The 54,620-nt window shown below is 61.8% G+C and carries 54 protein-coding genes; 38 read left to right on the plus strand and 16 right to left on the minus strand.

Annotated features, from left to right (window positions below; all coding sequences use genetic code 11):
* Positions 1 to 183: 183 nt before the first annotated feature.
* The 9 genes from KGB29_RS18915 to KGB29_RS18955 all read left to right on the plus strand — a co-directional run bounded on the left by KGB29_RS18915 (position 184) and on the right by KGB29_RS18955 (position 7,567).
* On the plus strand, positions 184 to 507 hold the full coding sequence (locus KGB29_RS18915) for a hypothetical protein (protein WP_150814369.1): 324 nt from the start codon (positions 184 to 186) through the stop codon (positions 505 to 507).
* 210 nt (positions 508 to 717) lie between these two features.
* On the plus strand, positions 718 to 1,308 hold the full coding sequence (locus KGB29_RS18920) for an amino acid synthesis family protein (protein ID WP_007978708.1): 591 nt from the start codon (positions 718 to 720) through the stop codon (positions 1,306 to 1,308).
* Between the two features lie 44 nt (positions 1,309 to 1,352).
* Positions 1,353 to 2,186: an alpha/beta fold hydrolase gene (locus KGB29_RS18925; RefSeq protein ID WP_102671439.1), complete on the plus strand. Its 834-nt coding sequence runs from the start codon at positions 1,353 to 1,355 to the stop codon at positions 2,184 to 2,186.
* Entirely contained in the window at positions 2,183 to 3,664 is a 1,482-nt protein-coding gene (locus tag KGB29_RS18930; protein ID WP_150814368.1) for an aldehyde dehydrogenase, read from the plus strand. The genes KGB29_RS18925 and KGB29_RS18930 overlap by 4 nt, the downstream gene beginning before the upstream one ends.
* Before the next feature lie 12 nt (positions 3,665 to 3,676).
* Positions 3,677 to 4,162 (plus strand): flavin reductase family protein, encoded by a 486-nt coding sequence (locus KGB29_RS18935; RefSeq protein WP_150814367.1) that lies wholly within the window; start codon positions 3,677 to 3,679, stop codon positions 4,160 to 4,162.
* A 137-nt stretch (positions 4,163 to 4,299) separates the two neighbouring features.
* The gene (locus tag KGB29_RS18940) at positions 4,300 to 5,751 is read left to right on the plus strand and encodes an NAD-dependent succinate-semialdehyde dehydrogenase (protein WP_150814366.1); all 1,452 of its coding nucleotides are present in this window, start codon (positions 4,300 to 4,302) and stop codon (positions 5,749 to 5,751) included.
* A 19-nt stretch (positions 5,752 to 5,770) separates the two neighbouring features.
* Positions 5,771 to 6,160 carry a carboxymuconolactone decarboxylase family protein gene (locus tag KGB29_RS18945; protein WP_007991919.1) on the plus strand — a complete coding sequence of 130 codons (390 nt, stop codon included), beginning with the start codon at positions 5,771 to 5,773 and terminating at the stop codon, positions 6,158 to 6,160.
* 89 nt (positions 6,161 to 6,249) lie between these two features.
* A complete protein-coding gene (locus tag KGB29_RS18950; protein WP_015095667.1) occupies positions 6,250 to 7,002 on the plus strand; it encodes a GntR family transcriptional regulator in 753 nt (250 codons plus the stop codon).
* A gap of 1 nt (position 7,003) precedes the next feature.
* The gene (locus KGB29_RS18955; protein ID WP_150814365.1) at positions 7,004 to 7,567 is read left to right on the plus strand and encodes an NUDIX hydrolase; all 564 of its coding nucleotides are present in this window, start codon (positions 7,004 to 7,006) and stop codon (positions 7,565 to 7,567) included.
* Positions 7,568 to 7,700: 133 nt separating this feature from the next.
* Here the strand turns inward: KGB29_RS18955 and KGB29_RS18960 are convergent, their stop codons facing one another.
* A complete protein-coding gene (locus KGB29_RS18960) occupies positions 7,701 to 7,997 on the minus strand; it encodes a DUF1330 domain-containing protein (protein ID WP_150814363.1) in 297 nt (98 codons plus the stop codon).
* Positions 7,998 to 8,067: 70 nt separating this feature from the next.
* On the opposite strand from KGB29_RS18960, the gene ribBA reads away from it, so the two are divergent.
* The 6 genes from ribBA (at position 8,068) to KGB29_RS18990 (ending at position 15,421) form a co-directional block, all read left to right on the plus strand.
* The gene (ribBA, locus tag KGB29_RS18965; RefSeq protein WP_150814362.1) at positions 8,068 to 9,177 is read left to right on the plus strand and encodes a bifunctional 3,4-dihydroxy-2-butanone-4-phosphate synthase/GTP cyclohydrolase II; all 1,110 of its coding nucleotides are present in this window, start codon (positions 8,068 to 8,070) and stop codon (positions 9,175 to 9,177) included.
* 321 nt (positions 9,178 to 9,498) lie between these two features.
* Positions 9,499 to 10,524, plus strand: a complete 1,026-nt coding sequence (locus KGB29_RS18970; protein WP_095967714.1) for an ABC transporter substrate-binding protein — start codon at positions 9,499 to 9,501, stop codon at positions 10,522 to 10,524.
* Positions 10,521 to 11,453 carry an ABC transporter permease gene (locus KGB29_RS18975; protein WP_167362897.1) on the plus strand — a complete coding sequence of 311 codons (933 nt, stop codon included), beginning with the start codon at positions 10,521 to 10,523 and terminating at the stop codon, positions 11,451 to 11,453. Before KGB29_RS18970 ends, KGB29_RS18975 begins: the two co-directional genes overlap by 4 nt.
* A 6-nt stretch (positions 11,454 to 11,459) precedes the next feature.
* Complete coding sequence (locus KGB29_RS18980) at positions 11,460 to 12,269, plus strand: ABC transporter permease (RefSeq protein WP_090456315.1); 810 nt, start codon at positions 11,460 to 11,462, stop codon at positions 12,267 to 12,269.
* A 17-nt stretch (positions 12,270 to 12,286) separates the two neighbouring features.
* Positions 12,287 to 13,441: an ABC transporter ATP-binding protein gene (locus KGB29_RS18985; RefSeq protein ID WP_150814361.1), complete on the plus strand. Its 1,155-nt coding sequence runs from the start codon at positions 12,287 to 12,289 to the stop codon at positions 13,439 to 13,441.
* Positions 13,442 to 13,705: 264 nt separating this feature from the next.
* Positions 13,706 to 15,421 (plus strand): amidase, encoded by a 1,716-nt coding sequence (locus KGB29_RS18990; protein WP_150814360.1) that lies wholly within the window; start codon positions 13,706 to 13,708, stop codon positions 15,419 to 15,421.
* A 44-nt stretch (positions 15,422 to 15,465) separates the two neighbouring features.
* Here KGB29_RS18990 and KGB29_RS18995 read toward each other — a convergent pair whose 3' ends face one another.
* Positions 15,466 to 16,464, minus strand: a complete 999-nt coding sequence (locus KGB29_RS18995) for a bile acid:sodium symporter family protein (protein ID WP_150814359.1) — start codon at positions 16,462 to 16,464, stop codon at positions 15,466 to 15,468.
* Positions 16,465 to 16,549: 85 nt separating this feature from the next.
* On the opposite strand from KGB29_RS18995, the gene KGB29_RS19000 reads away from it, so the two are divergent.
* Positions 16,550 to 17,338 carry an AraC family transcriptional regulator gene (locus KGB29_RS19000; protein WP_150814358.1) on the plus strand — a complete coding sequence of 263 codons (789 nt, stop codon included), beginning with the start codon at positions 16,550 to 16,552 and terminating at the stop codon, positions 17,336 to 17,338.
* A 257-nt stretch (positions 17,339 to 17,595) separates the two neighbouring features.
* Here KGB29_RS19000 and KGB29_RS19005 read toward each other — a convergent pair whose 3' ends face one another.
* Entirely contained in the window at positions 17,596 to 18,696 is a 1,101-nt protein-coding gene (locus KGB29_RS19005; RefSeq protein WP_150814357.1) for a polyamine ABC transporter substrate-binding protein, read from the minus strand.
* A gap of 15 nt (positions 18,697 to 18,711) precedes the next feature.
* On the opposite strand from KGB29_RS19005, the gene KGB29_RS19010 reads away from it, so the two are divergent.
* Both KGB29_RS19010 and KGB29_RS19015 read left to right on the plus strand, forming a co-directional pair.
* Positions 18,712 to 18,954, plus strand: coding sequence for a hypothetical protein (locus KGB29_RS19010; protein ID WP_090456324.1), 243 nt, complete (start codon positions 18,712 to 18,714; stop codon positions 18,952 to 18,954).
* Between the two features lie 76 nt (positions 18,955 to 19,030).
* Positions 19,031 to 20,623, plus strand: a complete 1,593-nt coding sequence (locus tag KGB29_RS19015) for a hypothetical protein (protein WP_150814356.1) — start codon at positions 19,031 to 19,033, stop codon at positions 20,621 to 20,623.
* A 654-nt stretch (positions 20,624 to 21,277) separates the two neighbouring features.
* Here the strand turns inward: KGB29_RS19015 and KGB29_RS19020 are convergent.
* On the minus strand, positions 21,278 to 21,919 hold the full coding sequence (locus tag KGB29_RS19020; protein ID WP_223616471.1) for a DUF2063 domain-containing protein: 642 nt from the start codon (positions 21,917 to 21,919) through the stop codon (positions 21,278 to 21,280).
* Positions 21,912 to 22,754: a DUF692 domain-containing protein gene (locus tag KGB29_RS19025; protein ID WP_150814354.1), complete on the minus strand. Its 843-nt coding sequence runs from the start codon at positions 22,752 to 22,754 to the stop codon at positions 21,912 to 21,914. Before KGB29_RS19025 ends, KGB29_RS19020 begins: the two co-directional genes overlap by 8 nt.
* 465 nt (positions 22,755 to 23,219) lie before the next feature.
* Here KGB29_RS19025 and KGB29_RS19030 point away from each other — a divergent pair, with 465 nt between their 5' ends.
* A complete protein-coding gene (locus KGB29_RS19030) occupies positions 23,220 to 24,266 on the plus strand; it encodes a class I SAM-dependent methyltransferase (protein WP_154862055.1) in 1,047 nt (348 codons plus the stop codon).
* A 139-nt stretch (positions 24,267 to 24,405) separates the two neighbouring features.
* Positions 24,406 to 25,248, plus strand: coding sequence for an NAD-dependent protein deacetylase (locus KGB29_RS19035; RefSeq protein WP_150814352.1), 843 nt, complete (start codon positions 24,406 to 24,408; stop codon positions 25,246 to 25,248).
* A 120-nt stretch (positions 25,249 to 25,368) separates the two neighbouring features.
* Here the strand turns inward: KGB29_RS19035 and KGB29_RS19040 are convergent, their stop codons facing one another.
* Entirely contained in the window at positions 25,369 to 26,265 is an 897-nt protein-coding gene (locus KGB29_RS19040; RefSeq protein ID WP_150814351.1) for a LysR family transcriptional regulator, read from the minus strand.
* A 175-nt stretch (positions 26,266 to 26,440) separates the two neighbouring features.
* Between KGB29_RS19040 and KGB29_RS19045 the strand changes: the two genes are divergently transcribed.
* From KGB29_RS19045 to KGB29_RS19055, 3 genes are read left to right on the plus strand one after another with little or no spacing between them, the layout of a single operon-like run.
* The gene (locus tag KGB29_RS19045) at positions 26,441 to 27,139 is read left to right on the plus strand and encodes a CoA transferase subunit A (protein ID WP_034150336.1); all 699 of its coding nucleotides are present in this window, start codon (positions 26,441 to 26,443) and stop codon (positions 27,137 to 27,139) included.
* A gap of 36 nt (positions 27,140 to 27,175) precedes the next feature.
* Positions 27,176 to 27,841, plus strand: a complete 666-nt coding sequence (locus KGB29_RS19050) for a CoA transferase subunit B (protein WP_008021761.1) — start codon at positions 27,176 to 27,178, stop codon at positions 27,839 to 27,841.
* Positions 27,842 to 27,852: 11 nt separating this feature from the next.
* A complete protein-coding gene (locus KGB29_RS19055; protein WP_102672648.1) occupies positions 27,853 to 29,034 on the plus strand; it encodes an acetyl-CoA C-acetyltransferase in 1,182 nt (393 codons plus the stop codon).
* Positions 29,035 to 29,280: 246 nt separating this feature from the next.
* Here KGB29_RS19055 and KGB29_RS19060 read toward each other — a convergent pair whose 3' ends face one another.
* Positions 29,281 to 29,811, minus strand: coding sequence for a chalcone isomerase family protein (locus tag KGB29_RS19060; RefSeq protein ID WP_150814350.1), 531 nt, complete (start codon positions 29,809 to 29,811; stop codon positions 29,281 to 29,283).
* Between the two features lie 167 nt (positions 29,812 to 29,978).
* On the opposite strand from KGB29_RS19060, the gene KGB29_RS19065 reads away from it, so the two are divergent.
* Positions 29,979 to 30,773 carry a hypothetical protein gene (locus tag KGB29_RS19065; protein ID WP_150814390.1) on the plus strand — a complete coding sequence of 265 codons (795 nt, stop codon included), beginning with the start codon at positions 29,979 to 29,981 and terminating at the stop codon, positions 30,771 to 30,773.
* Positions 30,774 to 30,911: 138 nt separating this feature from the next.
* Positions 30,912 to 31,478, plus strand: a complete 567-nt coding sequence (locus KGB29_RS19070; RefSeq protein ID WP_150814349.1) for a hypothetical protein — start codon at positions 30,912 to 30,914, stop codon at positions 31,476 to 31,478.
* A 3-nt stretch (positions 31,479 to 31,481) separates the two neighbouring features.
* Here the strand turns inward: KGB29_RS19070 and KGB29_RS19075 are convergent, their stop codons facing one another.
* From KGB29_RS19075 to KGB29_RS19085, 3 genes are all read right to left on the minus strand, one after another.
* Positions 31,482 to 32,198 carry an alpha/beta hydrolase gene (locus KGB29_RS19075; protein WP_150814348.1) on the minus strand — a complete coding sequence of 239 codons (717 nt, stop codon included), beginning with the start codon at positions 32,196 to 32,198 and terminating at the stop codon, positions 31,482 to 31,484.
* Positions 32,199 to 32,409: 211 nt separating this feature from the next.
* Complete coding sequence (locus tag KGB29_RS19080) at positions 32,410 to 33,522, minus strand: succinylglutamate desuccinylase/aspartoacylase family protein (RefSeq protein ID WP_150814347.1); 1,113 nt, start codon at positions 33,520 to 33,522, stop codon at positions 32,410 to 32,412.
* Between the two features lie 203 nt (positions 33,523 to 33,725).
* Entirely contained in the window at positions 33,726 to 34,505 is a 780-nt protein-coding gene (locus KGB29_RS19085) for an ABC transporter substrate-binding protein (RefSeq protein ID WP_090456345.1), read from the minus strand.
* 330 nt (positions 34,506 to 34,835) lie between these two features.
* Here KGB29_RS19085 and KGB29_RS19090 point away from each other — a divergent pair, with 330 nt between their 5' ends.
* Complete coding sequence (locus KGB29_RS19090; protein ID WP_090456347.1) at positions 34,836 to 35,477, plus strand: type 1 glutamine amidotransferase; 642 nt, start codon at positions 34,836 to 34,838, stop codon at positions 35,475 to 35,477.
* Positions 35,478 to 35,605: 128 nt separating this feature from the next.
* On the opposite strand, the gene KGB29_RS19095 is transcribed toward KGB29_RS19090, so the two are convergent.
* On the minus strand, positions 35,606 to 36,040 hold the full coding sequence (locus KGB29_RS19095; RefSeq protein WP_150814345.1) for a rhodanese-like domain-containing protein: 435 nt from the start codon (positions 36,038 to 36,040) through the stop codon (positions 35,606 to 35,608).
* A 101-nt stretch (positions 36,041 to 36,141) separates the two neighbouring features.
* Between KGB29_RS19095 and ftrA the strand changes: the two genes are divergently transcribed.
* Complete coding sequence (ftrA, locus tag KGB29_RS19100) at positions 36,142 to 37,104, plus strand: transcriptional regulator FtrA (protein ID WP_150814344.1); 963 nt, start codon at positions 36,142 to 36,144, stop codon at positions 37,102 to 37,104.
* 130 nt (positions 37,105 to 37,234) lie between these two features.
* On the opposite strand, the gene cobF is transcribed toward ftrA, so the two are convergent.
* Both cobF and KGB29_RS19110 read right to left on the minus strand, forming a co-directional pair.
* Positions 37,235 to 37,990, minus strand: a complete 756-nt coding sequence (gene cobF / locus KGB29_RS19105; protein ID WP_150815010.1) for a precorrin-6A synthase (deacetylating) — start codon at positions 37,988 to 37,990, stop codon at positions 37,235 to 37,237.
* Positions 37,990 to 38,562: a histidine phosphatase family protein gene (locus tag KGB29_RS19110; protein ID WP_150815009.1), complete on the minus strand. Its 573-nt coding sequence runs from the start codon at positions 38,560 to 38,562 to the stop codon at positions 37,990 to 37,992. Before KGB29_RS19110 ends, cobF begins: the two co-directional genes overlap by 1 nt.
* Positions 38,563 to 39,126: 564 nt before the next feature.
* On the opposite strand from KGB29_RS19110, the gene KGB29_RS19115 reads away from it, so the two are divergent.
* From KGB29_RS19115 to KGB29_RS19125, 3 genes are all read left to right on the plus strand, one after another.
* Entirely contained in the window at positions 39,127 to 40,143 is a 1,017-nt protein-coding gene (locus KGB29_RS19115; RefSeq protein ID WP_150815008.1) for an arginine N-succinyltransferase, read from the plus strand.
* Positions 40,144 to 40,192: 49 nt separating this feature from the next.
* Positions 40,193 to 41,227: an arginine N-succinyltransferase gene (gene astA, locus KGB29_RS19120; RefSeq protein WP_150815007.1), complete on the plus strand. Its 1,035-nt coding sequence runs from the start codon at positions 40,193 to 40,195 to the stop codon at positions 41,225 to 41,227.
* A 142-nt stretch (positions 41,228 to 41,369) separates the two neighbouring features.
* Positions 41,370 to 42,239 (plus strand): oxaloacetate decarboxylase, encoded by an 870-nt coding sequence (locus KGB29_RS19125; protein ID WP_046043248.1) that lies wholly within the window; start codon positions 41,370 to 41,372, stop codon positions 42,237 to 42,239.
* Between the two features lie 552 nt (positions 42,240 to 42,791).
* Here the strand turns inward: KGB29_RS19125 and metE are convergent.
* Positions 42,792 to 45,080: a 5-methyltetrahydropteroyltriglutamate--homocysteine S-methyltransferase gene (gene metE, locus KGB29_RS19130; protein ID WP_150815006.1), complete on the minus strand. Its 2,289-nt coding sequence runs from the start codon at positions 45,078 to 45,080 to the stop codon at positions 42,792 to 42,794.
* A gap of 109 nt (positions 45,081 to 45,189) precedes the next feature.
* Between metE and KGB29_RS19135 the strand changes: the two genes are divergently transcribed.
* The 6 genes from KGB29_RS19135 to KGB29_RS19160 all read left to right on the plus strand — a co-directional run bounded on the left by KGB29_RS19135 (position 45,190) and on the right by KGB29_RS19160 (position 49,640).
* Positions 45,190 to 45,363, plus strand: coding sequence for a hypothetical protein (locus tag KGB29_RS19135; protein ID WP_223508090.1), 174 nt, complete (start codon positions 45,190 to 45,192; stop codon positions 45,361 to 45,363).
* 143 nt (positions 45,364 to 45,506) lie between these two features.
* Positions 45,507 to 46,490, plus strand: coding sequence for a FecCD family ABC transporter permease (locus tag KGB29_RS19140; protein ID WP_174245550.1), 984 nt, complete (start codon positions 45,507 to 45,509; stop codon positions 46,488 to 46,490).
* Positions 46,490 to 47,257: a heme ABC transporter ATP-binding protein gene (locus KGB29_RS19145; protein ID WP_150815003.1), complete on the plus strand. Its 768-nt coding sequence runs from the start codon at positions 46,490 to 46,492 to the stop codon at positions 47,255 to 47,257. The genes KGB29_RS19140 and KGB29_RS19145 overlap by 1 nt, the downstream gene beginning before the upstream one ends.
* A gap of 52 nt (positions 47,258 to 47,309) precedes the next feature.
* Entirely contained in the window at positions 47,310 to 48,194 is an 885-nt protein-coding gene (locus tag KGB29_RS19150) for a ChaN family lipoprotein (protein ID WP_150815002.1), read from the plus strand.
* A 329-nt stretch (positions 48,195 to 48,523) separates the two neighbouring features.
* Positions 48,524 to 49,129: an SCO family protein gene (locus KGB29_RS19155; RefSeq protein WP_057715426.1), complete on the plus strand. Its 606-nt coding sequence runs from the start codon at positions 48,524 to 48,526 to the stop codon at positions 49,127 to 49,129.
* A gap of 1 nt (position 49,130) precedes the next feature.
* Complete coding sequence (locus KGB29_RS19160) at positions 49,131 to 49,640, plus strand: copper chaperone PCu(A)C (protein WP_150815001.1); 510 nt, start codon at positions 49,131 to 49,133, stop codon at positions 49,638 to 49,640.
* 156 nt (positions 49,641 to 49,796) lie between these two features.
* On the opposite strand, the gene KGB29_RS19165 is transcribed toward KGB29_RS19160, so the two are convergent.
* Together KGB29_RS19165 and KGB29_RS19170 are read right to left on the minus strand one after the other, a co-directional pair.
* Positions 49,797 to 50,213, minus strand: a complete 417-nt coding sequence (locus KGB29_RS19165; protein ID WP_046040328.1) for an organic hydroperoxide resistance protein — start codon at positions 50,211 to 50,213, stop codon at positions 49,797 to 49,799.
* Positions 50,214 to 50,334: 121 nt separating this feature from the next.
* Positions 50,335 to 50,664, minus strand: coding sequence for a hypothetical protein (locus KGB29_RS19170; RefSeq protein ID WP_057715428.1), 330 nt, complete (start codon positions 50,662 to 50,664; stop codon positions 50,335 to 50,337).
* Positions 50,665 to 50,846: 182 nt separating this feature from the next.
* Here KGB29_RS19170 and potE point away from each other — a divergent pair, with 182 nt between their 5' ends.
* Entirely contained in the window at positions 50,847 to 52,232 is a 1,386-nt protein-coding gene (gene potE, locus KGB29_RS19175) for a putrescine-ornithine antiporter (RefSeq protein ID WP_150815000.1), read from the plus strand.
* A 16-nt stretch (positions 52,233 to 52,248) separates the two neighbouring features.
* A complete protein-coding gene (locus KGB29_RS19180) occupies positions 52,249 to 54,534 on the plus strand; it encodes an Orn/Lys/Arg decarboxylase N-terminal domain-containing protein (protein WP_057715430.1) in 2,286 nt (761 codons plus the stop codon).
* Positions 54,535 to 54,620: the final 86 nt, after the last annotated feature.

A 54,620-nucleotide genomic window follows, 5' to 3' on the forward strand; every position in this document is an offset into this window, starting at 1 on the left:
TGTCAGTCGACAACATTGCTGGCAATGCCGACGCCTTCGCGAGCAAGCCCGCTCCCACAAGGGGCATCGAATCCACCATTGACTGCGTCGATAGTCACCATCAATTCAATGAAGTTCTCTTAAAAAATCCACGGCGTAACATCTGCTCCATACCAACCCATAAGCACCCCGGAGCACACGATCATGAAACGCCAGACCCTCCTCAGCATCGCTTTCTCGGTTTTCGCAGTTAACGCTTTCGCCGCTACCTCTGCTCAACCTGTGGTCGCCGAAGGCGGCTCCGATCGCCTGATCGAGAATCGTGTCGCCGAAGGTGGTTCGGATCGCCTGATCGAAAACCGCGTCGCCGCCGATGGCTCCGACAAACTGATGCAAAACCGCGTTGCTGAAGGTGGCTCGGACAAACTGATCCAAAACCGCGTAGCCGAAGGCGGCTCGGACAAACTCCTGCAAAACCGCGTAGCCGAAGGCGGTTCGGATCGTCTGATCGAAAGCCGCGCTGTCTGAATGCAGTGCTTTACCGCAGGAATCGACGAGAACCCGGCCTCATCAGCCGGGTTTTTTTACACCTTTTAAAAGTCCTTCCCGACACGCATAGCGCCTCGCCCGCCCCCCTTTTATCGCCATCCAGCCAGAAACTCCGTTCGGGGACTTGTGCTTCCGGTATTATGGTATACCATCAGACGCACAGACACCCAAACCTCTACGGAGCAGCTCATGAGTTTCGAAATCCGCAAGATCGTCAGCTATGTCGAAGAAACCTTTATTGAAGGCGGCAAAGCCACCGATAAGCCCGTGACCATGGTCGGTCTGGCCGTGGTGATGAAGAACCCCTGGCTGGGCAACGGCTTCGTCGAAGACCTGAAACCACAGATCCGCGCCAACTGCTCCGACCTCGGCGCACTGATGGTCGAGCGTCTGGTGGGCATCATTGGCGGCGCCGAGAAAATCGAGGCGTACGGCAAAGCTGCGGTGGTCGGTGCCGATGGCGAAATCGAGCACGCTTCGGCGGTGATCCACACCCTGCGCTTCGGCAACCATTACCGCGAAGCGGTCAAGGCCAAGAGCTACCTGAGCTTCACCAACAAGCGCGGCGGCCCGGGCACCTCGATTCAGATCCCGATGATGCACAAGGACGACGAAGGCCTGCGCTCGCACTACATCACCTTGGAAATGCAGATCGAAGACGCGCCGCGTGCCGACGAAATCGTCGTGGTCCTGGGTTGCGCCGATGGCGGCCGCCTGCACCCGCGCATCGGCAACCGCTACATCGACCTGGAAGAACTGGCCGCCGAAAAAGCCCAGTAACCGGCCAGCAGAACGACAACAAGAAGGCATTGCAGGAGCGCTCCATGATTCGGCTCACCGCTGAACTCACCCCGGCTGGCACCAGTTACCTGGCGACCGGCCAAGGCCAGCCCGTGGTCTTGATCCACGGCGTGGGCCTGAACAAAGAAATGTGGGGCGGCCAGATCGTTGGCCTGGCCACGAAGTACCGCGTCATCGCCTACGACATGCTCGGCCATGGCGCCAGCCCGCGCCCGGAGAGTGGCACGCCGCTGCTCGGCTATGCCGACCAGTTGCTGGAGCTGCTCGACCACCTGCAATTGCCCAAGGCAACGGTGATCGGTTTTTCCATGGGCGGGTTGGTGGCGCGGGCCTTTGCCCTGCACTACGCACAACGCCTGGAAGGCCTGGTGGTGCTCAACAGCGTGTTCAACCGCAGTGCCGAACAGCGCGCCGGGGTCATCGCCCGCACCAGCCAGGCTGCCGAACACGGACCGGACGCCAATGCCGAAGCCGCACTGTCGCGCTGGTTCAGCCGTGAATACCAGGCCGCGAACCCGGCGCAGATCGCCGCGATTCGCCAGACCCTGGCCGGCAATGACCCTCAGGGTTACCTAACCACTTATGAACTGTTCGCCACCCAGGACATGTACCGCGCCGACGACCTGGCCAGCATCCAGGTGCCGACGCTGATCGCCACCGGCGAACTGGACCCCGGCTCAACCCCGGAAATGGCCCGGCAACTGGCCGAACGCATTCCCGGCGCGACCGTTGCCGTACTCGCCGAGCAACGGCATATGATGCCGGTAGAGTCGCCACGCCTGGTCAACCAGCTGTTGCTGGAGTTTCTGCAGACCGCGCACTCCAAACAAAACCAGATCAAGGGGATCGTTGCATGACACTCGCACGCTTCCAGATGTGCATCGGCGGTGAATGGGTCGATGCCCTGTCCGGCAAGACCTTCGAAAGCCTCAACCCGGCGCTGGCCGAACCCTGGGCTGAACTGCCCGATGCCGACGAAGCCGATGTCGAGCGTGCCGTGCAGGCTGCGCAGACGGCTTTCGACAGCCCGGCATGGCGCGGTTTGACGGCCACCGCTCGCGGCAAATTGCTGCGACGCCTGGGCGACCTGATCGCCGAGAACAAAGAACAACTGGCGCAGCTCGAAAGCCGCGACAACGGCAAGCTGATCCGCGAAACCCGTGGCCAGGTCGGCTATTTGCCGGAGTTCTTCCACTACACCGCAGGCCTGGCGGACAAGCTCGAAGGCGGCACCCTGCCGCTGGACAAGCCGGACCTGTTTGCCTACACCGTGCACGAAGCCATGGGTGTGGTTGCCGCGATCATTCCGTGGAACAGCCCGCTGTACCTGACCGCGATCAAACTCGCCCCGGCGCTTGCCGCGGGCAACACCATCGTGATCAAACCGTCGGAACACGCTTCGGCGACCATCCTCGAACTGGCGCGCCTGGCGCTGCAAGCCGGGATTCCGCCGGGGGTGGTCAACGTCGTCACCGGCTATGGCCCGAGCACCGGCGCCGCCCTCACCCGCCATCCGCTGATCCGCAAGATCGCTTTTACCGGCGGCGCGGCGACGGCGCGGCATGTGGTGCGCAGCAGTGCGGAGAACTTCGCCAAGCTGTCGCTGGAGCTGGGCGGCAAATCGCCGAACATCATCTTCGCCGACGCCGACCTCGACAGCGCGATCAACGGCGCTATCGCCGGGATCTATGCCGCCTCCGGGCAGAGCTGCGTCTCCGGTTCGCGCTTGCTGGTGCAGGACGAAATCTACGACGAATTCGTCGGTCGTCTGGTGGAACGCGCCAAGCGCATCCGCATTGGCAACCCGCAGGACGACAGCAGCGAAATGGGCCCGATGGCCACCGCGCAGCAACTGGCCGTGGTCGAAGGCCTGGTGGCCGATGCCATCGCCGAAGGCGCGCGCCTGCGCCTGGGCGGCAAGCGTCCAGAGAATCTGGGTGACGGCTGGTTCTACGAACCGACGCTGTTCGAGTGCGACCGCAATTCGATGAAGATCATGCAGGAAGAAGTCTTTGGTCCGGTGGCTTCGGTCATCCGTTTCAAGGACGAAGCCCAGGCGCTGGAGATTGCCAACGACTCGCAGTTCGGCCTCGCCGCCGGCATCTGGACCCGCGACCTGGGCCGCGCCCATCGCCTGGCCCGGGACGTGCGTTCGGGGATCATCTGGGTCAACACCTACCGTGCAGTCTCGGCCATGGCGCCGATCGGCGGCTTCAAGAACAGCGGCTATGGACGCGAAAGCGGCATCGATTCGGTGCTGGCCTACACCGAGCTGAAAACGGTGTGGATCAACCTGTCCCAGGCACCGATGCCTGATCCCTTCGTGATGCGCTAGGAGTCCTGGAAAATGATCGAACCCGGCATTTACAAAGACGTGATGAGCTCGTTCCCGTCCGGGGTCACGGTGGTCACCACCCTGGACCCGGACGGCGGCATCGTCGGCATCACCGCCAGCGCCTTCAGTGCGCTGTCGATCGACCCGGCACTGGTGCTGTTCTGCCCCAACTACGGCTCCGATACCTACCCAGTGCTGCGCGACAGCAAGCAGTTCGCAATTCACCTGCTGTCCGCCGACCAGACCGCCGAGGCCTATGCCTTCGCCGGTAAAGGCAAGGACAAGGCCAAAGGAATCGAGTGGCACTTGAGCGAACGGGGTAACCCGATCCTGGCCAAGGCCACGGCGATCATCGAGTGCGAACTGTGGCGCGAATACGACGGCGGCGATCACGCGATCATCGTCGGCGCGGTGAAGAACCTGATCCTGCCCGACCAACCGGTGACGCCGATGATCTACCACAAAGGCAAACTGGGCCCCCTGCCCACCCTGGCCTGATGGTTGAACACAATCCCCCTGTGGGAGCGGGCTTGCTCGCGAAGTGGCCGGCACATCCAACATTGATGGCGCCTGATACACCGCCTTCGCGAGCAAGCCCGCTCCCACAGGGTCCACCACTCTACTAAGGAGCCGGCATGAGCCCAGCAGCCTCGCAACTGTTCCGCCAACAGGCCTACATCAATGGCCAGTGGCTGGACGCGCCGGATGGCGCCTGTCAGGACATCTTCAACCCGGCCACCGGTGAACTGATCGGCCAGGTGCCGAACCTCGGCGCCGAGCATGCGCGCCTGGCTATCGAGGCCGCCAACAAGGCCTGGCCGGCCTGGCGCGCGCTGACCGCCAAGGAGCGCAGCAATACGCTCAAGCGCTGGCATGCCTTGATGCTGGAGAACGCCGACGCCCTGGCACACATCCTCACCCTCGAACAAGGCAAGCCACTGGCCGAAGCCAAAGGCGAAATCCTCTACGCCGCGAGCTTCATCGAGTGGTTCGCCGAAGAGGCCAAGCGCATCTACGGCGACACCATTCCCAGCCACAAGGGCGATGCGCGCATCGTGGTCAGCAAGGAGCCGATTGGCGTCGTCGCGGCCATCACGCCGTGGAACTTCCCGGCGGCGATGATCACCCGCAAGGCCGGCCCGGCACTGGCGGCCGGTTGCCCGTGCATCGTCAAGCCGGCTCCGGAAACTCCGTTCTCGGCACTGGCCATGGCTGCGCTGGCGGAACAGGCCGGGATTCCAGCGGGCATTTTCAACGTGATCACCGGCGATGCCATCGCCATCGGTGGCGAGCTGACCGGCAGCAGCCTTGTGCGCAAACTGTCGTTCACCGGCTCCACCGCCATCGGCAAACTGCTGATGGCCCAGTGCGCGCCGACCCTGAAAAAAGTCTCGCTGGAGCTGGGCGGCAACGCGCCGTTCATTGTCTTCGACGATGCCGATCTGGAACGCGCGGTTGACGGCGCGCTGATCGCCAAATTCCGCAACGCCGGGCAGACCTGCGTCTGCGTCAATCGCTTCCTGGTGCAGGCCGGCATCCACGACGCCTTTGTCGCACGCCTGGCCGAGCGGGTTTCGCAACTCAAGGTCGGCAGCGGTTTCGATGATGGCGTCACCCAAGGGCCACTGATCAACGAGCGCGCCGTGGCCAAGGTCGAAGAACACGTGCAAGACGCTCTGGCCCACGGAGCACAACTGCTGTGCGGCGGCGAACGCCATGCCCTGGGCAATGGATTCTTCCAGCCGACCGTGCTTATCGACGTCACCACCCGGATGAAAGTCGCCCGGGATGAAACCTTTGGCCCGTTGGCCGCCGTGTTCCGTTTCGACACCGAGGCCCAGGCCGTCGAGATGGCCAACGACACCGAATTCGGCCTCGCCGCCTACTGCTACACCCGCGACCTGGGCCGCGCCTGGCGCATGAGCGAGGCGCTGGAGTACGGCATGGTCGGGATCAACGAAGGGCTGATTTCCACTGAGGTCGCGCCATTCGGCGGGATCAAGTCCTCGGGGCTGGGCCGTGAAGGGTCGAAGTACGGCATCGAGGATTACCTGGAACTCAAATACACCTTGATGGGCGGCCTTTGAGCCCGCGGGAGCTACGCAAATGAACAACGAAAAGTATGAAAAAGGCCTGAAGATCCGTACCCAGGTGCTGGGTGAGGCCTACGTCAATCGTTCCATCGAGAACGCCGACGACTTCACCCGACCGTTGCAGGAAATGGTCACCGAGTATTGTTGGGGTCATGTCTGGGGTCGTGAGGGTTTGTCGCTCAAGGAGCGCAGCATGATCAACCTGGCGATGATCTCGGCCCTCAACCGGCCCCATGAACTCAAACTGCATGTACGCGGCGCCTTGCGTAACGGCCTGAGTCGTGAGCAAATACGCGAAATATTGCTTCAGGTCGGCATTTATTGCGGTGTCCCCGCTGCCGTAGACAGTTTCCGGCTCGCCCGTGAAGCCTTCGCCGAAGCCGATGCCGAGGCCTCCAGTTAACCCTTGGCTGTTTGATCTGACCGGGCACCCAGATTCCCGTAATCGAAGTGCTCTTTTTTGCATGGACAGCCACAATCAGAGCGGACCCCATGAAACGCCTGCCACTCGACGACAGCTTCAAGGTCAATCGCAACCCCGTTACCCTGCGCGAAATCGTGCTGGATAAACTGCGAAGCGCCATCATGAACTTCCAGCTCCTGCCGGGAGACCGTCTGGTCGAACGCGATCTGTGCGATCGCCTGGGCGTCAGCCGTACCTCCGTGCGCGAAGCCTTGCGTCACCTGGAATCCGAAGGCCTGGTGGAGTTCGCCGACGCCAAGGGCCCGCGTGTCGCGATCATCACCCTGGCCGATGCCGTGGACATCTACGAGCTGCGCTGCGTACTCGAAGGGCTGATCGTGCAACTGTTCACCCTGCGCGCCAAGGCCAAGGACATCAAGGCCCTGGAAAAAGCCCTCGAAGAAAATCGCAAGGCGCTCAAAGACGGTGAGCTGCAACAGGTCATCGACTCGGTGCAAGGTTTCTACGATGTGCTGCTCGAAGGCTCGGGCAACCATGTCGCGGCCACTCAATTGCGCCAGTTGCAGGCACGCATCAGCTACCTGCGCGCGACCTCGGTATCCCAGGAGAACCGTCGCGGCGCCAGTAACCAGGAAATGGAACGCATGGTCGAGGCGATCAAGGGCGGTGATCCGCTGGCCGCCCACCAGGCTTGCGTCGACCACGTGCGTGCGGCCGCTGCCGTGGCCCTGGACTACCTCAAGCGCAAGCAGGAAGAAACCGGCGACATCCCGGCGATTACCTTGCCCATCGCGCTGAAAGAACCGCGCATAGGTCGCTGAAATGTTCAGCCCGAGCTTTTGCCCCAAGTGCGGCAGCGCAGACCTCAGGTCACAGTTGCCGCCGGGCGATACGCACGAGCGCCTGATGTGCCGCGGCTGCGGCTACATCCATTACGTCAATCCGAAAATCATTGCCGGCTGCATCATCGAGCAGGACGGCAAATATTTGCTGTGCCAACGCGCGATTCCGCCGCGTCCGGGCACCTGGACCCTGCCGGCAGGCTTCATGGAAAGTGGCGAGACCACCGAACAGGCGGCCTTGCGTGAAGTCTGGGAAGAAAGCGGCGTGCGTGCCGAAATCGTCTCGCCCTATTCGATCTTCAGCGTGCCGAAGATCAGCGAGGTGTACATCATCTTCCGCGCCATCGCGCTGGAGATTACCGGGCAGTACGGCCCGGAAACCCTCGACTACAAGTTCTTCGCACCCGAGGACATTCCCTGGGACAGCATCTACTATCCGGCGATCCGGCAGATCCTTGAGCGCTATATCGAGGAGCGCCAGGCCGGGGTTTATGGCATCTACATGGGCAATGACGACAGCGGGAAGATTCACTTCATTCGCTGAAAAAACCCCATTCCCCCTGTAGGAGCGAGCCTGCTCGCGATGGTCGTCAACGATGACGCGTGCTGACTGACCGAACGCGTTGCTCTAACGTTTTTCGCGAGCAGGCTCGCTCCTACAGGGCAAGCGGTGTTGGTCAGAGCGGCGCCATGCCCTCGACGATAATGACCTCTGCCTTCGCCACGCCTTCGCGATGTCCCCTGGCCTCCTGATACAACGCCGAGTGATAGCAAGCCACCGCCTGCTCATAGGAATCAAACTCGATCACCACACTGCGCTGCGGCGTAGGCCGGCCTTCCATCGCCTCGCTGCGCCCGCCCCGCGCCAGAATCCGACCGCCATACAGGGCAAACGCCTTCGGCGCCCGCTGGGTGTATTGGCTGTATTGATCGGGGTCGGTGATGTCCACGTGAGCAATCCAGTACGCCTTCATAGTGACCTCTCGGTTTGTTTTGTATTATGGTATACCAAAATACCCATCCAACAAACACTGAGACTCCAGCATGGCCTTCAACAGCATCGAAGAAATCATCGAAGATTACCGCCTCGGCAAAATGGTCCTGCTGGTGGACGACGAAGACCGGGAAAACGAAGGCGACCTGCTGCTGGCCGCCGACTGCTGCACGCCCGAGGCGATCAGCTTCATGGCCCGCGAAGCCCGTGGCCTGATCTGCCTGACCTTGACCGACGAGCACTGCAAACGCCTGGGCCTGGAGCAGATGGTGCCGAGCAACGGCAGCGTGTTCAGCACCGCCTTCACCGTGTCCATCGAGGCCGCCGTCGGGGTGACCACCGGAATCTCCGCCGCCGATCGTGCCTGCACCGTGGCCGCCGCCGTCGCTGCCAACGCCGGCCCTGCCGACATCGTGCAACCCGGCCATATCTTCCCGTTACGTGCCCGGGAAGGCGGCGTGCTGACCCGCGCCGGTCATACCGAGGCCGGTTGCGACCTGGCCCGCCTGGCCGGCCATACCCCGGCCTCGGTGATCGTCGAAGTGATGAACGACGACGGCACCATGGCCCGGCGCCCTGACCTGGAAGTGTTTGCGCGCAAGCACGGGATCAAGATCGGCACCATCGCCGACCTGATCCACTACCGCCTCAGCACCGAACACACCATCGTGCGCATCGGTGAACGTGATCTGCCCACCGTGCACGGCACCTTTCGTCTGATCACCTTTGAGGATCGCATCGAAGGCGGTGTCCACATGGCCATGGTCATGGGCGATCTGCGTCGCGATGAGCCGACGCTGGTGCGCGTGCATGTGATTGACCCGTTGCGCGATCTGGTCGGTGCCGAGTACAGCGGGCCGACCAACTGGACCTTGTGGGCCGCCTTGCAGCGTGTCGCCGCCGAAGGCCACGGAGTGGTGGTGGTGCTGGCCAATCACGAATCCTCCCAGGCGTTGCTCGAACGCGTGCCGCAATTGACCCAGACGCCCCGGCAGTTCAGCCGTTCGCAGTCACGGATTTATTCGGAGGTGGGCACCGGTGCGCAGATCCTGCAAAACCTGGGCGTGGGCAAGCTGCGCCATCTCGGGCCGCCGCTGAAATATGCCGGTTTGACCGGGTATGACCTGGAGGTGGTGGAGAGTATTCCATTCACCGAGTGACTCTTGGTTTAACGCAATTCCCTGTGGGAGCGGGCTTGCTCGCGAAGAGGGAGTGTCAGTCGACCCAAAGTTGTCTGACACACCGCTTTCGCGAGCAAGCCCGCTCCCACAGGGGATTGCGTCGCCGGACGAAGTTCAGATCCACAGAAAAAACACCTTTTGGCTGATAGCCGGTACGGCAAAATGCTTGCACAAAGTTTGGAATACCATAATATGATATTCCATAGACCGAACAGTCAGCACTGACTCGACGGACCTACTGCTCCCGATAGGCGGGCACTCCAAAGCCCCGCTCATAAACACAACAATGAGGGCGTGAAAATGGTGTTGAACAAACGTGCGACCGCAGTTCTTTTTGCGGGACTGCTGAGCGTGACCAGCCAGGCATTGCTGGCGGCTGAAAGCGTCAACTTCGTGAGTTGGGGCGGCAGCACCCAGGATGCGCAGAAGCAGGCCTGGGCCGACCCGTTCAGCAAGGCCAGCGGCATCACCGTCGTGCAGGATGGCCCGACCGACTACGGCAAACTCAAGGCCATGGTCGAGAGCGGCAACGTGCAGTGGGACGTGGTCGACGTCGAAGCCGACTTCGCCTTGCGCGCCGCCGCCGAAGGCTTGCTCGAACCCCTCGATTTCAAAGTCATTGAACGCGACAAGATCGACCCGCGCTTCGTCAGCGATCACGGCGTCGGCTCGTTCTTCTTCTCCTTCGTCCTCGGCTACAACGAAGGCAAACTTGGCGCCAACAAGCCGCAGGACTGGTCCGCGCTGTTCGACACCAAGACCTACCCCGGCAAACGCGCCCTCTACAAATGGCCAAGCCCAGGTGTGCTTGAGCTGGCGTTGCTGGCCGACGGTGTAGCGGCGGACAAGCTCTACCCGCTGGACCTGGACCGCGCCTTCAAGAAACTCGACACCATCAAGAAAGACATCGTCTGGTGGGGCGGCGGCGCGCAGTCACAGCAGCTGCTGGCCTCCGGTGAGGCAAGCATGGGCCAGTTCTGGAACGGCCGGATCCATGCCCTGCAGGAAGACGGCGCCCCGGTCGGCGTAAGCTGGAAGCAGAACCTGGTCATGGCCGACATCCTGGTCATCCCCAAGGGTTCGAAAAACAAGGACGCGGCGATGAAGTTCCTGGCCAATGCCAGCAGCGCCAAAGGACAGGCGGACTTCTCCAACCTGACCGCCTACGCCCCGGTCAACGTCGACAGTGTGGCGCGCCTGGATTCGGCGCTGGCCCCGAACCTGCCGACCGCCTACGCAAAGGATCAGATCACTCTTGATTTCGCGTACTGGGCCAAGAACGGTCCGGCCATCGCGACACGGTGGAACGAATGGCTGGTCAAATGAAAATGGCGGTAACCGCGTCCCGTCCATCCACGCCAGTCGGGAGCGCCTCCGGCGCTGTCGGCAAGGCGGCTGCGATGACGCAATCCCCTACCCTGGCGCAACGCTGGCGCGGATCGAGCAACCTGATCCCCGCCCTGCTGTTCCTCGGCCTGTTCTTTCTCGCGCCGCTGATTGGCCTGCTGTTGCGCGGCGTGCTGGAACCGGTGCCGGGCCTGGGCAACTATGAGCAACTGTTCGCCAACTCGGCCTATGCGCGGGTGTTGCTCAACACCTTCTCGGTGGCCGGCCTGGTGACGCTGTTCAGCCTGTTGCTGGGCTTCCCGCTGGCCTGGGCGATCACCCTGGTGCCGCGCGGCTGGGGCCGCTGGATCCTGAACATCGTACTGCTGTCGATGTGGACCAGCCTGCTCGCCCGCACCTACTCCTGGCTGGTGTTGCTGCAAGCCTCCGGGGTGATCAACAAGGCGTTGATGGCCATGGGCATCATCGATCAACCGCTGGAGATGGTGCACAACCTCACCGGCGTGGTGATCGGCATGAGCTACATCATGATCCCGTTCATCGTGCTGCCGTTGCAGGCGACCATGCAGGCCATCGACCCGATGATCCTGCAGGCCGGCTCGATCTGCGGCGCCAGTCCGTGGACCAACTTCTTCCGGGTGTTCCTGCCGCTGTGCCGGCCGGGGCTGTTCTCCGGTGGCCTGATGGTCTTCGTGATGTCCCTCGGTTACTACGTGACCCCGGCGCTGCTGGGCGGTGCGCAGAACATGATGCTGCCCGAGTTCATCATTCAGCAGGTGCAGTCGTTCCTCAACTGGGGCCTGGCCAGCGCCGGCGCCGCGCTGCTGATCGTGATCACGCTGGTGTTGTTCTACTTCTACCTGAAGCTCCAGCCGGAATCCCCGGTTGGCGCCAGCAACGCGAGGTAAGCCGTCATGCTCCTGACCCCCAATGCCATGAGCCGGCGCATGCGCTTCGGCCTGTATGCCACCACCGGGCTGATCGGTCTGTTCCTGCTGCTGCCGATTGTGTTCATCGTGCTGCTGTCGTTCGGCTCGTCGCAATGGCTGGTGTTCCCGCCACCGGGCTGGACGCTGAAATGGTACGGCCAGTTCTTCTCCAACGCCGACTGGATGAGCGCGGCCATGGCCAGCCTCAAGGTCGCGGTGCTGACCACGTTCTTCGCCGTCGCGCTGGGTCTGCCCACAGCTTTCGCCCTGGTGCGTGGCCGCTTCCCCGGCCGGGAAATGCTCTACGGTCTGTTCACTCTGCCAATGATCGTGCCGCTGGTGATCATCGCCGTGGCGGTGTACGCGCTGTTCCTGAAACTGGGCTACACCGGGACCATGTTCGCGTTCGTGGTCAGCCACGTCATCGTCGCGCTGCCGTTCACCATCATCTCGATCATCAATTCGCTGAAGCTGTTCGATCAGTCGATCGAGGATGCAGCGGTGATCTGCGGCGCCTCGCGCCTGCAAGCGGTGTTCAAGGTGACCTTCCCGGCGATTCGTCCGGGCATGGTGGCCGGCGCCCTCTTCGCCTTCCTCGTCTCCTGGGATGAAGTGGTGCTGAGCGTGATGATGGCCAGCCCGACCCTGCAAACCCTTCCCGTGAAAATGTGGACCACCCTGCGCCAGGACCTGACGCCCGTGATCGCCGTCGCCTCGACGCTGCTGATCGGCCTCTCGGTATTGGTCATGGTGATCGCCGCCGCACTGCGCCGGCGCAATGAAATCAGCGCCTGAGCGCGCAGGAGTACGACATGAGTGCAGTGATCAAAGATTCCGCGCAGCAAAATGACAAGCCCCTGGTGAGCCTGCGCAACCTGAACAAATACTACGGCGACTTTGCCGCCGTGGACGACATCTCGCTGGACATCAAGGACGGTGAATTCCTCACCTTCCTCGGCTCCAGCGGCTCGGGCAAAAGCACCACGCTGTCGATGCTGGCCGGTTTCGAAACCCCGAGCAGCGGCGAGATCCTGGTCAACGGCCAGTCGCTGGTGAATGTGCCGCCGCACAAACGCGATATCGGCATGGTGTTCCAGCGCTATTCGCTGTTCCCGCACCTGTCGGTACGCGACAACATCGCCTTCCCGTTGGCCATCCGCAAACTGGCCGCCGCCGAACGCGAACGCCGGGTCGATGCAATGCTCAAGCTGGTGCAGCTTGAGCAGTTTGCCCATCGCCGCCCTTCGCAACTGTCCGGTGGCCAGCAGCAACGCGTGGCCATTGCACGGGCGCTGGTCTATGAGCCACGCATCCTGCTGATGGACGAACCCCTCGGTGCACTGGACAAGAAACTGCGCGAAGACTTGCAGGACGAACTGCGTCAGTTGCATCGGCGCCTGGGCATCACCATCGTCTACGTGACCCACGATCAGGAAGAAGCCATGCGCCTGTCCCAGCGCATCGCGATTTTCAGCCACGGCAAGATCGTCGGCCTGGGCAGCGGCTATGACCTGTACCAGAATCCGCCGAATGCGTTTGTCGCCTCGTTCCTTGGCAACTCCAACTTCCTCAAACTCAAGGCCCAGGGTAATGCGGTGGCGACCTTCGAGGGGCAACCGCTGTCGATCCGACTTACGGCCGGCCTGCAAACCGATCAGAACGTGCTGCTGATGGTGCGTCCGGAAAAAGCCCTGGCCCTGAGCAATGAACAAGCCATTGCCGAACCGCTGGCCGCCGGCTGGAACGAAGTCTCGGCCAAGGTCGTGGAAGTGCTGTTTCTGGGTGAAAGCCAGACGTGCAGCGTGGTCACCGCTGGCGGCACCTCGATGACGGTCAAGGCGCTGTCCGCCGCCGGCATGCCGCTCAAGTCCGGTGACCCGGTGCGGGTGCGCTGGGCTACCGCGGATGCCTGCGTCTACACCGAATGGGCCGAAAGCGACCTGAACAAGGCCGCCGGCGCTCACTGATCCATTGGCCTGCGCACGCGGGCCACTATAATGAGTCACCCTCGGGCCACCACAACGTCGGGTTGTGGTGGCCTTTTTTCTGTCACCTGTAAGATAAATTGGACAACGGATTCCTAAAATCCCGGTTTAATGCTAAATAGTGCTCAGTATTTTTAACACCCGACCCTGTCGTGCCACACAGTGCAACGAGAATAACGATATGAAAGTCCATTTCGAGAAAAGTGAAGTGTTTGGGACCCTCCACCTGCAAGCGGCGGTGGCAGCATGATCGAAGTTACCGAAGTTTCCATTGCCGAGCTGCGCGCCGCGCTCGAATCCGGCCAGACCACCTCGGTTGAACTGGTCCAGGCTTATCTTGCGCGGATCGACGCCTTTGACGGCCCCCAAACGCCTACCGCGCTGAACGCGGTCGTGGTTCGCAACCCCGAGGCGCTCGCCGAAGCCCAGGCGTCCGACGCCCGTCGCGCCAAGGGCCAGACGCTGGGGCCGTTGGACGGGATCCCCTACACCGCCAAGGACAGCTATCTGGTCAAGGGCCTCACCGCCGCTTCCGGCAGCCCGGCCTTCAAGGACCTGGTCGCCTATCGCGATGCGTTCACCATCGAACGCCTGCGCGCCGCCGGGGCCATCTGCCTGGGCAAGACCAACATGCCGCCAATGGCCAACGGCGGGATGCAGCGTGGTGTCTACGGCCGCGCCGAGAGCCCGTACAACGCTGACTACCTCACCGCCCCTTTCGCCTCCGGCTCGTCGAACGGTGCCGGCACGGCGACCGCGGCCAGTTTCTCGGCCTTCGGCCTGGCGGAAGAAACCTGGTCGAGCGGCCGTGGACCGGCTTCGAACAATGGCTTGTGCGCCTACACCCCTTCGCGCGGCGTGATCTCGGTGCGCGGCAACTGGCCGTTGACCCCGACCATGGACGTGGTCGTGCCGTTTGCCCGGACCATGGCCGACCTGCTCGAAGTGCTCGACGTGGTCGTGGCCGATGACCCGGACACCCGTGGCGACCTGTGGCGCCTGCAGCCCTGGGTACCGATCCCGAAATCTTCTTCGGTACGCCCTGAGTCCTATGCCGCGCTGGCCGCGAATAGCGATGCGCTCAAAGGCAAGAAATTCGGCATCCCGCGCATGTACATCAACGCCGACCCTGAAGCCGGCACCTCCGAAGCACCGGGCATCGGTGGCCCGACTGGCCAACGCATCAACACCCGTCCTTCGGTGATCGGGCTCTGGGAACAGGCGCGCAAGGCCCTCGAAGCCGCGGGCGCCGAAGTGCTCGAAGTGGACTTCCCTCTGGTCTCCAATTGCGAGGGCGATCGTCCTGGTGCGCCGACCGTGTTCAATCGCGGCATCGTCTCCAAGGAATTTTTACACCATGAACTGTGGGACCTGTCCGCCTGGGCCTTCGATGATTTCCTGCAAGCGAACGGCGATCCCAAACTGAATCGCCTCGTCGATGTCGACGGCCCGCAGATCTTCCCTCATGACCCGGGCACCCTGCCCAACCGCGAGGGTGACCTGGCCGCCGGCATGGACGAATACGTGCGCATGGCCGAACGCGGCATCACGCCGTGGGATCAGATCAGCACGGTGCCGGACGGCCTGCGCGGCCTGGAAAAGACCCGCAAGATCGATCTGGAAGACTGGATGGATCGCCTGGGCCTCGACGCGGTGCTGTTCCCGACGGTGGCCGATGTGGGTCCGGCGAATGCCGATGTCGATCCGCAATCGGCGGATATCGCCTGGAGCAACGGCGTATGGGTCGCCAATGGCAACCTCGCCATCCGTCATCTCGGTGTGCCGACGGTCACCGTACCGATGGGCGTGATGCCGGACATCGGCATGCCGGTCGGCCTGACGTTTGCCGGGCGCGCCTATGACGACTCGTCGCTGCTGCACCTGGCGTCGGCGTTCGAATCGACCGGCAGCAAACGCATGATCCCGCCGCGTACCCCGCCATTGGTCGCTGACAAGCGCTGACCCGTAACCCGTGGCGGCTCACTCGAGCCGCCATGGCTGGCAAATCAGGGATCAACCTGGGCCATCAGCTCGGGAATCGATTCCGGCCGCTTGGCATAACGCTGCGCCAGCACCGCACAGACCATCAGTTGAATCTGGTGGAACAACATCAGCGGCAAGATCAGCAAGCCAATGGTGCTACCGGCAAACAGCACCTGCGCCATCGGCACGCCGGTCGCCAGGCTTTTCTTCGAGCCGCAGAAGAGAATGGTGATGCGGTCTTCCTGGTTGAAGCCGAATGCCTTGCCCAGTACGGTCGAGGCCACCAACACCAGCGCCAGAACGATGCAGCAGACCAGCACCAGCCCAAGCAGATCCAACAACGGAATCTGCTGCCAGAGGCCTTCGATCACCGCTTCGCTGAACGCGCCGTAGACCACCAGCAGAATCGAACCCTGGTCGACGAACTTCAACCAGCTCTTGTTGCGCGCCACCCAGTTGCCGATCCAGCGCCGCGCGATCTGCCCGGCAATGAACGGCAGCAGCAACTGCACGCTGATCTTGAGGATGGCGTCGAGGGTCGAGGCGCCTTCGCCATGGACATTCAGCAGCAGGGTCACCAGCAACGGCGTGAGGAAAATCCCGAACAGGCTGGACGCCGCCGCGCTGCAAATCGCCGCCGGGATGTTGCCCCGGGCCAGCGAAGTAAAGGCAATCGCCGACTGCACCGTGGCGGGCAGCGCGCACAGGTAGAGCATGCCCATGTACAGGTCATTGCCGATCAGCGGCGACAGCAGCGGCTTGAGCGCCAGACCGAGCAACGGAAACAGCACGAAGGTCAGGCTGAACACCAGCAAATGCAGGCGCCAGTGCCCGGCACCGGCAATGATCGACTCGCGGGACAGCTTGGCGCCATGCAGGAAAAACAGCAGCGCAATGGCGATGTTGGTCAGCCAGCCAAAACCGAGCGCGACCTGGCCGCTGGCGGGCAGCAGGCTGGCGAGCGTCACTACGCCGATCAGGGTCAGGGTGAAGTTGTCGGGTAACAAACGGGGGCGAGTCATGGGGTTGATCATCCGGGGGTTGCCAGTACATGAAAGTGACTCTAACGTGCCTGATAATTACCGACTAACGCCGATGAGCCAGCCGATGCCGCCTAAAGGACATGACAAGAGTGTTCGACGCAGTATTCCCGGGCTGTCCAGCCTGCCACGACCGCTCTACGGCCGTACCGAATCGCTGCCCAATCGCGCACTGACCCGGCGCCACAGCCACCCGTGGGTGCAGCTTTCCTATGCGATTGCGGGCGTGCTCGAAATACAGACCGGCGTCGGGCGTTTCGTGGCCCCGCCGGAGCGTGCGGTGTGGATTCCGGCAGGCATGCCGCACCGGGTGTTCAGTTCGCCGCGCACGGAAATGCGCAGCCTGTACATCGATTGCAGCGTTTCGACGTGGGCACCGCCGGGCTGTCATGTACTGGGGGTCAGCGATTTGTTGCGCGAGTTGATCCGCGCCTTCAGTCAGGTTCCGGTGGAGTACGATCAGAGCGGTCCGCACGGTCGGTTGGCCCAGGTGATTCTGGATCAGTTGGCTGAGGCGCCGCAGATCGATTTGATGCTGCCGCTGCCCCAGGACAGCCGATTGCGGCAAATCGCGCAAAGCCTGGAGTCACACCCGGAGCAACAGACCACGCTCAGCCACTGGAGCGACCAATTCGGCGTCACCGAGAAAACCCTCAGTCGCCTGTTCCTGCGCGACACCGGCCTGACCTTTCGCGCCTGGCGCCAGCGCTTGCGCCTGCTCGGCGCCCTGACGCCACTGGAACAGGGCGAACGAGTGACCGACGTCGCGTTGGCCTGTGGCTACGATTCGACGTCAGCGTTTATCGCTGCCTTCCGCCAGCAATTCGGCGAAACACCGGGGGAGTTTTTTCGCTGAGCCCTGCACCGTACATCTCTGTTGCCTGTCCGTCCGCCATCGCGAGCAAGCTCGCTCCCACAAGGAGCATTACTTCGTACGCAGGATTTGTGCACAACACATTCAACTGTGGGAGCGGGCTTGCTCGCGAAAGCGGTGGGTCAGTCGACACCTGCATTGGCTGAGACTGCGCATTCGCGAGCAAGCCCGCTCCCACAGGGATCATGGGTGTACACAAAATCTGTGCCCCCACAGATATCTCACACCATTTCCCGGTGTTACTGATCGGACTTGATGCTGGTCCAGACCCGGGTACGGACCCGCTCAAGCTTTTGCGGCAATGGCTGCACGACGTACAGCGTCTTCAATGCCTCGCTGGTCGGTGTCAGGTTCGGGTTGCCGGTGATGTCCTTGTTGATCAGCGCCAGCGAGTCCTTGTTGGCATTCGGGTAGCCGAGGAAGTCGCTGATCGGCGCGATGACTTTCGGGTCCAGCAGGTGGTTGAGGAATTCGTGGGCCTCGGCGACGTTCTTCGCGCTTTTCGGGATGGCGAAGGTGTCGAACCAGATCGGCGCGCCTTCTTTCGGCAGGCGCCAGTCGACGACCACGCCGTTGCCCGCCTCTTTGGCGCGATTGCCGAATTGATAGAAGCTGCCGGAGTAACCGATGGCCACGCAGATATCGCCGTTGGCGATGTCGGTCATGTACTTGGCGGAGTTGAAGTAGGTGACGTAGGGGCGAACCTTGAGCATCAATGCCTTGGCTTTTTCGTAGTCATCGGGGTTCTGGCTGTTCGGATCCAGCCCCAGGTAATGCAGGGCCAGCGGCAGGATCTCCGACGGTGAGTCGAGCATCGCTACGCCACAGGCCTTGAGCTTCTCCATGTTCTCGGGCTTGAACACCAGGTCCCAGCTGTCCACCGGCGCATTCTCGCCTAGCGCCGCCTTGACCTTGGCCGGGTTGAAACCGATCAACACAGTGCCGTACATGTAGGGCACGCCGTACTGGTTGCCCGGGTCGTTCTTGTCCAGCAGCTTGAGCAATGCAGGGTCCTGGTGCGACCAGTTCGGCAACCTGGACTTGTCGAGTTTCTGGAACACGCCCGCCTTGATCTGGGTTTCGATGAACTGGTTCGACGGCACCACCAGGTCGTAGCCCGAGTTGCCGGTCAGCAGCTTGGCTTCCAGGGACTCGTTGGTGTCGAAGGTGTCCCAGGTCACCTTGATCCCGGTGTCCTTGGCGAAATCCTTGGGCACGGACGGCAGGATGTAGTCCGCCCAGTTGTACACCCGCAATTCGCGCTGTTCGGCATGCACCGCGCTGGCCAGCAGCGACAGTCCGCAAACGGTGGCGCCCAGTATGCGTTTCATTGAGTCCATGGATCATTTCCCCAAGTGTGGCGTGAGTTCGATGGTTTTTATGTTCTGTACACGGCAGCAGCCTTGAAAACAGCCAAGGGCAAGGAAGTGAAGCGTCTGGTTGTGGTTTTCACCTTGGGTTGCCGACTCAGCCACCCGCGTCTGATTCTTGCTGACGGCGTCGCCGGTTCACAGCGTGAGGCAGGCCAAAAGGAGATCGAAATGGCCAAAATACATGTCCGCTTTGATCAGCGGTGCGAGGCCTTTCACCGAGGTTAGTCCAAACAGCCGATGCCCGGGCAGCCTCGTTGCCGCTTATTGCGCATTACACCAATAACAAGATCGCGAGGCTTCGATGCGTGCTCCACTCCTGCTTGCCCTGCCCCTGCTCGGCCTGCTCAGTGCCTGTTCCGAACCCTATGAACCGCAACCGCTGGCCAGCAACGGCAGCGCCGCACCCTTGATCGGTAGCGCCGCTGTCGCGCAACCGCTGAACGGTACGATTCCCGCCAACCCCTACATGACCAGCAACGGCAGCAGCTACATGCATTCCGATGGCTACAGCTCCGACACGCACCCGGGGCCAGGTCCGTTGGGCCGGGATGTTCAGGTGAACAGTCGCGATGGCAGCCGCAAGCCCGGCGGCATGTGCCCGATCCATACCTTCGATCAGCAGGGTCGCCTGGTGGTGTTGTGCGCCAACATGATGCAGTTCGAACTGCAATTGCTCGAACCACGCACCCTCAAGCTGCTGGCCCGCTATCCGCTGCCGCCGCGTCCGTCGACTTTCCACGCGCTGATTACCCTGGACCCGGACAAGATCATGGCCGACACCTCCGGCGCCTATTTCTATGTCGACGAACAGAATCGCGTGGTCATCGCCGATGCCGAGCAGCACATCCAGCGCGTCGTGCATCGTCAGGATGAGTCCGGTGCGTGGTCGTTCGAAGCGGTCGACAACTGGGACCTGAGCGACAAGGTCCCCCACGATTGTGTGAAGCCTGCCAACTGGTTCCCCAAAGGCGAATGCGACCCCGTCACCGGGGTCATGCCCGATCACCGGGGCTTGATCTGGTGGATCACCCGGCGCGGCCGCATCGGCACCCTGAACCCCGACACCGGCAAGGTCCAGGGCATTCAACTGGCCAACGAAGAAATCCAGAACGGCATGTCGGTGGCGGCCGATGGTGTCTATCTGGTGTCCGACCACGCCATGTACCGCTTCGTCGCCGATGCCGAGGGCAAGCCCGTGCAAGGCTGGCGCGAAGTCTATGACCGCGGCACCGGGCGCAAGGTCGGCGCGATCAATCAGGGCAGCGGTACCACCCCGACCCTGCTCGGCGAGCGCTACGTCACCATCACCGACAACAGCGACGGACGCATCAACCTGCTGGTCTACCGTCGCGAGCAGGACTACGCCGGCAATCGCCTGATCTGCAAGCTGCCGGTGTTCGACAACAACGCCTCGGCCACCGACAACTCGGCCATCGGTTGGGGTCGCTCGATCATCCTCGAGAACAACGCCGGCTACACCAGCGCCTTCGCGCAGAAGGACTGGCAGGCCGTGCACGGCGGCATCAGCCGCATCGACATCCGCAGCGATGAGTCGGGCTGCGACCGAATCTGGGAATCGAAGGAACGTTCGCCATCGGTGGTCCCCAAACTCTCGGTGAGCAACGGCCTGCTGTACTTCTACACCTTCGAGCCGCAGCCCGACGGCGAGAACGCCTGGTACCTGATGGCGCTGGATTTCGACAGCGGCCAGACCCGATTCAAGGCGCTGAGCGGGGTCGGCCAGGCCTTCGACAACAACTGGTCGCCGATCACACTGGCGCCGGACGGCACGGCCTATGTCGGGACTTTCGGTGGGTTGGTTGCTCTTTGGGACAAGGGTGTGAATGCAACAAACGAGCAACCACGCGTGAGTGCCAGCGGCGGCCAACCCTGAAAGCGATTCTTTGTGGGAGCGAGCCTCCCACAGGGGATCGGGTGCACCTTTGAGACATTGGTCAGCTGTCAGGCCGTCATCGCGAGCAAGCTCGCTCCCACAGGTATCGAGTACATCTGCAAGATTTCGGTCGGCCGGCAGGCCGTCTTCGCGAGCAAGCTCGCTCCCACAGGTATCGAGTACATCTGCAAGATTTCGGTCGGCTGGCAGACCGCCTTCGCGAGCAAGCTCGCTCCCACAGAAGAGCAAAAGCAGATCGGCGTACACAGACGCTTCTCACCACTCATCAGGCCGAGCGTTAGCTCGCCTGCAGCTTTTGATCTTGATCCACCCGCCCCCTCGGCAGGCTGAGTGGAGGCGTTTATCCGGGGATTGGCGCGCAGCGCCGTTCGACGCAGTCGAACACATCGCATGTAGGTGCCAGCGAAGCCAACCGGAGGGCGATGCCCCCGGATGAATGCCGGAGCGAAGGAACCCCGAGCCTTGGCGAGGGGCCGTACGTAAGGGGCGAGACCTTTTGGTTCCTTTTGGGGCGTTTGCCAAAAGGGACTCGCCGTAAGGGCGAAACCGCCAGCCGCCGTTACCGCAGAAACGGATATGTACTCAATCAACCAAGAACCTGGTCGGCCCAAAGGCCGCCAAGGTCAAAGAAAATCAACCAACACCAACAACCCCCTCCCCATGCAACTGCCGCAACAACCGCCACGCCAACGGACTCAATTCAGAAAACCTCACACTCCAGTCCTCGGCGCGACGCACCAGCAACAAGGTCGGCTGAGCAGGCGCCACATCAGGCTGGTAATCCGGCCCCACCCTTTGCACCGGCCAGGCATACGCCAACGGCCAGGCCAGCGGCGACACCCGCAAGGGCCGATCCAGCAGCAACGCGGCATCACCACCCACCAGAAGCTCCGCGTCAGACTGTTGCAGCGCCATTTCCACCCACTCGTAATGCGCCAGCTCCACCATGAACGGCGGCCACGGCCCATCACTTAACGCCTGAGGCCCGGCCGCGAGAAACTCGACAAACTCCTGGGCGATCTCACCGAATTTCGGCGTGCGGGCGCGGTAGTCCCGCAGAAAGATCCGCACCAGCGAACGCCAGTGCTCGTCACCCAGAATCTTCACCAACACCGGAAAGGTGCCACTGAGCAGCGAAGACAGGTTGGCGAACACCAGATCGCGATAAACCAGGGCCCGCGCCGGGTCCATTTCGGTGGGTGGCCCGTTGCGTTCAGGGTCGCGCAGGTACAGGCCCATGGTGGTTTGCTGATGCAAAAGACTCGACTTACCCACGGTTCACGCCCTCCTGTTGCAGGCGGCGAATGGTCTGCAATTCCGCCACCAGTTCAGCGAAGACGGGAAAGTTGAAATCCCGCTCCAGCAAGGTCGGTTGCGCACCGAACCGGGCATAAGCCTGGGCCAGCAACGACCACACCGCCGGTTTGACCGAAGCGCCATGGGTGTCGATCTTCAAGGTGTCAGACTCATCGAAATGCCCGGCAATGTGCATCGCCACCACCCGCCCCGAATCGATGCCAGCCAGGAACGCCTGCGGATCGAAGCCGTGGTTGATCGAATTGACGTACACGTTGTTGACGTCCAGCAACAGGTCGCAATCGGCCTCGCGCAGCACGGCATTGGTGAAGGTCACCTCGTCCATGTCCTGTTGAGGCGCGGCATAGTAAGAGACGTTTTCCACCGCAAGGCGTCGCCCGAGAATGTCCTGGGCCTGACGGATACGCGCGGCGACGTGGTGCACCGCCTCTTCGGTAAAAGGCAACGGCAACAGGTCGTACAGGTGACCGTCATCGCTGCAATAGCTCAAATGCTCGCTGTAGAGCGGCACGTTGTAGTGATCGAGAAAAACCCGGACTTCCTGCAAAAAACCGACGTCCAGCGCCGACGGCCCACCGAGGGACAGGGACAAACCGTGACAGGACAATGGATAGCGTTCCGCCAGGGCCCGCAATGCCGCGCCGTGGGCACCGCCGATGCCGATCCAGTTTTCCGGTGCGATTTCCAGAAAGTCGAAATCGCCTGCTGGTGCGGCCTGGAGGTCTTTGAGTAAACCGCGACGCAGGCCAAGCCCTGCGCTGGCCTTGGCTACGGGGGGAATGGAGGTCTGCATGGTGTCGATCTCACAAGATGTTCAAGGACGCGAGCCGGTGCCCGCCATGAGACAGAGTTAATCGAAGGGGTGTATCAGGACTGTGTTCGGCTGGGGCCGGAATTAGAGGTCACTGTGTCGAAAAGGGGTCTGGATACAGTGGGATACACACGATCCTTGCGGGCACTGCCGATACCTGTGGGAGCGGGCTTGGTCCGGGCGGCGTTCCGACGATAGCGGTGGGTCAGCCAATATCTCTTTTGAATGTGCCGGTCTCTTCGCGGGCAAGCCCGCTCCCACAGGGTCGTGTACCGGCAGAAAAAACGTTGCTTTCGTCGCGCCAGACCGCGCGGCACAAGGCCCGAACTAAACTTACTGCACACAGGGCCCGCTTGGTGCCCTGTACATTCCCACGACCACCGCCCAGTGGCGCCCCCTCGCCAGACAATGCCTCTGGACCGTGATCCTGCTGAAGGAGCACACATGATGGACGAGGCCAGACTCAACGATTTCATGGGCAAACTGGTTAATGACATGGGCGGCGCGGCGATGCTCGCCAACGTCATCCTCGGCGAAGAACTCGGTCTGTACCGGGCGATGGCCGACAGTCAGCCCATCACCCCTGAAACCCTTGCCGAGAAAACCGGCTGCAACACCCGCCTGCTGCGCGAATGGCTCAGTGCCCACGCCGCCTCAGGCTACATGGAACACCAGGACGGCCAGTTCCGCCTGCCCGAAGAGCAGGCCATGGCTTTGGCAAAAGAAGACTCACCGGTTTATGTGGCGGGCGGGATCGGCGTGGTCGCGTCGTTTTTCCATGACAAGGACAAACTGGTCAACGCCATGCGCGGCAACGGCGCCCTGCCCTGGGGCGATCACCATCCGTGCATGTTCAGCGGGACCGAACGCTTCTTCCGCCCCGGCTACAAAGCCCATCTGGTCGCCGAATGGTTGCCGGCCCTCGACGGCGTGGTGGCCAAACTGGAAGCCGGGGCCAAAGTGGCGGACATCGGCTGCGGCCATGGCGCCTCGACGGTGATCATGGCCCAGGCGTTTCCGGATTCGCGCTTCGTCGGTTTCGACTACCACGCGCCGTCCGTTACCGTTGCCACCCAACGGGCCGAAGAAGGGGGTGTATCCAGCCGGGCCAGGTTCTTCCAGGGCACGGCCAAAAGCTACCCCGGCAGCGACTACGACCTGATCTGCTACTTCGATTGCCTGCATGACATGGGCGACCCGGTGGGCGCGGCCAAGCATGCCTATGAGTCGTTGAAGGACGACGGCACGGTGCTGCTGGTCGAGCCCTACGCCAACGATTTGCTCGACGACAACGTCAACCCGATCGGTCGCCTGTTCTACGCGGCGTCGACCTTCATCTGCACGCCCAATTCGCTGTCCCAGGAAGTCGGCCTCGGCCTCGGTGCCCAGGCCGGTGAAGCGCGTTTGCGCAAGGTGTTCAGCGAGGCCGGTTTCACCCGTTTCCGCCGGGCCACGGAAACACCGTTCAACCTGATCCTGGAGGCGCGTAAATAATCTCCGTCGCCATCTGTAGGAGCAGCCGGTCGACGCTCGATTGCTCGCGATAAACGCGATCACGGCGCGTGGGTGTCAGGCTAACAGTGTTAACGTTGACGACCATCGCGAGCAGGCTCGCTCCTACAGGTTTCCCGGCATGCTCGACCGCCAGACCCGTGACCAACTCGATCGCCTCCATCAGCTCATGGCGGATCAGCCGTTTGCCGTGCTGACCGGGGCCGGCATCAGCACGCCTTCGGGCATCCCGGACTATCGCGACAGCCAGGGCGTGCGACGGGGCCGGCAGCCGATGATGTACCAGGAGTTTCTCTCGGCCCCGGAGTCCCGGCGACGCTACTGGGCGCGGGCGATGCTCGGCTGGCCGAGGGTGCGTCTGGCGCAGCCGAACGAAGCCCACGACACCCTGGCGCGCTTGCAAGGCACGCGGCAGATCAGAGGGTTGATCACCCAGAACGTCGACACCCTGCACGACCAGGCCGGCAGCCGTGACGTGATCGAACTCCACGGCAGTCTGCACCGGGTGTTGTGCCTGGATTGCGGCCGGCACAGCGAGCGCGATTCGATCCAGCACTTGATGGAAACACAGAACCCCTACCTGGCCGGCGTCGACGCGGTGCAAGCGCCGGACGGCGACACCTTGCTCGACCCGGCCTTTGAGGCACGCTTCCAGGTCCCGCACTGCCCGCATTGCGCCGGGGAACGGATGAAGCCGGATGTGGTGTTTTTTGGCGAGAACGTCGCACAGGCCACGGCGGCGAAAGCGATGGCCGCCGTCGAACAGGCTGCCGGGCTGTTGGTGGTCGGCTCGTCGCTGATGGCTTACTCGGCGTTTCGCTTGTGCCGGGCGGTGGTGGATCAGGGCAAGCCGTTGATTGCGATCAACCTGGGCAAGACCCGGGCGGACGAGATTCTGGACTTGAAGATCGAGGGGTCGTGCGAGCGCTTGTTGCCAATATTGGCGAAGCTACTTGGCAACTGACGAAACCCGATCCCTGTGGGAGCGAGCTAGCTCGCGATGACGGTGGATCAGCCAATAAACTGTCTGGATGTGCTGGCCTCATCGCGAGCAAGCTCGCTCCCACAAGGTCCCCCATACAACTCACGAAAATCGCTGCCCAAGGTTTTCCTCTTTCAGCACATCAAACATCGCCTGCGCCGCCGCCGACAGCTCGCCCCCCGGCAACGTCAACACCCCCAGCGCCCGCTCCACCACCGGGTCGCGCAAGGTGATGCAACGCGCCCCTAGTTCACGCATCTGCCCCGCGCACAAGGCCGGCACCGCGCTCACGCCCAGGCCACTGGCGACCATGCGCCCGACCGTCGCCAGTTGATGGCTTTCAAATTCCACCGGCAGCTTCATCCCGCGGGCCTGCAGATGCTCTTCAAGCATGACTCGCACAGTGGACGGACGCTGCAAGGTAATGAACGGCTCCTTGAGCAGGGTCTGCCAGTCGATGTCATCGAGCTCGGCCAGTGCCGAATCCAGAGGCACCACCGCGACGAAACGGTCGATGTACAACGGCGTGAATTGCAGCGACGAACTCTGGGTCGGTTCAAAGGCCACTCCCAGCTCCACCTGGCGGTCACGGACCATTTCCAGCACCTGCTCGTTGATCACGTCATTGACCGTCACGTTGACATTCGGATAACGGGCGCGGAAGGTCTTGAGGATCGGCGGCAGCAGGTTGCCGGCGAACGACGGCATCGCCGCCAGGGTCACGCGACCGCGCTGCAGGGTGAAGCGTTGACGCAGTTCATCCTCGGCATTGTCCCAGTCGGCGATCAACCGGCGCGCCAGCGGCACCAGGGATTCGCCTTCGGCGGTGAGTGCCACGTTGCGCGTGTTGCGGGTGAACAAGCGCCCGCCCAGGCCCTCCTCCAGCGCCTTGATGGTCAGGCTCAGGGCCGATTGCGACAGGTGCAGGCGCTCGCAGGCCACGGCAAAGCTCAGGCTCTGGGCCACGGCCAGAAAGGCGCGGATCTGCTTGACGGTCATGGGGCGACGCTCCGGTTGTAAGCTACAGGTTCTAAGCTGCAAGAGACTGGGCAGCACATTATTGAGCTTTATCAATCAATCCGCTCTAAAAAACAACTTAACAAATTAATCTGACAGCGAGACACTCCATCCCATTCGGCTAGCCAGCCGCCCACAAAGAATAAAAGAGGTGCATATGGCAGGTTTCGACAAGCGCGTGAGTTCCTACGAGGAAGCTCTGGCAGGTCTTGAAGACGGCATGACCGTGATCGCTGGCGGCTTCGGCCTGTGCGGGATTCCGGAGAACCTGATCAACGAGATCAAGCGCAAGGGCACTCGCGACCTCACCGTGGTTTCCAACAACTGCGGCGTCGACGGTTTCGGCCTTGGCGTACTGCTGACCGACCGCCAGATCAGCAAAGTGGTCGCGTCCTACGTCGGCGAAAACAAGCTGTTCGAAGAGCAACTGCTCAAAGGCGAAATCGAAGTCACCCTGACCCCCCAAGGCACCCTCGCTGAAAAAATGCGCGCAGGTGGCGCCGGCATCCCGGCGTTCTTCACCGCCACCGGCGTTGGCACGCCTGTCGCCGACGGCAAGGAAGTCCGCGAATTCCATGGTCGCAAGTACCTGATGGAAGAATCCATCACCGGCGACTTCGCCATCGTCAAAGGCTGGAAAGCCGACCATTTCGGTAACGTGATCTATCGCCACACCGCCCAGAACTTCAACCCGCTGGCGGCCACCGCCGGCAAGATCACCGTGGTCGAAGTCGAAGAAATCGTCGAACCCGGCGAGCTGGACCCGGCGCAGATCCACACCCCAGGCATCTACGTCGACCGGATCATCTGCGGCACGTTCGAGAAGCGCATCGAACAGCGCACCGTGCGTAAGTGATCCCCTGCCCCCGGACCGAATGAAGGAATAAAAACAATGGCACTTTCCCGCGAACAAATGGCTCAACGCGTCGCCCGCGAAATGCAGGACGGCTTCTACGTGAACCTGGGCATCGGCATTCCGACCCTGGTCGCCAACTACATCCCTGAAGGCATGGAAGTCATGCTGCAGTCGGAAAACGGCTTGCTGGGCATGGGTCCTTTTCCTACTGAAGACACCATCGATGCCGACATGATCAACGCCGGCAAGCAAACCGTGACCGCACGTATCGGTGCTTCGATCTTTTCCTCGGCCGAGTCCTTCGCGATGATCCGCGGTGGTCATGTCGACCTGACCGTGCTGGGCGCCTTTGAAGTGGACGTGCAAGGCAACATCGCCTCGTGGATGATCCCCGGCAAACTGGTCAAGGGCATGGGCGGCGCGATGGACCTGGTCGCCGGCGCAGACAACATCATCGTCATCATGACCCACGCATCCAAGGATGGTGAGTCCAAGCTGCTGTCCCAATGCAGCCTGCCGCTGACCGGCGCCGGGTGCATCAAGCGTGTACTGACCGACCTGGCCTACCTGGAAATCGAAAACGGCGCGTTCATCCTGAAAGAACGTGCGCCGGGCGTCAGCGTCGAAGAGATCGTCGCCAAGACTGCCGGTAAACTGATCGTGCCGGACCACGTGCCGGAAATGCAGTTCGCTGCCCAGTGAGGAATCATTCCATGCAAGAAGTCGTCATTGTTGCCGCCACGCGCACCGCGATCGGCAGTTTCCAGGGTTCGCTGGCCAATGTGTCCGCCGTCGACCTGGGCGCTGCGGTGATCCGTCAGCTGCTGGCGCAAACCGGCCTGGATCCTGCGCAAGTCGATGAAGTGATCATGGGCCAGGTGCTGACCGCCGGCGCCGGGCAAAACCCTGCGCGCCAGGCCGCAATCAAGGCCGGCCTGCCCTTCGCCGTACCCGCCATGACCCTGAACAAGGTCTGCGGCTCCGGTCTCAAGGCCCTGCACCTGGGTGCCCAGGCGATTCGCTGCGGCGATGCCGAGGTGATCATCGCCGGTGGCCAGGAAAACATGAGCCTGGCCAACTACGTCATGCCCGGTGCCCGCACCGGCCTGCGCATGGGGCACGCACAAATCGTCGACACCATGATCAGCGATGGCCTGTGGGACGCGTTCAACGATTACCACATGGGTATCACCGCCGAGAATCTGGCCGAGAAATACAGCCTGAGCCGCGAGCAGCAGGACGCCTTCGCCGCCGCCTCGCAGCAGAAAGCAGTGGCCGCCATCGAAGCCGGGCGCTTCGTCGATGAAATCACGCCGATCCTGATCCCGCAGCGCAAGGGCGATCCGCTGTCCTTCGCCACCGACGAGCAGCCACGGGCCGGCACCACCGCCGAATCCCTGGGCAAACTCAAAGCCGCCTTCAAGAAGGACGGTTCGGTGACCGCCGGTAACGCTTCGTCGCTGAACGACGGTGCCGCGGCCGTGATCCTGATGAGCGCCGAAAAGGCCAAGGCCCTGGGTCTGCCAGTCCTTGCAAAAATCGCCGCCTACGCCAACGCAGGCGTCGACCCGGCAATCATGGGTATCGGCCCGGTGTCGGCCACCCGCCGCTGCCTGGACAAGGCCGGCTGGTCCATCGACCAGCTGGACCTGATCGAAGCCAACGAAGCCTTCGCCGCGCAATCGCTGGCCGTGGCCAAGGACCTGGAATGGGACTTGAACAAGGTCAACGTCAACGGCGGCGCCATCGCCCTGGGTCACCCGATCGGTGCCTCGGGTTGCCGCGTGCTGGTGACCCTGCTGCATGAAATGCTCAAGCGTGACGCCAGGAAAGGCCTCGCCACCCTGTGTATCGGTGGTGGTCAGGGCGTGGCACTGGCGCTCGAACGGGCTTAAGCCAACAGCGTTCAACAGACGGCGCGGGGACCCACGAAGATCCGTGACCGCCTGGAAAAACACCCGGTGCGATGCAAGTCGCACCGGGTTCTTTTTTGCCTGCGTTTTTTTCAGTTAGACCGCGTCATCGTTCTTCGCGAGCAAGCCCGCTCCCACAGGTTTTTGTACTGGTCACAAAATGGAGCCACACCGCCAAACACTGTGGGAGCGAGCTTGCTCGCGATGAGGCCCGGATCATCGCAAAGTTTACGGCGCCACGCCCAGCAACTGCTGACGCAACTCAGGGTTGCCGGTACGCGGATCGAGCCAGATGGCAAAAAACGCCTTGGCGAATTGCAGGTCCTTCACATCACGCAGCAGCTGCTGGCCGAGAAAAAACCGCACGCCCTGCCCCGGCAGATAGACACCGGTCAGCCGCGTGCCGGCCTGTACGTCGACGAACGACTGTTGCATCTGCACCTGCCAGAACGCCAGTTGCTCGGCACTGACCGAAGTGCCGGTGAGTCGCTTGATTTCCCTGACGCTGGCATTCACCAGGTCATCACGGGAAATGCTGCGCTGGTAGATCAGCTCCAGGGCGAACGGCTGATCGTTCGCCAGGGGTCGCGAAGTACTCCAGAGCCGTGCGCTGTAGACATCGAAGCCGTACTTGCGAAACTCACCACTGCCGAGGATTTGCGCGCCGGGCAGCGAGTCCTGCCAATTGGCCATGGCCTGGCAGCTCAGCAAGACAAGCAGCCACAGACCATGGCGCAGGGGTGAACGTTGGCGTTTCAAGGTGAGCTGTCCTCATCGTGGGATGCCTTGATAAAACGTTTGCGCAAAAGATCCTTTCGTAGAATCCCCGAAAATCTCAATTTTTGTATACAAAATCTACATACACATAAAGCAATCTACCCGCTGCAATGTTACCGTTGCCACCTCACAAGGTCGGAGACGTGCGCGTGTTGATCCTCAAACTGCTGGTGATCCCAGGCTTCCTGCTGCTGATTTCCCTGGCTGGCAAACGCTGGGGGCCGAGCGTGGCCGGTTGGTTGTCGGGGTTGCCGGTGGTGGTCGGGCCGATCCTGTTGTTCCTCGCCCTCGAACAAGGCCAGGTGTTCGCTGCGCAATCGGCCACCGCCGCGCTGTCAGCCATGTTCGCGATGATTGCGTTTTGCGTGAGCTACGCCCAGGTCGCACAACGGGCCGGATGGCCGCTGGCGCTGTTGATCTCGCTGTCGGTCTGGGCACTGGTGGCGGTTGTCCTGTCGTTAATCCCGGCCTCCCTGGTGTTTTCGGTGTGCGCCGCCGCCACCGCCCTGCTCGCCGCACCGTACCTGTTCCCCACTGTGCAACCCGTGCTCAGTGGCCCGGCGCCGAAATCCGACAAGCTCCTGTTGCGCATGGTGGCCGGTGCATTGCTCACCCTGGTGGTGACACTGCTGGCCAGCACCGTCGGTGACCGCTGGAGCGGCCTGCTGGCAGTGTTCCCCGTATTGGGCAGCGTGATGGCGGTGTTCTCCCAGCAAACCCGTGGCCCGGCCTTTACCGCCGCGCTGCTGCGCGCCACTGCCACCGGCATGTACTCGTTCGCCGCCTTCTGCCTGGTGTTGGCCCTGGCCCTGCCGACGATGGGAATGAACGCTTTTGTGCTGGGCGTCGCGGTGTCGGTGGCCATGTTGGGCGTGACCAAACGCCTGCTGGCGCGGCCAGCCGGCCCGGCGACTGACACTCAAAGAGCAGCCATCAAACGCTAAGCTGCATCAGCTCATCGAGCGGCCCTGAGCATAGGTGGGTGTTCAGCCAAGGTGACCGCTGGGTAGAGCACGCTGGAATGCATCGCAACCTCCATGGGATGATCGCGCCCCACCGCGCGCCCATCCCTGGAGATTCCAATGTCATTGTTGAGTAAAAAAGCCCTTGTACTGCTGCTGGCAGCCGCTACCGGCCTTGGGGCTTTGAATGCGCAGGCCGCCAAGGCCACTTCCAGCGATACGCCCGCCCATAAAGTCTCCATGCTCGGCAGCAAGTTCACCTTCAACCTGCCCAAGGGTTTCGTCGCCAACCCGCTGCCGGCCAGCCCGGACGGTGCCAGCGGCACCCTCTACAGCAATGAAACCACCAAGACCGTGGTGATCGCCGCTGAAAACACTCTACCCAACGGTATCAGCGTCAAGGACAACGACGGCGGGTTCCTCGACGGCACCGTGGCCGATTTCGATGCGGCGCAACACAAATCCCTGCCCGACTACAACAAGCTCAGCGAGAAAGCCCTGACCCAGAAAACCGGGCTGGGCCTGCGCCAGATCGACGGCACCGCCACGCAGGGCGGTGGCATGACCCTCACCACCACGCTAATGGCCGCCTCCGGCACACGCATGGCGGTAATCCAGGTGATTTCCCGCCCCGGCGACATGGCGGCCCACGAAACCCTGGTCAAGCAGATCGTCAGCGGAAAATGAATGTCAGGGGTTGAGACGCTGCAACCAGGCGCTCAAGTCCTGTATCTCGTCGGCGCTGATGCTGTGACCGACACCGGGGTAGCCGTGGAACTCGGGTTCGAGTGACACGCTCTGCAGCAGGCTGTTGGCTTCAGTACCGTCGCTGTAGGGAAGGCGTTTGTCCTGCTCGCCATGCCCGATGAAAATAGCCAGCGACTGGCGTTTTTCATCCGGCTGGAGCTCGGACTTGAGCACCGGCAGAATCCGTCCGCTCAACGCAGCGATCCCGCCTAGCGCCTCGGGATGCCGCAGGCCTGTTTCGTAGGTCATGATCGCGCCCTGGCTGAAGCCGACCAGGAACACCTTCTCCGGTTCGGTGTGATATTTCTTCGTGGCCTGTGCGACGAAATCCAGCAACAACTGGCCGCTGGACTTCAGATCATCTGTCTCGCCGTTGTAGGCCCCTTCGCCCTTCTTGCGAAACCACTGATAGCTGCCCGCCTCCATCACCAAGGGTGCCCGCACCGACAGGTAGGTGTAGGACGCGGGCAAGTCATCCTTGATGCCGAACAGGTCCTGCTCGTTACTGCCGTAACCGTGGAGAAAAATCACCAGGGGTTGATGGTTCGAATCGGCGCTGGCCTGGGCCAGGTACTTGAGCGGTAGATCGGTTTGCAGCGGAGTTTGGGCGTGGACAGCGGTGGATATCAGGAGCGTGAGCAGCGCGAGAATCTTCAACATGGGTCTTCCTTCACTGAATGCAGGATTCGCGCAAGAGCCTAACACTGTGCAGTAGACAGGAACATCTCAGGCGTGGCCGATGCCGCCTTCGCGAGCAAGCCCGCTCCCACACTGGATCTTCAGTGAACACATAATAGGTGTGCAGCAACGATTCAGTGTGGGAGCGGGCTTGCTCGCGAAGAGGCCAGTACAGACAAAGAAAATTCCTGGTTCAGTCGTTGATCAACTTGCCCACCCGAATCGGCTCACGCCCGGCGACCTTCGCCTGCCAGCTGCCTGGCTGGGTGTAGCGCCCACGGTCGATGGCAAACAGCACACCACTGGTGCCGGCCTGCACGGTGGTGACCTTGTCGTTCAACGGGTCGACCACCTCGAACAGTGCATCGCCCTTCTCCACCCACTCCCCAGCCTCGCGCAGGAAGCTGACCACGCCGTGATGCGGGGCGAACAGGTATTGGGTGCCTTCGAATGGCATGCCTTCACAGCATTCGGCCGGTGCCGCCGGCCAGGTGCCGGAGATGAATCCCTGCTCGGCGAGGAACCCGAGAATGGCCTCGCAATTGGCCTGGGCCTGATTGACGCGGGTGTCTCCCATGCTGCCCAGTTCCAGGGTGGTCGCCAGGTTGGCCGGTGGAATCGCTGCCGCCGGGAACGCCCTGGCCAGGCGCAACCATGGCGAAGAACAGGATTCATCGAACGAGCTGCCGCCGGAGTCTTCACACAACAACGCCACGCCGGCCTGCAAACGCGCCGCCAGGGATTGCCACTGCGGCCAGTGCTGCGGCAACGCGTAGATGTGGATCGCCGCATCGAAATCGCAATGCAGGTCGAGGGTGATGTCGGCGTCGCAGGCATGGCGCAGCAACAGGCGGTGCATGGCTTCCAGCTGCGATGCCGCTGCCGGCAAGCTGTCGAGGACCTGGCCCATGGTCTGGCGAATCAACGCAATGTTGGCCTGGGCATCGCTGCCGAGACGATCACCGATCAACGCGGCCACCGGCGCACTGAGTTCGACGAACGAGCGGTTGAAGTTCTTGCCGCTGCCCAGCTCGAAACGCCCCATGTGGCTGCCTTGCAAGTGCTGGTCGAGGCCAATGGGATTGGCCACCGGCACCAGTTCGATCACACCCTTCAATTGTCCCTGTTGTTCAAGTTCGGCCAGGCGTTTTTTCAACTCCCAGGCGGTGCGCATGCCCGGCAATTCGTCGGCGTGCAGGCTGGCCTGGATGTACACCTTGCGCGTGCCCGCGCCATAACGAAACACGCTGAGGGTGCGCTCGCTGCCCAGGTGGCTCCAGGGAAGCTGGTGGTCGATGCGTTGCATGGGAAACTCCTGATGTCTGCACGGTGAGATCACCTGTGGGAGCGGGCTTGCTCGCGAAAGCGTCGTATCAGGCAACATCGATGTTGAATGTACCGACGCCTTCGCGAGCAAGCCCGCTCCCACAGGTCTCTCTGCGCTGAAAATGATTGCACAAAAAAAATGGCAACCGCGTCTGACGGTTGCCATTTTTTCAGCCCGCTCGCTTACTCGCCGTAAACGTCAAACTTGAAGTACTTGTCCTGCACTTGCTTGTACTTGCCGTTGGCACGGATTTCGGTGATGGCGGTGTTGAACTTGTCCGCCAGTTCCTTATCACCCTTGCGCACGGCAATGCCTGCGCCGCCGCCGAAGTATTTCGGATCGTTGTACTCAGGGCCGACGAAGGCAAAACCCTTACCGGCGTCGGTTTTCAGGAAACCGTCGTCCAGGTTGACCGAGTCGGCCAGCAGCGCGTCAATGCGGCCGGAAACCATGTCCAGGTTGGCTTCCTGCTGGGAGCCGTAGCGCACCAGGACAATCCCGGCCGGTTGCAGCACTTCAGTGGCGAAGCGGTCGTGGGTACTGGCGCGCAGCACACCGACTTTCTTGCCCTTGAGTTCGGTCAGCGGGTCCTTGACGTCGCTGCCTTCCTTCATCACGAAGCGCGCCGGGGTGTGGTAGTACTTGATGGTGAAATCGACGTTCTTCTTGCGGTCGTCAGTGATGGTCATGGACGACAGGATGGCGTCGATTTTCTTGACCTTCAGCGCTGGGATCAGGCCGTCGAACTCTTGTTCGACCCAGGTGCACTTGGCTTTCATCTGCTCGCACAGCGCATCGCCGATATCCACGTCGAAACCGGTGAGTTTGCCGTCAGGGGTTTTCATCGAGAATGGCGGGTAGCCGGCTTCGATACCGATGCGGATCGGCTTGGCGTCTTCGGCCACGGCGGTCAGGGACAACATCGACAGTGCCAGGGCACCGAACATCACTAGCTTCTTCATTTTTAACTCCTGTGTGCGGAGGCTTTTATTGGCAGCTTCGATTGGCAGCGCTCGGTCATCGCTTCGTGAGCGGGAACCGAAGTGGCCGGCAGTCTAGAGCGGCTACAGGAGGGCAAATTACGTCGAGGCGACAATTATTTATAGAAAAGTGGCGCGCGGAGAGAGGCATCGAGGTGAACGCGCCATGACGGTGCAAAGTCTGTCAGACATATCGCAATTTCACACCAGACCTACAGACTTTCCGGCTCCATCCGACAGAATGGGACGGCTGGCGATGCCCGGTGTTTTGCGGCACATTGAGCGCCCTTGCGTCCCATCGAGAGTAGCGTGATGCCCACGTTGAACCTGATCCAGCACCACTGCGCCGAAGGTCCGGGCGCCATCGCCATCTGGGCCGAATCCCGTGGGCTGACGCTGAAGGTGTTTCGCGCCGACCTCGGCCAATTGCCGCCCGTCAGCGCCGAACCCGTGATCCTGTTGGGCGGGCCTTATGAATCCGATGCCGGCCCGGCCTGGCTGGAAGCCGAACGGCAATGGCTCAGAGGCACGCTGGATCAGGACGCGGCCGTGTTCGCCATATGCCTGGGGGCTCAGTTGCTGGCGTTGAGCCTGGGCGGGAATGTACGGCGGATGGACCGGACCGAAACCGGATGGACCACCGTGACCTTTATCGATGGGAAAACGCTGAAAGTGCTGGAGTGGCACGAAGACGCCATCGACCTGCCGCCTGCCGCGCAACTGTTGGCCAGCAGCGAGCACTGTGTGCAGCAGATGTACCGCGCCGGGCCGGCGCGGCTGGGGTTGCAGTTTCACCCGGAGTGGAACGCCGAGTCGGTGGCCCTGCTCAATGCGCATTTTGGCGATGAGTCGCCGTTGCCCCGAGGGCCGCAGGACGATGCGGCCTACGCCGATGTGCTGGCGTGGTTGCAGGCGACACTGGATGAGTGGTGGGCGGCCGCTTCCTTTCGCTGAAATACATACCTGTGGTGAGGGGGCTTGCCCCCGTTGGAGTGCGAAGCGCTCCCGACTATTTCAGAGGGTTGCTGCACAACCCGACGGGGGCAAGCCCCCTCGCCACAATGATCAATGGTGTCTGGATATCAGCATTCACAACCGATCACAGCATTCACCGGCCGCGGCACCCCGACACTCAACTCAAACCCTTCATCGAGCCACCCTGTCACGCCGCCGATCATCTCCTTGACCGGATAACCCAGGGCCGCCAGTTTCACCGCCGCCTTGTTGGCGCCGTTGCAGTGAGGCCCGGCGCAATAGACCACAAACAGGCTGTTTTTCGGATAACCCGCCAAACCTTCGGCGCTTAGCAAGCGCCCGGGAATGTTGATCGCTCCCGGTACATGCCCGCGCTCGAACGCCAGCGGCCCCCGTACATCCACCAGAATGAAATCGACTTCGCCAGCCTGCTGGCTGCCGTAGACGTCAGAACAGTCGGTTTCGAACGTCAGACGGTTACTGAAATGCATCAGGGCGATGGCCGATGGGGCGGCGGAAATTTCGCGAACCAGGCTGGTCATGGGCTGTACTCCAAAGAGGTGGTGGGTGTGGAAAGACTTTATCCGCCAGCCACTTGCGGCTACAGTGGCGCACAAGACACTAACCGGGAACTTTCCGCCAAATGCAACCCACCCCAGGAATGGTCGCGATTCTGGCCTACGACGGCCTGTGCACGTTCGAGTTCGGCATTGCCGTGGAGATCTTCGGCCTGCCACGACCTGAATTCGATTTTCCGTGGTACGAGCATCGTATCGTCGCGGTCGATCAAGGTCCGATGCGGGCCATGGGCGGCATCCAGGTACTCGCCGATGGCGGCATGGAATTGCTCGCCGATGCCCGCACCATCATCATCCCCGGTTGGCGCGACCGCAGCGCCACGGTGCCAGCAGAACTGATCGCTGCTTTGCGCCAGGCCCATGCCCGAGGGGCGCGGTTGCTGTCGATCTGCTCCGGTGTTTTCGTCCTCGCCGCCACCGGGCTGCTCGACGGGCACGGTGCGACCACGCACTGGCGCTATACCTCGGAACTGGCCGAGCGGTTTCCCGGCATCCTCGTGGACCCGGACGTGCTGTATGTCGATTCCGGCCAATTGATCACCTCCGCCGGCAGCGCGGCAGGCATCGATGCCTGCCTGCACCTGGTGGCGCGGGATTTCGGCACCCAGGTGGCCAACTCCGTGGCGCGACGCCTGGTCATGTCGCCGCAACGCAGCGGTGGCCAGGCGCAATTCATTCCGACGCCGGTCAGTCCTGCACCGCGCAGCAATCTTTCCCGCGTCATGCAGTGGGCACGTGAGCGTTTGCACGAGCCGCTGGAGGTGCGCGACCTGGCCAGCGAAGCCGCCATGAGCGAACGCACCTTCCTGCGCCGCTTCACCGAAGCCAGCGGCCAGTCACCGAAAACCTGGTTGCAGCACGAACGTCTGGGCCGGGCCCGTGAACTGCTGGAAAGCAGCGACCAGAACACCGAGCAGATTGCCGAACGCTGTGGTTATCGCTCGGTGGAAAGTTTCCGGGTGGCGTTTCGAACGGTGGTTGGCGTGCCGCCTTCGGTGTATCGGGAGCGGTTTGGGCGTGGGGGGTAACACTTTACCTTCGGTTGACCTTCAAGGCCCAATCGCGAGCAGACTCGCTCCCACACCGATGGTGTGAACACTGAAGATCCACTGTGGGAGCGGGCTTGCTCGCGAAGGCGTCAGCCCGATCACCGACTGATCAGGGTTTTCGCAGCAGATAGGTATCCATGATCCAGCCATTGGCCAACCGCGCCGCCTTGCGCACCCGTTCGATTTCATCCGCGACATCCTTGAGCTTGCCGCTGATCAGGATTTCATCCGGCGTCCCCAGATAGGCCCCCCAGTAAATCTCGGTGTCCTGATCCACCACCTGATGGAAAGCATCCTGGGCATCGAGCATCACCACCAGGCTGTCGGCATCGCTCACCTGCCCTGCCGCCAGGCGCCGGCCGGTGGTGATTTCAACGGAGCGGCCAATCTGGTTGAGCGGCACTTTGTGTTGTGCCGCCAATGCCTGGACGCTGGTAATCCCGGGAATCACCTCGAACTCGAACCCACAGACGCCCGAGGCCTGGATCGCCTGAAGGATACGGATGGTGCTGTCGTACAGCGCAGGGTCGCCCCACACCAGAAAACCGCCACACTGGCTGTCGGACAGCTCTTCATTGATCAGCCGTTCGAAGGTCTGTTGTTTGGCCAGGTTCAAGTCGTCGACACTGGTCTTGTAGTCCACCTCACCGCGCTCACGCTCGGGGCTGTGGGCTTCGACAAAACGGTAGTCGTGGCCGGTGATGTAGCGCTCGCAGATTTCGCGGCGCAGATCGATGAGTTTGTCTTTGCTCTGGCCCTTGTCCATGAGAAAAAAAACATCGACCTGATTCAGCGCCTTCACGGCCTGCATCGTGATGTAGTCGGGGTTGCCGGCACCGATGCCGATGACCAGGAGTTTTTTCATCACAGCAGGTCCTCGGGATCGATGCCCGGAAAGCGCAGCCGCCAGCGGTCATGGAACCTCAACTCGATGGCCGACAGGGGTTCGACGTCGATCAGGTTGGACGCGCCCCCCTGCAACACTTGCGTCAGCGCGGCGCGGATGACAAAGGGATGAGTAACGGCAACGATGTGCCCCGGCGTCGATTGCAAGGTTGTCAGCCAGGCACCCACCCGCTCGCCCAGTTGCACCAGCGACTCACCGCCGTGGGGGGCCGAAGCCGGGTCGTCCAGCCAATGCTGGAGCGCCTGGGCTTCGGTTTTTTGCAGATCGCCGATGCGCTCACCGCCCCAGCGCCCGAAATCGCAGTCCCTCAAGGCGTCGACAATCTGCGGCGCGCTGGCGAACAGTCCAGCGGTTTGCCGGGTGCGCAACTCCGGACCACAGACAAGACGTGGAGCGCCCTTGAACTGATTGCAACGGGAAAGCCTGAGCGCTTGCCAATCCATCTCCAGAGGCTCGTCCAGAGGAAAGCGCGCCAATTTCTGTGCGACGGTTCGAGCGTGGCAAATCAGGGTTAAACGGGTTGCCTGCACCAGCAATCACTCCAGGGATGGAAAGAAACGACGGCGTCAGGTGACCGCCATCGCGCAATTGTGCCGCAAGAAAGCAGGCCCGGGTGGTGTTTAATTTTCCTGTTTGAAACGGATTCCTTCAGTCATTTCCTGCAAGACTTTCTGTCATGGCTGACCGCAATGCAGGCAATCGCCTACAAGACTTTACGACATCGGCGTAGCCCCGTAGTACAGGCACTTCGCACCTTTTCCGGGCACGAGCAGACCACGCGAAAATTCACTAGACAGGCAGTACGCGATGATTAAATACTCCTTTCAACGGATTGTTAAAACACGTGCCACACTCATCCAGCAGGAGCCCGGATGCCTTTACTCGAATACCCGATCCAAGCGCCTGGCCAGGCACCACCTCCGACCGAACCGCCTGCTCCTCGTTTAATGCGGTCCATCCCAAGAAACATCCGATAAGAAAAAGCGTGGCGCCTGACAACGTTCAGATGACCACCGATTTAATGTGTGGAAAAACCGACAGTGATAGTCAGGTTCGGCTCAAGCCGCCGAATCGTTTGATACAGGAGTGTCTCCATGCTGGTCTTGCGTCCAGTCGAGTTAGCCGACCTGCCCCAGTTGCAGAGGCTGGCCCGTGAAAGCCTCGTGGGCGTCACGTCCCTGCCCGACGATAGCGAACGGTTGCGCGGAAAAATCCTCGATTCCTGTGCCTCGTTCGAAAAGGACGTGCAGGCTCATGGCCCGGAAAACTATTTCTTTGTACTCGAAGACCTGACGACACGGCACCTGGCCGGCTGCTCGGAAATCCTCGCCACGGCGGGTTACAACGAGCCGTTCTACAGCCTGCGCAACCGGCACTTCACCAGCGCCTCGCGGGAACTGAACATCGAGCACGGTGTACCGGCCCTGTCGTTGTGTCACGACCTCAGTGGTCACACCTTGCTGCGGGGCTTTCATATCGATGCCGCGCGAGTGCGCAGCGCACATTCCGAACTGCTGTCGCGGGCGCGCCTGTTGTTCATCGCTGCCCACGCCCGGCGTTTTTCCGAAACGGTGATCACCGAGATCGTCGGCTACAGCAGTGATGAAGGCCACTCGCCATTTTGGGACGCCGTGGGCAAGCATTTCTTCGACTTGCCCTACGTCGAGGCCGAACGGCTTTGCGGTCTGCAGAGCCGCACCTTTCTCGCCGAGCTGATGCCGCAGTATCCGATCTACGTGCCCATGCTGCCCCAGGCGGCACAGGACTGCATCGGCAGCATCCACCCCGATGGCCAGGAAGCCTTCGATATCCTCGAACGGGAAGGCTTCGAAACCAACAGTTACATCGATCTGTTCGATGGAGGCCCGACGCTTTATGCGCGCACCTCGGGTATTCGCTCCATCGCCCACAGCCAGTGCGGCATAACGCAGCCTGGCCCGGTGATCGACACCCGCGGCCGCTTTCTGGTGAGCAACGAGTCCTTGAAGGATTACCGAGCCATCGTCGCCGATCTTGATTACATCCCCGGACAACCCGTGACCCTTGACGCCGCCATGTGCACGGCGCTGAAGGTGACCGAGGGCAGCCCCGTCCGGCTGGTGGCCCTGTGAACACCCGCCAGACTCAACGCCCGAGCACCCGCGCACAAGGAACCGCCCCATGATTGTCCGTCCGGTCCAGATCACCGACCTGCCCGCCTTGTTCACGCTGGTGCGGCAGGCCATTCCTGGGCTTACCAGCCTGCCGGCCGATGAAGAACGCCTGGCCTACCGGATTCGCTGGGCCCAACGCACCTTCGCCGGACAGGTCGACCGGGCCGATGCCGATTACCTGTTCGTGCTCGAGGATGACGAGCAGCAAGTGGTGGGCGTCAGCGCCCTGACGGGGGGCGTCGGTCTGCGCGAGCCCTGGTACAACTACCGGGTCGGACTGACGGTCAGCGCTTCGGCGGACCTGGGTATCCAGCGCCAGATCCAGACCCTGTTCCTGAGCAATGAATTGACCGGGCAATCGGAAGTCTGCTCGTTGTACCTGCGCCCCGATCAGCGCCAGGGCAGCAACGGCCGTTTGCTTTCCCTCGGGCGCTTGTTGTTTGTGGCCGAGTTCACCCAGCTGTTCGGCAACCGGCTCATCGCCGAATTACGCGGCAGTGCCGACGAACGAGGCGGTTCGCCGTTCTGGGACAGCCTCGGCCGGCACTTTTTCAAGATGGATTTCAGCCACGCCGATCACTTGTCCGGGCTGGGCAACAAATCGTTCATCGCCGAACTGATGCCGCGCCAGCCGCTGTACACCTGCCTGCTCACCGAACAGGCCCGGGCGGTGATCGGCAAGGCCCACCCCAATACCGAGCCGGCCCTGAAAATCCTCAGCGCCGAGGGCTTTGCCCACCAGGGTTACATCGATATCTTCGACGGCGGACCGGTCATCGAAGCCCCGGTTTCCGGGATCCGCACCGTGCGCGACAGCCGACCGCTGTCACTGGCCATCGGCTCACCGGACGATAAAGCGCCCCTCTGGCTGATTCACAACCGCCGCCTGGAAAACTGTCGCATTACCTGTGCCCCGGCCCGACAGGTAGGCAACAGCCTGGTGGTTGATCGCCTGACCGCCAAGCGCCTGCAGCTGCAACCCGCAGACTCGGTGCGCGCCGTGCCGCTGCTTGACCAACGGCAACAGGCCGTGGCGGCGTGATCTATCAGTTCCATCGCGGCGATGTCAATCGGACTGACCCAGCAAATTCGTCATCATTCTCCCCTTGCGCGCGTGATAGCCTTTTATTCCTTCGGCGTTGACACTTTTGCTCAAGCCCTTCCATTCCATTGGTGGAACTCATATGTCCAGGCTTTCCCATCAAGATTTGCGCCGCAATTTTCGCCAACTGTTCGCCTCCAACACCTGCTACCACACGGCCTCGGTTTTCGACCCGATGTCGGCCCGCATCGCCGCCGACCTGGGCTTCGAAGTCGGGATCCTCGGGGGTTCGGTCGCATCGCTGCAAGTGCTGGGCGCCCCTGACTTTGCCCTGATCACCCTCAGCGAATTCGCTGAACAGGCCACTCGCATCGGCCGTGTCGCCCAGTTGCCGGTGATTGCCGACGCCGACCACGGCTACGGCAACGCGCTCAACGTCATGCGCACCATCGTCGAACTCGAACGTGCGGGCGTGGCTGCGCTGACCATCGAAGACACCCTGCTGCCCGCGCAGTTCGGCCGTAAATCCACCGACCTGATCACGGTCGCCGAAGGCGTCGGCAAGATCCGCGCGGCGCTCGAAGCCCGCTGCGATTCGGAAATGGCAATCATCGCCCGCACCCATGCCGGGATTCTGCCGGTGCAGGAAATCATCAGCCGCACCCGGCAATACCAGAGCGCCGGCGCCGACGGGATCTGCATGGTGGGCATCAAGGACTTCGACCATCTGGAGCAGATCGCCGAGCACCTGAGCGTGCCGCTGATGCTGGTGACCTATGGCAACCCGCTGCTGCGCGATGACAAACGCCTGGCCGAACTGGGTGTGCGCGTGACCATCGACGGCCATGGCGCGTACTTCGCCGCGATCAAGGCGACCTACGACAGCCTGCGCGAACAACGCCAGATCCTCACCCAGACGTCGGACCTGAGCGCCACCGAGCTGACGCACACCTATACGCAACCCGAGGAATACATCCGCTTCGCGGAGGAGTTCATGAGCGTGAAGGAATGACGGTTTAAACCGACACGCCGCCATCGCGAGCAAGCTCGCTCCCACAATGGATTTCTGTTGAACACAAATCTTGTATTCACCCGGAATCCCCGTGGGAGCGAGCTTGCTCGCGATAAAGCCATCACAGCCAACATCCCTGCCACCTGACACGCCGCCATCGCGAGCAAGCTCGCTCCCACAGTGGATTTCTGTTGAACACAAATCTTGTATTCACCCGGAATCCCTGTGGGAGCGGGCTTGCTCGCGATGAGGCCATCACAGCCAACATCCCTGCCGCCTGACACGCCGCCATCGCGAGCAAGCTCGCTCCCACAGTGGATTTCTGTTGAGCACAAATCTTGTATTCACCCGGAATCCCCGTGGGAGCGAGCTTGCTCGCGATGAGGCCATCACAGCCAGCATCCCTGCCGCCTGACACGCCGCCATCGCGAGCAGGCTCGCTCCCACAGTGGATTTCTGTTGAACACAAATCTTGTATTCACCCGGAATCCCTGTGGGAGCGAGCTTGCTCGCGATGAGGCCACAGGTTTCAGTGGTGCACCCAATACAGCGTCAGGCCCACTCTTTACGCAGCTGACGCGCAGCGTTGACCATGTGCACCAGCGCCGCTTCGGTTTCCGGCCAGCCGCGGGTCTTCAGGCCGCAGTCCGGGTTGACCCACAGGCGGTCGGCGGGAATACGCTTGGCGGCCTTGCGCAGCAGGTTGGCCATTTCCGAGGAGTCCGGCACCCTTGGCGAGTGGATGTCATACACGCCCGGGCCGATTTCGTTCGGGTAAGCGAAGGCTTCGAACGCGTCCAGCAGTTCCATGTCCGAGCGCGAGGTTTCGATGGTGATCACGTCGGCATCCATGGCGGCGATGGACTCGATCACATCGTTGAACTCGCTGTAGCACATGTGGGTGTGGATCTGGGTTTCGTCGCGCACACCGGAGGCGCACAGACGGAACACTTCGGTCGCCCAGTCCAGGTAGTGCTGCCACTGCGCCTGGCGCAACGGCAGGCCTTCGCGGAACGCGGCTTCGTCGATCTGTACGATCTTGATCCCGGCGGCTTCCAGGTCCACCACTTCATCACGGATCGCCAGGGCCAGTTGACGAGCCTGCACTTCGCGGGTCACGTCTTCGCGGGGGAACGACCACATCAGCATGGTTACGGGACCGGTCAGCATGCCCTTCATCACCTTGTCGGTGAGGCCCTGGGCGTAGCGGATCCACTCCACGGTCATGGCTTTCGGACGGCTCAGGTCACCGAAGATCACCGCCGGTTTCACGCAACGCGAGCCGTAGCTCTGGACCCAGCCGAAACGGGTGAACACATAGCCGTCAAGTTGCTCGGCGAAGTATTCGACCATGTCGTTACGCTCGGCTTCACCGTGCACCAGCACGTCCAGGCCCAGGTTTTCCTGCACTTGCACGGCGTGACGGATCTCACTGTGCATCGCTTCGGTGTATTCGGCTTCGGTCAGCTTGCCTTGCTTGAACGACTGGCGAGCCAGACGGATAGACGCGGTTTGCGGGAATGAACCGATGGTGGTGGTCGGGAACAGCGGCAGGTTCAGGCCGGCGCGCTGTTTCTCGATACGCTGGGCAAACAGCGAATGACGCTGGCTGTCCTTGACAGTGATGGCGGCCACACGCGCCTGCACGGCCGGTTTGTGGATGCGTGGCGACGCAGCACGGCTGGCCTGCACGGCGCGGCTTTGGGTCAGCGCTTCAAGCACCTTCGGCACTTCCGGCTCGTTGACGGCCTGAGCCAGCACCGCGACTTCTTCACACTTCTGCACGGCAAACGCCAGCCAGCTTTTCAGTTCGGCATCGAGCTTGTCTTCACGCCCCAGATCAACCGGGCTGTGCAGCAGCGAGCAGGATGGCGCGACCCACAGGCGATCACCCAGACGCTCATGAGCATGCTGCAGGGTGGCCAAAGCGTTTTCCAGGTCGCAGCGCCAGACGTTACGGCCGTTGACCAGGCCCAGCGACAGCACTTTGTAGGCCGGCAGGCGATCGAGGATGGTCGGGTACTGCTCAGGCGCACGCACCAGATCGATGTGCAGGCCGTCCACCGGCAGGTTGGCGGCCAGGCCCAGGTTTTCTTCCAGCCCACCAAAATACGTGGCGACCAGTTTCTTCAACGGGTCACGCTGAATCAGGTTGTAGGCCCGCTCAAAGGCGTTTTTCCAGTCCTGCGGCAGGTCGAGCACCAGGATCGGCTCGTCGATTTGCACCCACTCGACGCCCTGTGCCGCCAGGCGCTGGAAGATCTGGCCGTACAACGGCAACAGACGATCCAGCAGCTCCAGCTTGTCGAATTCGACGCCCTTGGCCTTGCCCAGCCACAGGTAAGTCAGCGGGCCGATGATCACCGGCTTGACGTTGTGCCCCAGTGCGCGGGCTTCCTCGACTTCTTCGAACAACTGGTCCCAGCCGAGCTGGAACTGCTGATCGGCGCTGAACTCAGGGACAAGGTAGTGATAGTTGGTGTCGAACCACTTGGTCATTTCCTGGGCATGCGCGCCGCCGCAGCAGCTGTCGCTCACACCACGCGCCATGCCGAACAAGGTTTGCAGGCTGGCCTTGCCATCGTGCGGGCGGAATCGCTCAGGGATCACACCGAACATCAACGAGTGGGTCAGGACCTGGTCGTACCAGGCGAAGTCGCCGACCGGCAGCAACTCGATGCCGGCCTTTTTCTGCAAGTCCCAGTGGGTCTTGCGCAGGTCGCGGCCCACGGTGCGCAGACCGGCTTCGTCGAGTTCGCCCTTCCAGAACGCCTCTTGAGCCTTTTTCAGTTCGCGGTCGCGACCAATGCGCGGAAAACCAAGGGAATGGGCCACAGCCATGTCAAATAACTCCAATACGTTCGATGGGAGCCATTGTCGACAGTGTCAGCGAGTGAGACAAACTCATTTTAATCGTGATGATCACAAGTTCCTCTCATGATCAGAAGCACTGCGCAACTGGCGCTGGATGGACATCTGGTTCAAGGCGCTCGCCCCGATGTCCAACCTGCGCCTGAAAACCTCTGGCATGACCGAACCGTGGCGTGTGCGTAAGCCGGGCGTCGATGGCATCATCACCCGCTACGAAAGTTTCGATACCCGCCCCCACCCTATGATCGGCTAAGGAATAGTCCCGATGCGTATCAAAACACTGCCGGCCTGTGCCACGACGCCCTGCCCGGACGCCAAAGCACAGACCGCCGGGATCAGCTCATGACGGCCATTTTTCGGCCGCGTCCGACGTTGATCTTTTTGCTGCTGTTGCTGGTGCTGGTGTTCTGGCTGTCCCTGGCCCTCGGACCGGTCAGCCTGCCCCTGGGCGATACCTTGCTGGGCGGGATGCGTCTGCTCGGGTTGCCACTTGACGGTGGTGACACGCAGCAGGCGGAGTTGATCCTCGGGCAGATTCGACTGCCACGCAGCTTGCTCGGCATCGCCGTGGGGTCGGTACTGGCGTTGTCCGGCGTGGCGATGCAGGGGTTGTTCCGCAATCCCTTGGCCGATCCGGGTCTGGTCGGTGTGTCCGGCGGTGCTGCGCTCGGTGCCGCCCTTGCCATCGTCGGCGGCAGCCTGCTCGGTGGCTTGCCGCCTGCGATCGAACCCTACCTGCTGTCGGTGAGCGCCTTCGCCGGTGGCTTGATCGTCACGGCGGTGGTGTATCGCTTCGGTCGCCGCAACGGGCAAACCGACGTTGCCACCATGCTCTTGGCGGGTGTGGCGATGACGGCCATGGCCGGTGCCGGGGTCGGGCTGTTCACCTACCTGGCCGACGATGCCACTTTGCGCACCCTGACGTTCTGGAACCTGGGCAGCCTCAACGGTGCCAGTTACCCGCGCTTGTGGCCGTTGCTGATCGTCACCCTGGGCGTGGCGTTGTGGTTGCCCCGCAGGGCGGCGGCGCTCAATGCATTGCTGCTGGGTGAATCGGAGGCCCGTCACCTGGGTTTTGACATCGAGCGGATCAAACTTGAGCTGGTGTTGTGCACGGCGCTCGGCGTCGGCGCGGCAGTCGCGGCGGCCGGACTGATCGGTTTCATCGGCCTGGTGGTGCCGCATCTGATGCGCCTGCTGGTCGGCCCGGATCACCGGGTGTTGCTGCCCGCGTCGTTGCTGGCCGGTGCCAGCCTGCTGTTACTGGCCGATCTGGCGGCGCGTTTGTTGTTGGCGCCAGCCGAATTGCCAATCGGTATCGTGACTGCACTGATCGGCGCTCCGTTCTTTCTTTATCTGCTGGTGCGAGGACGCTCCTGATGCTGCGGGCAAACAACCTGCTGGTACGCCGTGGCAAGCGCACGGTGCTGACCAACATCGATATCGAGTTGCGCCCCGGTGAAGTGCTGGGTGTGCTGGGGCCGAACGGCGCCGGCAAAAGCACCCTGCTCGCCGCTTTGTGTGGTGAGCTGGCGACCAGTGAAGGCAGGGTCAGCCTCGACGAGCGTCCACTCGCCGACTGGCCGGGACAGGAACGGGCCAAGCGCCTGGCCGTGCTGCCGCAGAGTTCGAGCCTGAGCTTTGCGTTTTCGGTCAATGAAATCGTCGGCATGGGTCGCTTGCCTCACGCCAGCGGCCGCGTGCGCGATGCCGAAATCGTCGCCGAGGCGCTCAAAGCCGCCGATGCGCTTCATCTTGCCGGACGCAGCTACCTGGCCCTGTCCGGCGGTGAACGCCAGCGCGTGCATCTGGCGCGGGTACTCGCTCAGCTCTGGCCGGGTGCCGAGGGGCAAACCCTGCTGCTCGATGAACCGACATCGATGCTCGATCCGCTGCATCAGCACACCATTTTGCAAGCCGTGCGTGATTTCGCCGAGCGCGGGGTTGCCGTGCTGGTGATTCTGCACGACCTCAATCTGGCTGCCCGTTACTGCGATCAACTACTGTTGTTGCATCAGGGCCTGCCCCACGCCTACGGTCCACCGGCAGAAGTGCTGACCACCGAAGCGATGGCGGCGGTGTATGGACTACAAGTGCTGATTCACCAGCATCCGGAACGCGGCCACCCGCTGATCATCGCGCGCTGATGCCGCCCCCTCTTCCGTCATTGAGGGGGCACCTGTCCAATAAGGAAAACCGATGCGCTTTCTGTTGCTCTGTGCATTCAGCCTGTTGGCTGCCTGCCAAATCCATCAGGTCACACCACTGCCGGCGCCGATCGCCCCGCACGGCCGTGATCACGCCGACCTCGGAGTCATCCGCGAACTCGCCACGGGCCGTACGCTGACGCCGCAAGAACTTGTCCAACGCCTGGCCGTTGTGCCTCGGGTATTGGTCGGTGAACAGCACGACAACCCGGAGCACCACGCTCTGCAATTGTGGCTGCTGCGCGAACTGGCGACACAACGCCCCCAGGGCAGCCTGCTGATGGAGATGCTCAACCCCGACCAACAGGCCAGGGTCGATGCCGCACAAGCGGTGACCCGCGCGGGCCAGCCACCGACCGATGCGTTCACGGCGCTGGCCTGGCAGGCCAATTGGGACTGGAGTGTTTATGGCGCACTCGTCACCTACGCGCTGCGGCAACCGTATCCGCTGCTGGCGGCGAACCTGGACCGCGCGCAGATCATGCAGATCTACAAACAGCGCCCGGTACTTGCGGGGCAAGCGTCCACCACCCAACAGGTGCGGGCGACCTTGCTGGATGACATCCGCGAATCCCATTGCGGCCTGTTGCCCGAAGCACAGATGCCGGCAATGCTCGCCGTGCAACAACAGCGTGACCGGCGCATGGCCGAGCGCCTGATGGCCGCGCCGACGCCGGCGTTGCTGCTGGCCGGTGCCTTCCACGTGCGCAAGGATCTGGGGGTGCCACTGCACCTGAAGGACCTCGGTGCCGGTGAAGGGAATGCGGTGCTGATCCTGGCCGAAGCGGGCAAGACCGTGACCGCCGAGAATGCGGATTACGTGTGGTACACCGCCGCGCAACCGGAACAGGATCATTGCGCGCAATTGCGTCGCTAAACCCGACCGAAACATTGTGGTGAGGGGGCTTGCCTGTGGCGAGGGGGCTTGCCCCCGTTGGGTCGCGCAGCGACCCTGAACCCTGCAATCGCGGTTACTCAGACAAACCGCATTGCCTGGATCGGGACTACTTCGTAGTCCAACGGGGGCAAGCCCCCTCGCCACAGGTGTCGGCCTGCCGGCGCGACACTATGTCACGCCTGTGCGTCGGTCCAATGGTCGTATCCGCCCCTCGGAAACCGGCACAGTTTGTTAACATCCCCGCGATTTTTTCGTCTGTACAGTCATCACGCTGTCATTTCAGCCTGTTCAACAGGATGCTTTTTTTCATGAGTACTTTGTATACCCGCCGGACTGTCCTGCAAGGCATGGGCCTGTTGAGCCTGGGCTTGCTCGCCGGTTGCGACGACAGCAGCAAGCTGTCGTTCAACTACGGCAAGGACCTCAGCGACAAGATCATGGGGCGTAACTTCAAGCTCAAGAACCCTGAGGGCGAAACCAGGATGCTGGGCAGCTATCGTGGCCTGATGCCGATGGTATTCTTCGGTTTCACCCAGTGCCCGGCCGTGTGCCCGACCACCCTGGCCCGCGCCGCGCAGGCCAAGAAGCTGATGGGTCGCGATGGCGAAAGGCTGCAGGTTATCTTCATCACCCTGGACCCTGAACGCGACACGCCAGAGTTGCTGGACCAGTACGTCAAGGCGTTCGACCCGAGTTTCGAAGCCCTGTACGGCACGCTTGAAGAAACCGCCGCCACCGCCAAGGAATTCGGCGTGTTCTTTGAGAAAGTCCCGAGCGGCGATACCTATACCCTCTCCCATACCGCGACCAGTTTTGTCTTCGACTCCCGGGGCAATCTGCGCCTGGGGCTGTCCGCGTCCCTGACGGCCAAAGAGTGCGCAGAAGACCTGCTCACCGTGATGGAGGTTTGCTGAAATGAATGCCCCGCAAGCTAAAAACCGCTTCGTGCAAGGCTGCAAGCAACTGGCACTGGGCTTGTCCCTGGTCGGCCTGGCCTTTCAGGTATCGGCACAAACCCGGGTCGACGACGCCTGGGTCCGCGCCACCGTGGCCGGTCAGCCGTCGAGCGGCGCCTTCATGACCGTCACCGCCAGCAGCGACAGCAAGTTGCTGAGCGTGCAAACGCCGGTTGCCAAGCTAGTGCAGATTCATGAAATGAGCATGAAAGACGACGTGATGAAAATGCAGCAGGTGCAGTCCGTTGCGCTGCCGGCGGGTAAAGCGGTGAGCTTCGATCCCCACGGTTACCACATCATGCTCATGGACCTGACGGCCCAGATCAAGGAAGGCGACAAGGTGCCACTGACCCTGACCGTGGAAGACGCCAAGGGCGAGAAAGAATCGATTCAGGTCGAAGCCGTTGCCAAGGCGATCGGCACCATGGATCACAGCAAGATGATGCATGATCACAGCAAGATGAATTGATTGCTCCGTCAGTTAAAACACAGGACCTGTGGGAGCGAGCTTGCTCGCGATGAGGCAGGAACATTCGACATCGATGTCGCCTGATACTCCGCCATCGCGAGCAAGCTCGCTCCCACAGTTTGATCTTCAGTGAATACGAGTCCTTTTCACGTCATCTCAAACGAGCTTGAGCACGACGTTGATGTTGTTGCGCGTGGCTTTCGAGTACGGGCAGTACTGGTGCCCGGTGTCGACGATTTTTTGTGCGGTTTCACGGTCCAGCCCCGGCAGGCTGACATTGAGCCGCGCCTGCAGCAGATAGCCGCCTTCATTGGTGCCCAAATCAACCTCGGCATCGACGGCCACATCCTTGGGCAATGCCACTTTCATTTCCCTGGCTGCAACTTGCATGGCGCCGATGAAACAGGCGGACCACCCGGCAGCGAACAGTTGCTCCGGATTGGTTCCACCGCCACCCGCGCCCGGGGACGACAGCTTCACATCGAGGATTCCGTCGGAGCTGCGGGACGCGCCGTCACGCCCGCCGGTGGTGTGGGTTTGGGCGGTGTACAACACTTTATCGATCTGGCTCATGATGACCTCCTGATTGAGTTGTAAAAAACCGGTTTCACCCCATCGGGTCGCTGGGATGGTCAATCAATATAGTCGTCGCAGCCCCGCCCCGCGGTCGATCCGACCAGCGCCCCCTTCTACTTTATTTACGCGCCAACTTGTACCTGACGCAGTCCTCATAAAAGCTCTGGCGTACAGCAGTCGGTTTGAATCGCGACGGACTGTCATAAGTTTGCTCTGTAATGCCAAGTGCCATCATGCGCATCCAGGATTTTGCAAACTTGTAGACCTGGATTTTTTGGCGTGCGGCGTACAGAGAAACGCCTGAAAGCTTGAGCTCCTGTGCCCTTGCGGCGGTTCCCGCCCCCCAACTGCACATGTATTGATCATGGGTGGCCAGTTCTTTGGCTTGAGCCGAATGGGCTACACCCGCGATAACTAACGGCATTAACGAGATCCATGTCTTGCGCATCTTGACCTATTTAACTAGCTGAAAATGAACTAATTTTGCTGAGGATTTTTAAACTTGGGGGCCAGCATCGTGCCTTTTTTGCAGATTAATGCGAAAACGAGATGAGTGACGTTATTTCTTGCGAGTTTTCAATCCTTTGCTATAGCTAAGACTCTCAATCGCCAACTAAGTGAGGCAACGGAATGTCAGTCGCAAAGAAAATGAGTGTGGGGCAACTGACAATGTTGACCGCGGTCAACATGTTGGGCTCAGGCATTGTGCTACTACCGACGAAACTCGCGGAAGTCGGTGCAATTTCGATCCTCTCCTGGCTGATAACGGCCACCGGCTCCCTCGCTCTGGCGTACGCCTTTGCGCGATGCGGGATGCTCAGCCGCAAGACCGGCGGCATGGGCGGTTATGCCGAATACACCTTCGGTAAAGCAGGTAACTACATCACCAACTACACCTACGGCCTCTCGCTGTTGATTGCCAACGTGGCGATCAGTATTACAGCGGTCGGCTATATTCAGGTGTTGTTCGGGATAGAACTCGACTCACTGCAAGTAGGCTTGGCCACTATTGCCCTGTTGTGGATCACCACCTTCGCCAACTTTGGCGGCGCCAGCATTACCGGCCGTATCGGCGCGGTGACGGTCTGGGGTGTGATTGCACCGGTGGTGCTGGTCTCCACGGTGGGCTGGTTCTGGTTCGACAGCAGTGTTTACGCCGCTGGCTGGAACCCCCACGACAAAGGCTGGTTCGAAGCGGCAGGCGCCTCGGTGGCAATTACCCTGTGGGCCTTCCTTGGCCTGGAATCGGCTTGCGCCAACACCGACGCGGTGGAAAACCCTGAGCGCAACGTACCGATTGCCGTGCTGGGCGGCACCCTGGGTGCAGCGGTGATCTACATCGTCTCCACCAACGTCATCTTCGGTATCGTCGGCAACGAAGAACTGGTCGCTTCCACTGCGCCGTTCGGCCTGGTGTTCGCCAAGATGTTCACCCCGATGGTCGGCGACATCGTGATGGCGGCCATGGTGCTCGCCTGCATCGGTTCGCTGCTGGGTTGGCAGTTCACCATCGCCCAAGTGTACAAAAGCTCGGCGGACACCGGTTACTTCCTGTCGATCTTTGCCAAAGGCAACAAAGCGGGAACGCCGATTGTCGGCATGCTGGTGCTGCTGGCGGCGCAGACCGCGCTGGCCCTGCTCACCATCAGCCCCGACTTGAGCAAGCAGTTCGACACCCTGGTCAACCTCGCGGTGGTCACCAACCTGGTGCCGTACATCCTGTCCATGGCCGCGCTGATGACCATGCAGAAAGTCTCCAACGTGCCGGAAAGCAAGGCGCTGGCCACCAACATCATTGCCTTGATCGCAGCGGCCTACAGCTACCTGGCGCTATACAGCTCCGGTGAACAGGCGCTGATGCTGGGCGGCGTGGCCACGATCGTTGGTTACACCCTGTTCGGCTTCGTCAACAACCGCCTGATCCGCCTCGAAGCGCTCAACAACAGCGTACCGACACAAACCGTCAGCGCGCAGCACCTCACTGCCGAGCCAGTGCCGGTCAACAACCTGAATTAACTCTGGAGGATCAATCATGACGGAATATAAACACTCGCTGGGCATGCTGGCGCTACTGGTCAGCAGTCCGCCGGACAAGCGAACGGTGTTTGGCCGCGCCCTGGATCAACTGGTCCACGACGTAGAGGGACGTGGTGTCAGCGTACTTGCCTCGGAAAGCCTCACCGACGCCGCCTCGATCCTGCGCTCGGACCCTGCCATTCAATGCGTGCTCATCCGGTGGGAAATGGACACCAGCGAAGGCCACGCCGACTGCACCAAATTGCTGGTCAAACTGCGCGAGCGCAATACCCGGGTGCCGGTGTTCCTGATCAGCGACCGCACCACCGCGTCGAGCATTCCGTTGCTGGTCATGCAACACGCCGACGACTTCATCTGGCTGCCCGAGGACACCTCTCGTTTCCTCAGCGGGCGCATCCTGGCGGCCATCGAACGCTATCGCCAGGCCGCCCTGCCGCCGATGTTCGGCGCGCTGGTGAAGTTTGCCCGCAACTATGAATACTCGTGGCACACCCCAGGCCATGCCGGCGGCACGGCTTTCCTGAAGAGCACCGCAGGCCGGGCCTTCTACGAGTTCTTCGGGGAGAACCTGCTACGTTCCGACCTGTCGATCTCGGTTGGCGAACTCGGTTCGCTGCTCGATCACAGTGGCCCTATCGGCCAGGGTGAACGCTATGCCGCCAAGGTCTTCGGCGCCCACCGCACGTATTACGTGACCAACGGCTCGTCGATGTCCAACCGCGTCATCCTCATGGCCAGCGTCACGCGCAACCAGATCGCCCTGTGCGACCGCAATTGCCACAAGTCCGCCGAGCACGCGATGACCCTGTCCGGGGCGATTCCGACCTACCTGGTGCCGACCCGCAACCGCTACGGCATCATCGGCCCGATCCTGCCGCAGACCCTGAGCGCCGAAGGCGTGAAAGCCGCCATCGCCAACAACCCGCTGGTCAAGCAAGGCATCGACCCGACACCAGTGCACGCCATTGTCACCAACTCCACCTACGACGGCCTGACCTACAACGTCACCCGGGTCGAAGAGCTGCTGGGCGAAAGCGTGGACCGTCTGCACTTCGACGAAGCCTGGTACGGTTATGCGCGCTTCAACCCGCTGTACAGCGGACGCCATGCCATGCACGGCAACCCGGCCGATCACGACAAGTCCAAGCCGACCGTGTTCGCCACCCAGTCGACCCACAAATTGCTGGCTGCCCTGTCTCAGGCCTCGATGATCCACGTGCGTGACGGGCGTAACCCGATCGAGCATGCGCGTTTCAACGAGTCGTACATGATGCACGCCTCGACCTCGCCAAATTACGCGATCATGGCGTCCTGCGACGTCAGCTCGGCGATGATGGAAGCACCGAGCGGGCAGATCCTCACCAACGAGTCGATTGAAGAAGCCATCAGCTTCCGCCAGGTTCTCTCGCGCATGCACAACGAGATGGTGGGCAAGAACGACTGGTTCTTCACCTGCTGGCAGCCGCCGACCGTACAGGTTGGCGCAGCGGCCGTGCCGTTCCACGAGGTCGACCCGGCTACGCTGAAAACCGATCCGAACTGCTGGGTCCTGCACCCGAACGCGGTATGGCACGGTTTCGGCGACATCGAAGACGGCTACTGCATGCTCGACCCGATCAAGGTCTCTGTGCTCAGCCCGGGCATGGGCGACGACGGCAGCCTGCTCGCCTCCGGTATCCCCGCTTGCGTGGTCACTGCGTACCTGGGCCGTCAGGGTATCGTGGTCGAGAAAACCACCGATTTCACCATCCTGTTCCTGTTCTCCATCGGCATCACCAAAGGCAAGTGGGGCACGCTGCTCAACGCCCTGCTCGACTTCAAGCGTGACTACGACGACAACGCCGAGCTCGAGCTGTGCCTGCCCGACCTGTACAACGCCAACCAGCATCGCTATGCCGGCATGGGCCTGAAGGATCTGGCCGACGAAATCTTCGCCGCCATGAAGAAACACAAGACCACCGCCAACATGTCCCAGGCCTTCGGCACCCTGCCAAAAGCCGAGTTCAGCCCGGTGGAGGCCTACGAAAAACTGGTGCGTAACGACATCGAGCTGGTGACGCTCAACGAAGCCGCCGGACGCCTTGCCGCGACCGGTATCGTGCCGTATCCACCAGGCATCCCGCTGCTCATGCCGGGTGAGAACGCAGGGCCTGCGGACGGTCCGTTGCTGGCGTATCTCAAGGCACTGGAAGCCTTCGACAAATCCTTCCCCGGCTTCACCCATGACACCCACGGGATCGAAGTCGAAGATGGCGTTTACCGGATGCTGGTACTGAAGTAAGACAAGCTGGCTCACTGCCCCCCCTGTGGGAGCGGGCTTGCTCGCGAAGGCGTAGTGTCAGTCGACGCAATTGTCGATTGACAGGA

This window comes from Pseudomonas sp. BF-B-30 (assembly GCF_019956305.1).
GTDB classification, from domain to species: domain Bacteria; phylum Pseudomonadota; class Gammaproteobacteria; order Pseudomonadales; family Pseudomonadaceae; genus Aquipseudomonas; species Aquipseudomonas jessenii.

Bases quoted from the DNA above. Each gene is read 5' to 3' on its own strand.
- KGB29_RS18915 (WP_150814369.1), top strand. From the start codon at position 184: ATGAAACGCCAGACCCTCCTCAGCATCGCTTTCTCGGTTTTCGCAGTT.
- KGB29_RS18920 (WP_007978708.1), top strand. From the start codon at position 718: ATGAGTTTCGAAATCCGCAAGATCGTCAGCTATGTCGAAGAAACCTTT.
- KGB29_RS18925 (WP_102671439.1), top strand. From the start codon at position 1,353: ATGATTCGGCTCACCGCTGAACTCACCCCGGCTGGCACCAGTTACCTG.
- KGB29_RS18930 (WP_150814368.1), top strand. From the start codon at position 2,183: ATGACACTCGCACGCTTCCAGATGTGCATCGGCGGTGAATGGGTCGAT.
- KGB29_RS18935 (WP_150814367.1), top strand. From the start codon at position 3,677: ATGATCGAACCCGGCATTTACAAAGACGTGATGAGCTCGTTCCCGTCC.
- KGB29_RS18940 (WP_150814366.1), top strand. From the start codon at position 4,300: ATGAGCCCAGCAGCCTCGCAACTGTTCCGCCAACAGGCCTACATCAAT.
- KGB29_RS18945 (WP_007991919.1), top strand. From the start codon at position 5,771: ATGAACAACGAAAAGTATGAAAAAGGCCTGAAGATCCGTACCCAGGTG.
- KGB29_RS18950 (WP_015095667.1), top strand. From the start codon at position 6,250: ATGAAACGCCTGCCACTCGACGACAGCTTCAAGGTCAATCGCAACCCC.
- KGB29_RS18955 (WP_150814365.1), top strand. From the start codon at position 7,004: ATGTTCAGCCCGAGCTTTTGCCCCAAGTGCGGCAGCGCAGACCTCAGG.
- KGB29_RS18960 (WP_150814363.1), bottom strand. From the start codon at position 7,997: ATGAAGGCGTACTGGATTGCTCACGTGGACATCACCGACCCCGATCAA.
- ribBA (WP_150814362.1), top strand. From the start codon at position 8,068: ATGGCCTTCAACAGCATCGAAGAAATCATCGAAGATTACCGCCTCGGC.
- KGB29_RS18970 (WP_095967714.1), top strand. From the start codon at position 9,499: ATGGTGTTGAACAAACGTGCGACCGCAGTTCTTTTTGCGGGACTGCTG.
- KGB29_RS18975 (WP_167362897.1), top strand. From the start codon at position 10,521: ATGAAAATGGCGGTAACCGCGTCCCGTCCATCCACGCCAGTCGGGAGC.
- KGB29_RS18980 (WP_090456315.1), top strand. From the start codon at position 11,460: ATGCTCCTGACCCCCAATGCCATGAGCCGGCGCATGCGCTTCGGCCTG.
- KGB29_RS18985 (WP_150814361.1), top strand. From the start codon at position 12,287: ATGAGTGCAGTGATCAAAGATTCCGCGCAGCAAAATGACAAGCCCCTG.
- KGB29_RS18990 (WP_150814360.1), top strand. From the start codon at position 13,706: ATGATCGAAGTTACCGAAGTTTCCATTGCCGAGCTGCGCGCCGCGCTC.
- KGB29_RS18995 (WP_150814359.1), bottom strand. From the start codon at position 16,464: ATGACTCGCCCCCGTTTGTTACCCGACAACTTCACCCTGACCCTGATC.
- KGB29_RS19000 (WP_150814358.1), top strand. From the start codon at position 16,550: ATGCCGCCTAAAGGACATGACAAGAGTGTTCGACGCAGTATTCCCGGG.
- KGB29_RS19005 (WP_150814357.1), bottom strand. From the start codon at position 18,696: ATGGACTCAATGAAACGCATACTGGGCGCCACCGTTTGCGGACTGTCG.
- KGB29_RS19015 (WP_150814356.1), top strand. From the start codon at position 19,031: ATGCGTGCTCCACTCCTGCTTGCCCTGCCCCTGCTCGGCCTGCTCAGT.
- KGB29_RS19025 (WP_150814354.1), bottom strand. From the start codon at position 22,754: ATGCAGACCTCCATTCCCCCCGTAGCCAAGGCCAGCGCAGGGCTTGGC.
- KGB29_RS19030 (WP_154862055.1), top strand. From the start codon at position 23,220: ATGGACGAGGCCAGACTCAACGATTTCATGGGCAAACTGGTTAATGAC.
- KGB29_RS19035 (WP_150814352.1), top strand. From the start codon at position 24,406: ATGCTCGACCGCCAGACCCGTGACCAACTCGATCGCCTCCATCAGCTC.
- KGB29_RS19040 (WP_150814351.1), bottom strand. From the start codon at position 26,265: ATGACCGTCAAGCAGATCCGCGCCTTTCTGGCCGTGGCCCAGAGCCTG.
- KGB29_RS19045 (WP_034150336.1), top strand. From the start codon at position 26,441: ATGGCAGGTTTCGACAAGCGCGTGAGTTCCTACGAGGAAGCTCTGGCA.
- KGB29_RS19050 (WP_008021761.1), top strand. From the start codon at position 27,176: ATGGCACTTTCCCGCGAACAAATGGCTCAACGCGTCGCCCGCGAAATG.
- KGB29_RS19055 (WP_102672648.1), top strand. From the start codon at position 27,853: ATGCAAGAAGTCGTCATTGTTGCCGCCACGCGCACCGCGATCGGCAGT.
- KGB29_RS19070 (WP_150814349.1), top strand. From the start codon at position 30,912: ATGTCATTGTTGAGTAAAAAAGCCCTTGTACTGCTGCTGGCAGCCGCT.
- KGB29_RS19075 (WP_150814348.1), bottom strand. From the start codon at position 32,198: ATGTTGAAGATTCTCGCGCTGCTCACGCTCCTGATATCCACCGCTGTC.
- KGB29_RS19080 (WP_150814347.1), bottom strand. From the start codon at position 33,522: ATGCAACGCATCGACCACCAGCTTCCCTGGAGCCACCTGGGCAGCGAG.
- KGB29_RS19085 (WP_090456345.1), bottom strand. From the start codon at position 34,505: ATGAAGAAGCTAGTGATGTTCGGTGCCCTGGCACTGTCGATGTTGTCC.
- KGB29_RS19090 (WP_090456347.1), top strand. From the start codon at position 34,836: ATGCCCACGTTGAACCTGATCCAGCACCACTGCGCCGAAGGTCCGGGC.
- KGB29_RS19095 (WP_150814345.1), bottom strand. From the start codon at position 36,040: ATGACCAGCCTGGTTCGCGAAATTTCCGCCGCCCCATCGGCCATCGCC.
- ftrA (WP_150814344.1), top strand. From the start codon at position 36,142: ATGCAACCCACCCCAGGAATGGTCGCGATTCTGGCCTACGACGGCCTG.
- cobF (WP_150815010.1), bottom strand. From the start codon at position 37,990: ATGAAAAAACTCCTGGTCATCGGCATCGGTGCCGGCAACCCCGACTAC.
- KGB29_RS19115 (WP_150815008.1), top strand. From the start codon at position 39,127: ATGCTGGTCTTGCGTCCAGTCGAGTTAGCCGACCTGCCCCAGTTGCAG.
- astA (WP_150815007.1), top strand. From the start codon at position 40,193: ATGATTGTCCGTCCGGTCCAGATCACCGACCTGCCCGCCTTGTTCACG.
- KGB29_RS19125 (WP_046043248.1), top strand. From the start codon at position 41,370: ATGTCCAGGCTTTCCCATCAAGATTTGCGCCGCAATTTTCGCCAACTG.
- metE (WP_150815006.1), bottom strand. From the start codon at position 45,080: ATGGCTGTGGCCCATTCCCTTGGTTTTCCGCGCATTGGTCGCGACCGC.
- KGB29_RS19145 (WP_150815003.1), top strand. From the start codon at position 46,490: ATGCTGCGGGCAAACAACCTGCTGGTACGCCGTGGCAAGCGCACGGTG.
- KGB29_RS19150 (WP_150815002.1), top strand. From the start codon at position 47,310: ATGCGCTTTCTGTTGCTCTGTGCATTCAGCCTGTTGGCTGCCTGCCAA.
- KGB29_RS19155 (WP_057715426.1), top strand. From the start codon at position 48,524: ATGAGTACTTTGTATACCCGCCGGACTGTCCTGCAAGGCATGGGCCTG.
- KGB29_RS19160 (WP_150815001.1), top strand. From the start codon at position 49,131: ATGAATGCCCCGCAAGCTAAAAACCGCTTCGTGCAAGGCTGCAAGCAA.
- KGB29_RS19165 (WP_046040328.1), bottom strand. From the start codon at position 50,213: ATGAGCCAGATCGATAAAGTGTTGTACACCGCCCAAACCCACACCACC.
- KGB29_RS19170 (WP_057715428.1), bottom strand. From the start codon at position 50,664: ATGCGCAAGACATGGATCTCGTTAATGCCGTTAGTTATCGCGGGTGTA.
- potE (WP_150815000.1), top strand. From the start codon at position 50,847: ATGTCAGTCGCAAAGAAAATGAGTGTGGGGCAACTGACAATGTTGACC.
- KGB29_RS19180 (WP_057715430.1), top strand. From the start codon at position 52,249: ATGACGGAATATAAACACTCGCTGGGCATGCTGGCGCTACTGGTCAGC.